Genomic DNA, 54,740 nt, shown 5'->3' with positions numbered 1-54,740 from the left:
GTGTCCCGCGCGCCCGAGGAGGCCTGAGCCATGGCTGCGAAGATCGCTTACGACGAGGTCGAGGTCGGCACGGAGCTGCCGGCGCAGTCCTTCCCCGTGACGCGCGCCACGCTGGTGCGGTACGCAGGTGCCTCCGGCGACTTCAACCCGATCCACTGGAACGAGAAGTTCGCGGTGGAGGTCGGCCTGCCGGACGTCATCGCCCACGGCATGTTCACCATGGCCGAGGCCGTCCGTGTGGTGACGGACTGGGTGGGTGACCCGGCGGCCGTCGTCGAGTACGGCGTGCGCTTCACCAAGCCGGTGATCGTGCCGAACGACGAGACCGGCGCCCTGATCGAGGTCAGCGCCAAGGTCGCGGCCAAGCTGGACGACAACCGGGTCCGGGTGGACCTGACGGCCGTCTCGGCCGGTCAGAAGGTCCTGGGCATGTCCCGGGCCGTGGTGGCGCTCGCGTAACGGTTGAGGGGCGGCCGCCTTGAGTGGCCGCCCCGCCCGGACGGGTTGCCAAGTTGGTGATTGAGCGTCCCGGCGGCCAAGCGCGGCATGGTCTACGGCATATGGGGCGCCGTCAACGGACTCGCCGTCGCCTCGGGGCCCCTCATCGGCGGCAGCCTCACCGAGCACGTCTCCTGGCAGTGGATCTTCTGGCTGAACGTTCCGCTCGGCCTGGCCCTGCTGCCCCTCGCCCGGCTCCGTCTCGCCGAGTCGTACGGCACCGGCGCCCGGCTCGATCTCGCCGGCACCCTGCTCGCCAGCGGCGGCCTCTTCGGGATCGTCTACGGGCTGATCCCGGGCCCATCGACGGCTGGACGGGATGGTGGCCCTCGGAGCGGTCGCCTCCCTGCTCATCCCGGGGCGCGGGGCGCCCCGTGAGCAGACCGCCGAGGCGGAGAAGAGGGACCTGGTCGCCGCGTGAACGCCCCGCAGCCACCACCCCGACGCACTCCGTGAGCGCCCCCGCCCGAGAACCCCGGCGCACTCCGTGAGCGCCGCCGCACGAGAACCCGGCGCACTCCGTGAGCGCCGCCGCACGAGAACCCGACGCACTTCCGTAGCGCCGCCGCACGAGAACCCGGCGCACTCCGTGAGCGCCGCCGCACGAGAACCCGCCGCACTCCGTGAACGCCCCACAGCCACCACCCCGACGCACCCCGTGAGCGCCACGCAGCGACCACCCCGGCGCACTCCGTGAGCGCCCCGGCGCGAGGAGCCCCCGCGCGCTCCGGGAGCTTCCCCGCCCCACCACACCGGGGACGGCCCCGCCATGATCGGCGGGGCCGTCCCCGTACTCTTGAGCCCGTGCAGGAACTCCACGACGCCCCCCTCGCCCCCCTGACCACCTTCCGGCTCGGCGGCCCCGCGACCCGGCTCGTCACGGCCACCACCGACGACGAGGTGATCCAGGCGGTTCGCGACGCCGATCTGACGGCCACCCCGCTGCTGATCATCGGCGGCGGCAGCAACCTGGTCATCAGCGACAAGGGCTTCGCGGGCACCGCCCTGCGCATCGCCACCAAGGGCTTCGAGCTCGACGGCACGCGGCTGGAGCTGGCGGCCGGCGAGGTGTGGACCGACGCCGTGGAGCGCACCGTCGACGCGGGCCTCGCGGGCATCGAGTGCCTGGCGGGGATCCCCGGCTCCGCGGGGGCGACGCCCATCCAGAACGTGGGGGCGTACGGCCAGGACGTCTCGTCCACGATCACCGAGGTGGTCGCGTACGACACGGTCGACCACCGGGTGGTCACGCTCACGAACGAACAGTGCGACTTCTCGTACCGCCACAGTCTCTTCAAGCGGCTGCCGGACGACTACGTCGTGCTCCGGGTCCGCTTCCAGCTGGCGGACGCCGGCGGCCTGAGCATGCCGATCGCGTACGCGGAGACGGCCCGGGCCCTTGGCGTCGAGGTCGGCGACCGGGTCCCGCTCGCCACCCTCCGCGAGACCGTCCTGAAGCTGCGCGCGGGTAAGGGCATGGTGCTCGACCCGGAGGACCACGACACCTGGTCGGCCGGGTCGTTCTTCACCAACCCGATCCTCACGAACGAGGAGTTCGCCGCCTTCCACGCGCGCGTGGCCGAGCGTCTCGGTCCCGACGCGAAGGCACCCGCCTTCCCCGTCGGCGACGGTTTCACCAAGACCTCGGCGGCCTGGCTGATCGACAAGGCCGGCTTCACCAAGGGGTACGGCTCCGGCCCCGCCCGTATCTCCACCAAGCACACTCTCGCCCTCACCAACCGGGGCGAGGCCACCACCGAGGATCTCCTCGCGCTCGCCCGCGAGGTCGTCGCGGGGGTGCGGGACGCCTTCGGGATCACGCTCGAGAACGAGCCGGTGACGGTCGGCGTCAGCCTCTGAGGGGCCGAGCGGGGCCGGCCCGGTGCCTCAGTACGCGACGCCCACGCCCTGCTTCACCGTCGCCGGGTCCTTGATCATCGCCAGCATCGCGTGCGCCACGTCGGCGCGGGCGAGGGAACGGCCCCGGCCGGGGTTGCCGCCGACGACCGAGCGGTAGCGGCCGGTGACCGGCTTGTTCGTCAGCTTGGGCGGGCGCACGGACGTCCAGTCCGTGGCGCTGGCCGCCAGCTCGCCCTCCATCACCCGCAGGTCGTCGTAGATGTCCTTCAGGACGGAGTTGATGACCGCGAGCACCGCCTTGTCGAGGACGGTCTGGCCGTCCGGGACCGGACCGACCGGGGCCGCGCTGACGACCAGGAGCCGGCGGACGCCCTCCGCGTCCATCGCGGCGAGGACCGAGCGGGTCAGCCGCGCGGCGATGCCGGCGTCCGCGCGCCTGCGGACGCCCAGACCGGACAGCACGGCGTCCCTGCCCGCGACCGCCCCGCGCAGCGCCTCGGGGTCCGTGAGGTCCGCCCGGTAGACCTCCAGGCGCTCGCCGGCGACGGTGAACCTGGCCGGATCCCGTACCACCGCCGTGACCTCGTGGCCGTCCCTCAGGGCCTGATGGACGATCTCCTGTCCGATGCCGCCGGTCGCGCCGAAGACGGTGAGCTTCATGTCGCACCCTCCTGGGGTGGGTAAGTGTTCACTCACCCCTAGAGTGAGTGTGTACTCGCCCCCTCGTCAAGCGGTTCGGGAGCAGGCATGGAGAAGAAGCCCACGCGGGAGCGGATCCTCGACGCGGCGCACGCGCTGTGGACCACGGTGGGTCTCGCCCGCACGACCACCAAGGAGATCGCCCGGGGCGCCGGCTGCTCGGAGGCCGCCCTCTACAAGTACTTCGCGGGCAAGGAGGAGCTCTTCGTCGCCGTCCTGAGCGAACGCCTCCCGCGGCTGGCACCGCTGCTCGACACGCTGGCCGCCGACCCGGGCGAGCGGACGGTGGAGGAGAACCTCACCGAGATCGCCCGCCGAGCCGCCCTGTTCTACGCCGAGAGCTTCCCGATCGCCGCCTCGCTCTTCGCCGAGACCCGGCTCAAGGCCCGCCACGACGCGGCGCTGCGCCGGCTCGACGCCGGCCCGCACCGCCTCCTGGAGAGCCTCGACGCCTATCTCCGCGCCGAACAGGCGGCAGGCCGCCTCCACCCCGGCGCCGACACCTTCGCCGCTGCGTCCCTGCTGCTCGGCGCCTGCGCCCAGCGGGCCTTCGCCTACGACGCGAAGGTCGGCAAGGAGCCGCCCCAGGACGTCGACACCTTCGCCGCCTCGCTCGCCCGCACCCTGATGGCCGGGATCGCCGTACGGAAATGATGTCGCGGCGGCCACCGGGGCACCGTCACGCTGACCGGCATGCTTCTGAAGGCCCGCGAGTTCAGGCCCCGCACGGGACCGCACACCTACCGGATCGTCCAGCCCCGGCAGCCCCTGCGGCACACCACGCTCAACGACCCGCTCGGCGACCGCTGGGGCTACCTCCTCGGCGACCACGACGGGCTGTCCCGCCTGGCCGCGCTGTTCTCCTTCGCCGCCTTCTCCCGGCACACGATCGTCCATGTGCCGCTCCGCGACAGCCTCCCCCGCGCCTACGCGCCCGGAGTGCCGGTCGACCTCGTCCTCGCCCACCGCTCACCCGGCCTGCGCCCCTCCGCCTGGCCCCGACTGCGGGCCCGGCTGCGCACCGGCACCCCGCTGACCGTCCGCACCGACGAGGCGCGCACCGCCGCCCACGCGGCCGCCTGGCACGAGGAGTGGGAGCGGCGCCACTGGCGGGCGAGCGAATGGCTGCGCCCGGCCGTCCACGCCCGCACGCTCTTCCTCTTCGGCGGCCGCGACGTCTTCTCCGCCGCCGCCACCGCCTTCGAGACCGCGGCCGGCTTCGGACCGCTGGAGAAGCGCGCCCGCCAGGGCCACGACGCCCTGATCGCTTCCCTCACCCCGTACCTGGAGCCCGTGGGGCAGTGGTGGGACCGGACCGAGATCGACATCGGCTTCCAGGCCCACCCGCCCCTGCACCGCTTCAGACGCCCGGGCTCGCCAGCCAGTCGTCGATCCCGGACAGCAGCTTCCGCCTGATGTCCTCCGGCGCCGCCGAACCCCGCACCGACTGCCGGGCCAGCTCGGCCAGCTCGGCGTCCGTGAAGCCGTGGTACCTACGGGCGATCTCGTACTGGGCGGCCAGCCGCGACCCGAAGAGCAGCGGGTCGTCCGCGCCCAGCGCCATCGGCACCCCCGCCTCGAAGAGCGTCCGCAGCGGCACGTCCTCGTGCTTCTCGTACACCCCCAGGGCCACATTGGAGGCCGGGCAGACCTCGCAGGTCACGCCCTTCTCCGCGAGCCTGCGCAGCACCCGGGGATCCTCCGCCGCCCGCACCCCGTGACCGACCCGCGCCGCCCGCAGGTCGTCCAGGCAGTCCCGTACCGACGAGGGACCCGTCAGCTCGCCACCGTGCGGCGCCGCGAGCAGGCCGCCCTCGCGGGCGATGGCGAAGGCGCGGTCGAAATCGCGGGCCATGCCCCGGCGCTCGTCGTTGGAGAGACCGAAACCGACCACCCCCCGGTCCGCGTACCGCACCGCGAGCCGCGCCAGCGTGCGCGCCTCCAGGGGGTGCTTCATCCGGTTCGCGGCCACCAGGACCCGCATCCCGAGCCCGGTCTCGCGCGCGGCCTCGTCGACGGCGTCCAGAATGATCTCCATCGCCGGGATCAGGCCGCCGAGCAGCGGGGCGTACGAGGTCGGATCGACCTGGATCTCCAGCCACCCCGAGCCGTCCCGCACGTCCTCCTCCGCCGCCTCGCGGACCAGGCGCCGAATGTCCTCGGGCTCCCGCAGGCAGGAACGGGCGATGTCGTACAGCCGCTGGAACCGGAACCAGCCGCGCTCGTCGGTCGCCCGCAGCTTGGGCGGTGTGCCGCTGCTCAGCGCCTCGGGGAGATGGACGCCGTACTTGTCGGCCAGCTCGATCAACGTCGTCGGGCGCATCGACCCGGTGAAGTGCAGATGCAGGTGGGCCTTGGGCAGCAGGCCGATGTCGCGTGAAACGTCCGGGGGGTTCGGGGGGTGTCCCTCTGAAAAGGCCAGCATCCAGGGATCTTGCCGCAACCGAACGGACGAGCACAGCCCCTTTCCCCGATCGGGACCTCGCTAGAACGCAAGAACGGGCCCCCGGCTCCGAAGAACCAGGGGCCCGCCGAACCCACTCCTGTGCGGAGGTCAGGCGCGCGCCTCCGCGAGCAGCTTCTGGATCCGGGACACGCCCTCCACCAGATCCTCGTCACCCAGCGCGTACGAAAGACGCAGGTAGCCGGGGGTGCCGAAGGCCTCGCCCGGAACGACCGCGACCTCGGCCTCGTCAAGGATCAGCGCGGCCAGCTCGACCGAGGTCTTCGGGCGCTTGCCGCGGATCTCCTTGCCGAGCAGCCCCTTCACCGACGGGTACACGTAGAACGCGCCCTCCGGCGTCGGGCACAGGACGCCCTCGATCTCGTTGAGCATCCGCACGATCGTCTGGCGCCGACGGTCGAAGGCGCGCCCCATCTCGGCGACCGCGTCCAGGTTGCCCGTGACGGCGGCAAGCGCGGCGACCTGGGCCACGTTGCTCACATTGGAGGTGGCGTGCGACTGCAGGTTGGTCGCGGCCTTCACCACGTCCTTCGGGCCGATGATCCACCCCACGCGCCAGCCGGTCATCGCGTACGTCTTGGCGACACCGTTGACGACGATGCACTTGTCGCGCAGCGCCGGCATGACCGCCGGGAGGGAGACGGCGGCCGCGCCGCCGTAGACCAGGTGCTCGTAGATCTCGTCGGTCAGCACCCACAGGCCGTGCTCAACGGCCCAGCGCCCGATGGCCTCGGTCTCGGCCTCGCTGTAGACGGCGCCGGTCGGGTTGGACGGGGAGACGAAGAGGACGACCTTGGTCCGCTCCGTGCGCGCGGCCTCCAGCTGCTCGACGGAGACGCGGTAGCCGCTGGTCTCGTCAGCGACGACCTCGACCGGGACACCGCCGGCGAGACGGATCGACTCGGGGTAGGTCGTCCAGTACGGGGCCGGGACGATGACCTCGTCACCCGGGTCGAGGATCGCGGCGAACGCCTCGTAGATGGCCTGCTTGCCGCCGTTGGTCACCAGGACCTGAGAGGCGTCGATCTCGTAGCCGGAGTCGCGCAGCGTCTTGGCGGCGATCGCGGCCTTCAGCTCGGGCAGACCGCCGGCAGGCGTGTAGCGGTGGTACTTCGGGTTCTTGCACGCCTCGACGGCGGCTTCGACGATGTAGTCGGGCGTCGGGAAGTCGGGCTCACCCGCGCCGAAGCCGATCACCGGACGCCCGGCGGCCTTGAGGGCCTTGGCCTTGGCGTCGACGGCGAGGGTCGCGGACTCGGAGATCGCACCGATGCGGGCGGAGACCCGGCGCTCGGTCGGAGGGGTTGCAGCGCTCATGCGGCCCATCGTCCCAGACCGCCTCCAGCCGCGGCACACAGGTTTCAGGGAGCGGACAGGAACGGTCATTCCTGGTCGTACGAGGGTCCCGGGAGGCCCCCGCGGGGGTGGTCCTGAGGGGTCGGCGGGGCTCCGACGTGCTTTCTGTTCGACGCAGCGCTCATGAACACGTACACTCACTGCTCGTTGGCCCGCACCGACCACATCTCACGATGCGGTAGGTTGGGGGAGCCACAAAGGGTCGTAGCTCAATTGGTAGAGCACTGGTCTCCAAAACCAGCGGTTGGGGGTTCAAGTCCCTCCGGCCCTGCTACACACACCGCCAGGATGTGTGCGCATGTACGTACTTCAATGCACCGCCGTGCGGATCCACCCGGCACGGCACTGCCATGACCCGGGATCAGGTGAGAAGCGTGACGGACGCCGTGGGCTCCATCGACATGCCTGATGCCGAGGACGAGGCTCCGGACTCGAAGAAGAAGGCCCGTAAGGGCGGCAAGCGCGGGAAGAAGGGCCCTCTGGGCCGCCTCGCGCTCTTCTACCGCCAGATCGTCGCGGAGCTCCGCAAGGTCGTCTGGCCCACTCGTAGCCAGCTGACGACGTACACCACGGTAGTGATTGTCTTCGTTGTCATCATGATCGGTCTGGTGACCGTGATTGACTATGGCTTCCAGGAAGCAGTCAAGTACGTCTTCGGCTGACTTCTTGTTCCACCCCATTTGTATCCAGGAAGAAGCAGCCACCGTGTCTGACCCGAACCTGAACGACGCCGTCGATTCTGTCGAGTCCGTTGAGGACGAGCTCGACATCGTCGAGGCGGCCGACGAGGACCAGGCTGAGGCTGCTGACGCCGCTGCGGGCGAGGCGGCCGAAGAGGCCGCCATGAACATCGACGACGAGTCCGACGAGGACGAGGACGACGCGTCCGACTCCGAAGAGGATGTCGAGGACGTCGAGGACGAGTCCGACGAGGACACCGAGGTCGAGGACACCGACGCGGAGGCCGAGGCCGAGGAGGCCGACGAGGAGCCCGCCGCTCCGGTCGACCCGATCCAGGCCCTGCGCGACGAGCTCCGCGGCCTGCCCGGCGAGTGGTACGTGATCCACACCTACGCGGGCTACGAGAAGCGCGTGAAGGCCAACCTCGAGCAGCGTGCCGTCTCGCTGAACGTCGAGGAGTTCATCTACCAGGCCGAGGTCCCCGAGGAAGAGATCGTCCAGATCAAGAACGGCGAGCGCAAGAACGTCCGGCAGAACAAGCTGCCCGGTTACGTTCTCGTCCGCATGGATCTGACGAACGAGTCCTGGGGCGTCGTCCGCAACACCCCCGGCGTCACCGGCTTCGTGGGCAACGCCTACGACCCGTACCCGCTCACCCTGGACGAGATCGTCAAGATGCTCGCCCCGGAGGCCGAGGAGAAGGCCGCCCGCGAGGCCGCCGAGGCCGAGGGCAAGCCGGCTCCGGCCCGCAAGGTCGAGGTCCAGGTCCTGGACTTCGAGGTCGGCGACTCGGTCACCGTCACCGATGGTCCCTTCGCCACCCTGCAGGCCACGATCAACGAGATCAACGCCGACTCGAAGAAGGTCAAGGGCCTCGTCGAGATCTTCGGCCGCGAGACTCCGGTCGAGCTCAGCTTCGACCAGATCCAGAAGAACTGACCCTCACCGGTCATAGGTTTCCGACCAGGTCAGAGTGGCTCTCGCAGCCGCTCTGACCTGCTCGGTTTTTAGCCGCACGCCTATACCCGTTATCGTGGTGCGGTATGCCTCCATCCGGATGACCGGATGGCGGGCTGAACACTCTCACTAGGACCCGGAGAGAGCAATGCCTCCCAAGAAGAAGAAGGTCACGGGGCTTATCAAGCTCCAGATCAACGCCGGTGCGGCCAACCCGGCCCCGCCGGTCGGCCCCGCGCTCGGTCAGCACGGCGTCAACATCATGGAGTTCTGCAAGGCCTACAACGCCGCGACCGAGTCGCAGCGTGGCATGGTCGTGCCGGTGGAGATCACGGTCTACGAGGACCGTTCCTTCACCTTCATCACCAAGACTCCGCCGGCCGCCAAGCTGATCCTCAAGGCCGCAGGTGTGGACAAGGGCTCTGGCGAGCCGCACAAGACCAAGGTCGCCAAGCTCACGGCCGCCCAGGTCCGCGAGATCGCCACGGTCAAGCTGCCCGACCTGAACGCCAACGACCTGGACGCCGCGTCGAAGATCATCGCCGGCACCGCCCGCTCCATGGGCATCACGGTCGAGGGCTGATCAGCCCCCTTGTGACCTCTGTGGTAGGACCAGCGCTGGTCCGCACCACGACTCCACACCTGCCACGCGGCGACAGCCGCATGGTGTAACTGCACAGGAGAAGCAGTGAAGCGCAGCAAGGCACTCCGCGCCGCGGACGCCAAGATCGACCGGGAGCGGAACTACGCCCCCCTCGAGGCCGTCCGTATCGCCAAGGACACCGCCGCCACCAAGTTCGACGGAACCGTCGAGGTCGCCTTCCGCCTGGGTGTCGACCCGCGCAAGGCCGACCAGATGGTCCGTGGCACCGTGAACCTCCCGCACGGCACCGGTAAGACCGCCCGGGTCCTGGTCTTCGCGACCGGTGACCGTGCCGAGGCCGCGATCGCCGCGGGCGCCGACATCGTCGGCTCCGACGAGCTCATCGACGAGATCTCCAAGGGCAACCGCCTGAACGAGTTCGACGCCGTTGTGGCCACCCCGGACCTCATGGGCAAGGTCGGCCGCCTCGGCCGTGTCCTCGGCCCGCGTGGTCTCATGCCGAACCCCAAGACCGGCACTGTCACCCCCGATGTCGTCAAGGCTGTCAACGACATCAAGGGCGGCAAGATCGAGTTCCGCGTCGACAAGCACTCGAACCTGCACTTCATCATCGGCAAGGTCTCCTTCGACGAGACGAAGCTGGTCGAGAACTACGCCGCGGCTCTGGAGGAGATCCTCCGTCTGAAGCCGTCCGCCGCCAAGGGCCGTTACATCAAGAAGGCGACCCTGACGACGACGATGGGCCCCGGCATCCCGCTGGACTCCAACCGCACCCGCAACCTCCTCGTCGAGGAGGACCCGGCAGCTGTCTGACCGGGCTGAGCCGTCTGAAGGCCCTCTGGGCCGGCTCTGAAGCGCCTCGGGCCCCGCACCTCTCCGGAGGAGCGGGGCCCGATTTGCTTGACTCGTACGTGTTCACGTATGGTTCTCCAGAAGCCAAAGACCGCTGGTCGTTGCCGTGCTCTCGTAAGGGGCGCGGTGGCCGAAGGATTCGCTGAGATGCGAGCGACCCGCGCAGGTGATCGTGGAAAGTTCCCGGATCGTTTTCGATCGGTTGAGCTCAGCCCCGTGCGCCTGCGCCGGGGCGTTTTGTTTTGTTCAGCACCTTCCGAGCGGTCCTCATCACCCGGAAGGAGGCCGACGCTCTATGGCAAGGCCCGACAAGGCTGCCGCGGTAGCCGAGCTCAAGGACAAGTTCCAGAGCTCGAGCGCCGTTGTGCTGACCGAGTACCGGGGTCTCACCGTGGCTCAGCTCAAGACGCTGCGCCGTTCGCTCGGTGAGAACGCCCAGTACGCCGTGGTGAAGAACACGCTGACCAAGATTGCGGCCAACGAGGCCGGGATCACCTCGCTCGACGACCAGTTCACCGGTCCGACGGGCGCTGCCTTCATCACCGGTGACCCGGTGGAGTCGGCGAAGGGTCTTCGTGACTTCGCCAAGGACAACCCGAACCTCATCATCAAGGGCGGTGTCCTTGATGGTAAGGCGCTGTCCGCCGATGAGATCAAGAAGCTTGCGGACCTCGAGTCCCGCGAGGTTCTGCTCTCCAAGCTGGCCGGTGCCTTCAAGGGCAAGCAGTCTCAGGCTGCCTCCCTCTTCCAGGCGCTGCCGTCGAAGTTCGTCCGCACCGCGGAGGCGCTTCGCGTCAAGCTCGAAGAGCAGGGCGGTGCCGAGTAACTCGGCTCGCGCATTGATCCGCGTCACCGACGTGCGCGGGTCGCAGCGGGCCGAATGTACGCCCGCCTCTCAATACACCCGGCACCTGCCGATTTAGTGGAAGGATCGCCCATCATGGCGAAGCTCTCTCAGGACGACCTCCTCGCCCAGTTCGAGGAGATGACCCTCATCGAGCTCTCCGAGTTCGTCAAGGCCTTCGAGGAGAAGTTCGACGTCACCGCCGCCGCGGCCGTCGCCGTCGCCGGCCCCGCCGCTGCCGGTGCCCCGGCCGAGGCCGAGGCCGAGCAGGACGAGTTCGACGTCATCCTCACCGGCGCCGGCGAGAAGAAGATCCAGGTCATCAAGGTCGTGCGTGAGCTGACCTCCCTCGGCCTGAAGGAGGCCAAGGACCTCGTCGACGGCACCCCGAAGCCGGTCCTCGAGAAGGTCGCCAAGGAGGCCGCGGAGAAGGCTGCCGAGTCCCTCAAGGCCGCCGGCGCCTCCGTCGAGGTCAAGTAACACCCTGCGGGTCTCCTGACTCGCTCAGGCGCCCCTCAGGCGCCTTCGAAGGGCGATCACCCATCCGGGTGGTCGCCCTTCGGCGTTCCCCGGACCGGGCGTGGCGACGGGCTTGCGAGCCGTGGGGAGCGGAGTATGGTGATCTTCGCCGTGCGCCCCGCCCGCCGGGGGGCCTTGACGAACCGCACGCAGCGCGCAATTCTCAGGACGCGTCGTCACAACGATCCGTATCCGAGGCATGGATCGACGGCGGAACGGGCAGTATCGAGGTGCGCCGCACGGCGCGAGGTACCGCGGAGTTGAGAACAACGAGGGTTGCGAATTACTCGCCCTGGACATCAGTGAGCCAAGTGGCTACACTGACCCTTTGCGCTGCCTGTTAGCTGCCCCCTGCCCGTCACCAGGGGCATCCCCTCGCACGAGCACGTGGACCGGACCGACCTGACCTGGCCTTTCGGCTCATTCCAGGAACATCCGTCTCCGTGCACCGCTTGGAACCGGTACGCGCGTAGTGAGTCCGAGCCCTCGGAAGGACCCCCTCTTGGCCGCCTCGCGCAACGCCTCGACCAATACGAACAACGGCGCCAGCACCGCCCCGCTGCGCATCTCCTTTGCAAAGATCAAGGAGCCCCTCGAGGTTCCGAACCTCCTCGCGCTGCAGACCGAGAGCTTTGACTGGCTGCTCGGTAACGCCGCCTGGAAGGCTCGCGTCGAGGCAGCTCTCGAGTCGGGACAGGACGTCCCCAGGAAGTCGGGTCTGGAAGAGATCTTCGAGGAGATCTCTCCGATCGAGGACTTCTCCGGGTCGATGTCGCTGACCTTCCGCGACCACCGCTTCGAGCCCCCGAAGAACTCGATCGACGAGTGCAAGGACCGTGACTTCACGTACGGCGCCCCGCTCTTCGTCACCGCCGAGTTCACCAACAACGAGACCGGCGAGATCAAGTCCCAGACGGTCTTCATGGGCGACTTCCCGCTCATGACGAACAAGGGCACCTTCGTCATCAACGGCACCGAGCGTGTCGTCGTCTCGCAGCTTGTCCGTTCCCCGGGCGTCTACTTCGACTCCTCGATCGACAAGACGTCCGACAAGGACATCTTCTCGGCCAAGATCATCCCGTCCCGGGGTGCCTGGCTGGAGATGGAGATCGACAAGCGCGACATGGTCGGTGTCCGCATCGACCGCAAGCGCAAGCAGTCCGTCACCGTCCTTCTGAAGGCTCTCGGCTGGACCACCGAGCAGATCCTGCAGGAGTTCGGCGAGTACGAGTCCATGCGCGCCACCCTGGAGAAGGACCACACCCAGGGCCAGGACGACGCGCTGCTCGACATCTACCGCAAGCTGCGTCCGGGCGAGCCGCCGACCCGCGAGGCCGCTCAGACGCTGCTCGAGAACCTCTACTTCAACCCGAAGCGCTACGACCTCGCGAAGGTCGGCCGCTACAAGGTGAACAAGAAGCTCGGCGCGGACGAGCCGCTGGACGCCGGTGTCCTGACCACCGACGACGTCATCGCCACGATCAAGTACCTCGTGAAGCTCCACGCGGGCGAGACCGAGACGATCGGCGAGTCCGGCCGGGAGATCGTCGTCGAGACCGACGACATCGACCACTTCGGCAACCGTCGTCTGCGCAACGTCGGCGAGCTCATCCAGAACCAGGTCCGTACGGGTCTGGCTCGTATGGAGCGCGTCGTGCGTGAGCGCATGACCACCCAGGACGTCGAGGCGATCACGCCGCAGACCCTGATCAACATCCGGCCGGTCGTCGCCTCCATCAAGGAGTTCTTCGGCACCAGCCAGCTGTCGCAGTTCATGGACCAGAACAACCCGCTGTCGGGTCTGACGCACAAGCGTCGTCTCTCGGCGCTGGGTCCCGGTGGTCTGTCCCGTGAGCGGGCCGGCTTCGAGGTCCGAGACGTGCACCCGTCCCACTACGGACGCATGTGCCCGATCGAGACCCCCGAAGGCCCGAACATCGGTCTGATCGGTTCGCTCGCCTCGTACGGCCGCGTCAACGCGTTCGGCTTCATCGAGACGCCGTACCGCAAGGTCGTCGACGGTCAGGTCACCGACGAGGTCGACTACATCACGGCCGACGAGGAAGACCGTTACGTCATCGCCCAGGCGAACGCGACCCTGAGCGACGAGCTGCGCTTCACCGAGCCGCGCGTCCTGGTCCGCCGCCGTGGTGGCGAGGTCGACTACGTCCCGCCGACCGAGGTCGACTACATGGACGTCTCGCCGCGCCAGATGGTGTCGGTCGCGACGGCCATGATCCCCTTCCTCGAGCACGACGACGCCAACCGTGCCCTCATGGGCGCGAACATGATGCGTCAGGCGGTGCCGCTGATTAAGTCCGAGGCCCCGCTCGTCGGTACCGGCATGGAGTACCGCTGTGCCACCGACGCCGGCGACGTCATCAAGGCGGAGAAGGACGGTGTGATCCAGGAGGTCTCGGCCGACTACATCACCGTCACCAACGACGACGGCACGTACACCACGTACCGCATCGCCAAGTTCTCCCGCTCGAACCAGGGCACCTCGGTCAACCAGAAGGTCGTCGTCTCCGAGGGCGACCGGGTCGTCGAGGGCCAGGTCCTCGCCGACGGTCCGGCCACCGAGAACGGTGAGATGGCGCTCGGCAAGAACCTGCTGGTCGCGTTCATGCCGTGGGAGGGTCACAACTACGAGGACGCGATCATCCTGTCGCAGCGCCTCGTGCAGGACGACGTCCTCTCCTCGATCCACATCGAGGAGCACGAGGTCGACGCCCGTGACACCAAGCTCGGCCCGGAGGAGATCACCCGGGACATCCCGAACGTCTCCGAGGAGGTCCTCGCCGACCTCGACGAGCGCGGCATCATCCGTATCGGTGCCGAGGTCGTCGCCGGCGACATCCTCGTCGGCAAGGTCACGCCCAAGGGTGAGACCGAGCTGACCCCGGAGGAGCGCCTGCTCCGCGCGATCTTCGGTGAGAAGGCCCGTGAGGTCCGTGACACCTCGCTGAAGGTGCCGCACGGCGAGACCGGCAAGGTCATCGGCGTCCGCGTCTTCGACCGCGAGGAGGGCGACGAGCTTCCCCCGGGCGTGAACCAGCTGGTCCGCGTCTACGTCGCCCAGAAGCGCAAGATCACCGACGGTGACAAGCTCGCCGGTCGTCACGGCAACAAGGGTGTCATCTCCAAGATCCTGCCGATCGAGGACATGCCGTTCCTCGAGGACGGAACTCCGGTCGACATCATCCTCAACCCGCTGGGTGTCCCGTCCCGAATGAACCCGGGACAGGTCCTGGAGATCCACCTCGGCTGGCTCGCCAGCCGCGGCTGGGACGTCTCCGGTCTCGCGGACGAGTGGGCGCAGCGCCTCCAGGCGATCGGCGCCGACAAGGTGGAGCCCGGTACCAACGTCGCCACCCCCGTCTTCGACGGTGCGCGTGAGGACGAGCTGGCCGGCCTGCTCCAGCACACCATCCCGAACCGCGACGGGGACCGGATGGTCCTCCCGACCGGCAAGGCGCGTCTGTTCGACGGCCGCTCCGGCGAGCCGTTCCCGGACCCGATCTCGGTCGGGTACATGTACATCCTCAAGCTGCACCACCTGGTCGACGACAAGCTGCACGCCCGTTCGACCGGTCCGTACTCGATGATCACCCAGCAGCCGCTGGGTGGTAAGGCCCAGTTCGGTGGCCAGCGCTTCGGTGAGATGGAGGTGTGGGCGCTTGAGGCTTATGGCGCCGCGTACGCCCTCCAGGAGCTGCTGACGATCAAGTCCGACGACGTCACCGGCCGCGTGAAGGTCTACGAGGCCATCGTCAAGGGCGAGAACATCCCTGAGCCCGGCATCCCCGAGTCCTTCAAGGTGCTCATCAAGGAGATGCAGTCCCTGTGCCTCAACGTGGAGGTGCTGTCCTCGGACGGCATGTCCATCGAGATGCGCGACACCGACGAGGACGTCTTCCGCGCTGCGGAGGAGCTCGGTATCGACCTGTCCCGGCGCGAGCCGAGCAGCGTCGAAGAGGTCTGACGGGAGTTCGGCGGGGGAGCCAGCAATGGCTCCCCGGCCGGCCCCAGGACCCCCGTATCAGACCCCTAAGACTTACAACCCTGAGAGGGATTGACGCATAGTGCTCGACGTCAACTTCTTCGACGAGCTCCGGATCGGTCTGGCCACCGCTGACGACATCCGTCAGTGGAGCCACGGCGAGGTCAAGAAGCCGGAGACCATCAACTACCGCACGCTCAAGCCCGAGAAGGACGGACTCTTCTGCGAGAAGATCTTCGGTCCGACCCGGGACTGGGAGTGCTACTGCGGCAAGTACAAGCGTGTCCGCTTCAAGGGCATCATCTGTGAGCGGTGTGGCGTCGAGGTCACCCGTGCCAAGGTGCGCCGTGAGCGGATGGGCCACATCGAGCTCGCCGCTCCCGTCACCCACATCTGGTACTTCAAGGGCGTCCCGTCGCGCCTCGGCTACCTGCTGGACCTCGCGCCGAAGGACCTCGAGAAGGTCATCTACTTCGCCGCGTACATGATCACGTTCGTCGACGACGAGCGTCGCACCCGCGACCTCCCGTCGCTGGAGGCGCACGTCTCCGTCGAGCGTCAGCAGATCGAGAACCGTCGCGACTCCGACCTGGAGGCCCGCGCCAAGAAGCTCGAGACCGACCTGGCCGAGCTCGAGGCCGAGGGTGCCAAGGCCGACGTGCGCCGCAAGGTGCGCGAGGGCGCCGAGCGTGAGATGAAGCAGCTGCGCGACCGTGCGCAGCGCGAGATCGACCGCCTCGACGAGGTCTGGAACCGCTTCAAGAACCTCAAGGTCCAGGACCTGGAGGGCGACGAGCTCCTCTACCGCGAGCTGCGTGACCGCTTCGGCACGTACTTCGACGGCTCGATGGGTGCGGCTGCTCTGCAGAAGCGCCTGGAGTCCTTCGACCTCGAGGAGGAGGCCGAGCGCCTCCGCGAGATCATCCGTACCGGCAAGGGCCAGAAGAAGACCCGTGCGCTCAAGCGCCTCAAGGTCGTCTCCGCGTTCCTGCAGACCGCGAACAGCCCCAAGGGCATGGTTCTCGACTGCGTGCCGGTGATCCCGCCGGACCTGCGTCCGATGGTGCAGCTGGACGGTGGCCGCTTCGCGACCTCCGACCTGAACGACCTGTACCGCCGCGTGATCAACCGCAACAACCGTCTGAAGCGTCTGCTCGACCTCGGTGCCCCCGAGATCATCGTGAACAACGAGAAGCGGATGCTCCAGGAGGCGGTCGACGCCCTCTTCGACAACGGCCGTCGTGGTCGCCCGGTCACGGGCCCCGGCAACCGTCCGCTGAAGTCCCTCAGCGACATGCTGAAGGGCAAGCAGGGTCGATTCCGTCAGAACCTGCTCGGCAAGCGTGTGGACTACTCCGCGCGTTCCGTCATCGTCGTCGGTCCGCAGCTGAAGCTGCACCAGTGCGGTCTGCCCAAGGCCATGGCGCTGGAGCTCTTCAAGCCGTTCGTGATGAAGCGCCTGGTCGACCTGAACCACGCGCAGAACATCAAGAGCGCCAAGCGGATGGTCGAGCGCGGCCGCACGGTCGTGTACGACGTCCTCGAAGAGGTCATCGCCGAGCACCCGGTTCTCCTTAACCGTGCGCCCACGCTGCACCGCCTCGGCATCCAGGCCTTCGAGCCGCAGCTGGTCGAGGGCAAGGCCATCCAGATCCACCCGCTCGTCTGCACCGCGTTCAACGCGGACTTCGACGGTGACCAGATGGCCGTGCACCTGCCGCTCTCCGCGGAGGCGCAGGCCGAGGCCCGCATCCTGATGCTGTCCTCGAACAACATCCTCAAGCCGGCCGACGGCCGTCCGGTCACGATGCCGACCCAGGACATGGTCCTCGGTCTGTTCTTCCTGACCACCGACGGTGAGCTCCGTGACACCAAGGGCGAGGGCCGCGCGTTCGGCTCCACGGCCGAGGCGATCATGGCGTTCGACGCCGGCGAGCTCGCGCTGCAGTCGCAGATCGACATCCGCTTCCCGATCGGCACCGTTCCCCCGCGCGGCTGGGTTCCCCCGGTCGCCGAGGAGGGCGAGCCGCAGTGGCAGCAGGGTGACTCGTTCCGTCTGCGGACCTCCCTGGGCCGCGCGCTCTTCAACGAGCTGCTGCCCGAGGACTACCCGTTCGTCGACTACTCCGTCGGCAAGAAGCAGCTCTCCGAGATCGTCAACGACCTCGCCGAGCGCTACCCCAAGGTCATCGTGGCGGCGACGCTCGACAACCTGAAGGCGGCGGGCTTCTACTGGGCGACCCGTTCCGGTGTCACCGTGGCCATCTCCGACGTCGTCGTTCCCGAGGCGAAGAAGGAGATCGTCAAGGGCTACGAGGCGCAGGACGAGAAGGTCCAGAAGCAGTACGAGCGCGGTCTCATCACCAAGGAAGAGCGCACTCAGGAGCTCATCGCGATCTGGACCAAGGCGACCAACGAGGTTGCCGAGGCCATGAACGAGAACTTCCCCAAGACGAACCCCATCTTCATGATGGTTGACTCGGGTGCCCGAGGAAACATGATGCAGATGCGGCAGATCGCCGGTATGCGTGGTCTGGTGTCGAACGCCAAGAACGAGACGATTCCGCGTCCCATCAAGGCGTCCTTCCGTGAGGGTCTCTCCGTCCTCGAGTACTTCATCTCGACGCACGGTGCCCGTAAGGGTCTGGCCGACACCGCCCTGCGTACCGCCGACTCGGGTTACCTGACCCGTCGTCTGGTGGACGTCTCGCAGGACGTGATCATCCGCGAGGAGGACTGTGGCACCGAGCGCGGTCTGAAGCTGCGGATCGCCGAGAAGGGGGCCGACGGCCGCCTGCGGAAGACGGACGACGTCGAGACCTCCGTGTACGCGCGGATGCTCGCCGAGGACGTCGTCGTGGACGGCAAGGTCATCGCGCCGGCCAACGTCGACCTGGGTGACGTGCTCATCGACGCCCTGGTCAACGCGGGCGTCGAGGAGGTCAAGACCCGTTCGGTCCTGACCTGTGAGTCCGCGGTCGGCACCTGTGCCTTCTGCTACGGCCGTTCGCTGGCCACCGGCAAGCTGGTCGACATCGGTGAGGCCGTCGGCATCATCGCCGCCCAGTCCATCGGTGAGCCCGGTACCCAGCTGACGATGCGTACCTTCCACACCGGTGGTGTGGCCGGTGACGACATCACCCAGGGTCTGCCCCGTGTCGTCGAGCTCTTCGAGGCCCGTCAGCCCAAGGGTGTCGCCCCGATCTCGGAGGCGGCCGGCCGCGTCCGTATCGAGGAGACCGAGAAGACCAAGAAGATCGTCGTCACCCCGGACGACGGCAGCGACGAGACGGCGTTCCCGATCTCGAAGCGTGCCCGTCTGCTGGTGGGCGAGGGCGACCACGTCGAGGTGGGCCAGAAGCTCACCGTGGGTGCCACCAACCCGCACGACGTGCTGCGGATCCTCGGTCAGCGCGCGGTCCAGGTCCACCTGGTCGGCGAGGTCCAGAAGGTCTACAACTCGCAGGGCGTGTCGATCCACGACAAGCACATCGAGATCATCATCCGGCAGATGCTGCGCCGTGTGACGATCATCGAGTCCGGTGACGCGGAGCTGCTGCCGGGCGAGCTCGTCGAGCGCTCGAAGTTCGAGACCGAGAACCGTCGTGTGGTCACCGAGGGCGGTCACCCCGCCTCCGGCCGTCCGCAGCTGATGGGTATCACCAAGGCCTCGCTCGCCACCGAGTCGTGGCTGTCGGCGGCGTCCTTCCAGGAGACGACCAGGGTTCTGACCGACGCGGCGATCAACGCCAAGTCGGACTCCCTGATCGGCCTCAAGGAGAACGTCATCATCGGTAAGCTCATCCCGGCCGGTACGGGTCTGTCCCGCTACCGCAACATCCGGGTCGAGCCGACCGAGGAGGCCAAGGCCGCGATGTACTCGGCCGTCGGCTACGACGACATCGACTACTCGCCGTTCGGCACCGGCTCCGGCCAGGCCGTTCCGCTGGAGGACTACGACTACGGTCCGTACAACCAGTAAGCGAGTCGCTTGATCGACCGAAGGGCGGTCACCCCGTTGCGTACGGGGTGGCCGCCCTTCGGCGTTGTCAGCGGCCCGCCAGTTCCCAGACGGCGAGCATCAGACCCGCGCTCGCCGTGAGCGCGGCGATGCTGGCCAGGGGCCAGCGGGCGCGCTCCAGGGCGTCCAGCCGGGTCTCCATGTCGGCGAGCTGCTTGTCGGTCTGGTCGCTGCGCTGCACGAGCAGCGCGAGCGAGCCGTCGACCCGGGCGAAGCCCGCCTCCAGGGTGCCGCGCAGCCGTTCCAGCTCGACGGCGACGGTCACCGGGTCGTGCTGTTCAGACTCGGTCATCGGCACCTCCCGGGGAGCTGCGCAGCCAGGCCGGCAGCAGTAGCCCTCGGCAGGCGCCTCCGCGTACTGGGCGAGGCGGGGAAGAGGATGGACGGGGAGAGGCCCACACGCGCGGCGGCGGGGCCGCCACGGGCCGGTGTCGGGCAGGAGCGAGGCCGGGTGACGGCAGGCGTGCCACGCGGGACTGAGCGGGGCCCGTCGACGGGCCTCCGCCGCGGGGCGTCCAGAGAAGCCGGGGTGACGCCACCCCGGCTCCTCCGTTCGTGTGACTCCGGGCCGGACCCTGACCCGGAAACGGACCGGAAACGGACCCTGAAACAGCCCCCGACCCCGAACCGGAACCGACCCGGAAATGGACCCAGACTCCGACCCCGAACCGGAACCCGACCCCGCCCCGCGTTCCCCGAGGTCGGCCGGGCTCCGGGGTGCGTGGGCATTTGTTTTGACCGGAGTCCATGCGATAGGTACGCTCAGACCTTGTGCCTGGGGTGTGCCTGGGCTCGTGTGCGTGTCCTCAACCGCATGGCGAGTTCGTTAACGGCCACCGCAATCTGCGCCTTTTCCGCCGTGCGGCGGACGATCGCAGTATTCGACACACCCGACCGCGTGGGTCGGCGATGTTCCAGGTTAGTTTCACCGACGGCACACAGAAACCGGAGAAGTAGTGCCTACGATCCAGCAGCTGGTCCGGAAGGGCCGGCAGGACAAGGTCGAGAAGAACAAGACGCCCGCACTCGAGGGTTCCCCTCAGCGTCGTGGCGTCTGCACGCGTGTGTTCACGACCACCCCGAAGAAGCCGAACTCGGCCCTCCGTAAGGTCGCGCGTGTGCGTCTGACCTCCGGCATCGAGGTCACGGCCTACATCCCGGGTGAGGGTCACAACCTGCAGGAGCACTCCATCGTGCTCGTGCGTGGTGGCCGTGTGAAGGACCTGCCGGGTGTTCGTTACAAGATCATCCGCGGTTCCCTCGACACGCAGGGCGTCAAGAACCGTAAGCAGGCTCGCAGCCGCTACGGCGCCAAGAAGGAGAAGTAAGAATGCCTCGTAAGGGCCCCGCCCCGAAGCGCCCGGTCATCATCGACCCGGTCTACAGCTCTCCTCTTGTCACCTCGCTGATCAACAAGATCCTGCTGGACGGCAAGCGCTCCACCGCCGAGCGCATCGTCTACGGCGCCATGGAAGGCCTCCGCGAGAAGACCGGCAACGACCCGGTCATCACGCTGAAGCGCGCCCTCGAGAACGTGAAGCCGTCCCTCGAGGTCAAGTCCCGCCGTGTCGGTGGCGCCACCTACCAGGTTCCGATCGAGGTCAAGCCCGGTCGCGCCTCCACCCTCGCGCTCCGCTGGCTCGTGGGTTACTCCCGCGCCCGTCGCGAGAAGACCATGACCGAGCGCCTCATGAACGAGCTCCTCGACGCCTCCAACGGCCTCGGTGCTTCGGTCAAGAAGCGCGAGGACACGCACAAGATGGCCGAGTCCAACAAGGCCTTCGCGCACTACCGCTGGTAGTCGCACCCCACATCGAGACCGAGAGAAGACTGAAGCCTTATGGCTACCACTTCGCTTGACCTGGCCAAGGTGCGCAACATCGGCATCATGGCCCACATCGACGCGGGTAAGACGACCACCACTGAGCGGATCCTGTTCTACACCGGCGTTTCGTACAAGATCGGTGAAGTCCACGACGGCGCTGCCACGATGGACTGGATGGAGCAGGAGCAGGAGCGCGGCATCACGATCACGTCCGCCGCGACGACCTGCCACTGGCCGCTCGAGGACGTCGACCACACCATCAACATCATCGACACCCCGGGTCACGTCGACTTCACCGTCGAGGTGGAGCGTTCGCTCCGCGTCCTCGACGGCGCCGTGACGGTGTTCGACGGTGTGGCCGGTGTGGAGCCGCAGTCGGAGACGGTGTGGCGTCAGGCCGACCGTTACGGCGTGCCCCGCATCTGCTTCGTCAACAAGCTCGACCGCACCGGCGCCGAGTTCCACCGCTGCGTCGACATGATCGTGGACCGCCTCGGCGCCGTCCCGATCGTCATGCAGCTGCCCATCGGTGCCGAGATGGACTTCCAGGGTGTTGTGGACCTCGTCCGCATGAAGGCCCTGGTCTGGTCCGCGGAAGCGACCAAGGGCGAGATGTACGACGTCGTCGACATCCCCGCCTCGCACACCGAGGCCGCTGAAGAGTGGCGCGGCAAGCTGGTCGAGACCGTCGCGGAGAACGACGAAGAGATCATGGAGCTCTTCCTCGAGGGCCAGGAGCCCACCGAGGAGCAGCTGTACGCCGCGATCCGTCGTATCACCATCGCCTCCGGCAAGGGTGGCGGCGAGAAGACCATCACCCCCGTCTTCTGTGGCACCGCGTTCAAGAACAAGGGCGTTCAGCCCCTGCTCGACGCGGTCGTGCGGTACCTCCCCTCCCCCCTGGACGTCGAGGCCATCGAGGGCCACGACGTGAAGGACCCGGAGCAGGTCGTCAAGCGCAAGCCGTCCGAGGACGAGCCGCTGTCGGCTCTCGCGTTCAAGATCGCGAGCGACCCGCACCTCGGCAAGCTCACCTTCGTCCGGATCTACTCCGGTCGCCTGGAGGCCGGCACCTCGGTGCTGAACTCCGTCAAGGGCAAGAAGGAGCGCATCGGCAAGATCTACCGCATGCACGCGAACAAGCGTGAGGAGATCGACTCGGTGGGCGCCGGCGACATCGTCGCCGTCATGGGCCTGAAGCAGACCACCACCGGTGAGACGCTGTGCGACGAGAAGAACCCGGTCATCCTGGAGTCCATGGACTTCCCGGCGCCGGTCATCCAGGTCGCGATCGAGCCCAAGTCCAAGGGTGACCAGGAGAAGCTGGGTGTTGCCATCCAGCGTCTCGCGGAGGAGGACCCCTCCTTCCAGGTTCACTCGGACGAGGAGACCGGCCAGACCATCATCGGTGGTATGGGCGAGCTTCACCTCGACATCCTCGTCGACCGTATGCGTCGCGAGTTCAAGGTCGAGGCGAACGTCGGCAAGCCGCAGGTCGCGTACCGCGAGACGATCCGCAAGGCCGTCGAGCGCGTGGACTACACCCACAAGAAGCAGACCGGTGGTACCGGTCAGTTCGCCAAGGTGCAGATCGCGATCGAGCCCATCGAGGGCGGCGACGCCTCGTACGAGTTCGTGAACAAGGTCACCGGTGGCCGCATCCCGAAGGAGTACATCCCTTCGGTCGACGCCGGTGCGCAGGAGGCCATGCAGTTCGGCATCCTGGCCGGCTACGAGATGACTGGCGTCCGCGTCATCCTTCTCGACGGTGCCTACCACGAGGTCGACTCCTCCGAGCTCGCGTTCAAGATCGCCGGTTCGCAGGCCTTCAAGGAGGCCGCGCGCAAGGCTTCCCCCGTCATCCTTGAGCCGATGATGGCCGTTGAGGTCGTCACGCCCGAGGACTACATGGGTGAGGTCATCGGCGACATCAACTCCCGCCGTGGTCAGATTCAGGCCATGGAGGAGCGCAGCGGCGCTCGCGTCGTGAAGGGCCTCGTGCCCCTTTCGGAGATGTTCGGCTACGTCGGAGACCTCCGCAGCAAGACCTCGGGTCGCGCAAGCTACTCGATGCAGTTCGACTCCTACGCCGAGGTTCCGCGGAACGTCGCCGAGGAGATCATCGCGAAGGCCAAGGGCGAGTAACTCTCCCGAGTTCACGCTTTAGGCTTGACCCAGTCGCCGGGGCTCATCCCCGTAACCCGAGGAATCGGGCCCCGGCGCCTGGCATTCCAGCAAAGATCACCTGGCGCCGATGAAGCAAGGCGTTCAGAACCACTCCAGGAGGACCCCCGTGGCGAAGGCGAAGTTCGAGCGGACTAAGCCGCACGTCAACATCGGCACCATCGGTCACATCGACCACGGTAAGACGACCCTCACGGCCGCCATTACCAAGGTGCTGCACGACGCGTACCCGGACCTGAACGAGGCCTCGGCCTTCGACCAGATCGACAAGGCTCCTGAGGAGCGCCAGCGCGGTATCACCATCTCCATCGCGCACGTCGAGTACCAGACCGAGTCGCGTCACTACGCCCACGTCGACTGCCCCGGTCACGCGGACTACATCAAGAACATGATCACGGGTGCGGCGCAGATGGACGGCGCCATCCTCGTGGTCGCGGCCACCGACGGCCCGATGCCGCAGACCAAGGAGCACGTGCTCCTGGCCCGCCAGGTCGGCGTTCCGTACATCGTCGTCGCCCTGAACAAGGCCGACATGGTGGACGACGAGGAGATCCTGGAGCTCGTCGAGCTCGAGGTTCGTGAGCTCCTCTCCGAGTACGAGTTCCCGGGCGACGACCTGCCGGTCGTCAAGGTCTCGGCGCTCAAGGCGCTCGAGGGCGACAAGGAGTGGGGCCAGTCGGTCCTGAACCTGATGGCCGCCGTCGACGAGGCGATCCCGCAGCCCGAGCGTGACGTCGACAAGCCGTTCCTGATGCCGATCGAGGACGTCTTCACGATCACCGGTCGTGGCACCGTCGTCACCGGTCGTATCGAGCGTGGTGTCCTCAAGGTCAACGAGACCGTCGACATCGTCGGTATCAAGACCGAGAAGACCACCACCACGGTCACCGGCATCGAGATGTTCCGCAAGCTGCTCGACGAGGGCCAGGCCGGTGAGAACGTCGGTCTGCTCCTCCGTGGCATCAAGCGCGAGGATGTCGAGCGCGGCCAGGTCATCATCAAGCCCGGTTCGGTCACGCCGCACACCGAGTTCGAGGCCCAGGCCTACATCCTGTCGAAGGACGAGGGTGGCCGTCACACCCCGTTCTTCAACAACTACCGCCCGCAGTTCTACTTCCGTACCACGGACGTGACCGGCGTCGTGACCCTCCCCGAGGGCACCGAGATGGTCATGCCGGGCGACAACACCTCCATGACCGTCGAGCTGATCCAGCCCGTCGCCATGGAGGAGGGCCTGAAGTTCGCCATCCGTGAGGGTGGCCGGACCGTGGGCGCCGGCCAGGTCACCAAGATCAACAAGTAATTGTTGGTTTGACCTGGTAGCTCGCTGAGCTGCAACACAAGGGCCCCGCACCGAGAGGTGCGGGGCCCTTCGTGTTGTTCCGTCGGCGCTGTCGAGACGGCGCTGTCCCGTCGGGTGTTGTTCCGTCGGCGCCGCCTCGCGGCTCGCCGCCCTGGGGGCTCAGCCCTGTGTGCCGAGCGAGGGGCGCCACGACCACGGGTGGGCGTCGGCACCGAGACCGACCGCGGTGGTGCCCGACAGGGCCGCGTTCTGCACCGCCACCGCTCCCTGTGTACGGGTGAACAGCCGCCCGCCTTCGTGGAGTTGGACCCGGCCGCGCAGGTCCCGGCCGAGCAGGACCGGCCCCGCCGCGGCGGCCACCGGGCCGTGACCGTCGAAGCGGACCACCGTGCTCCCGGTCGACAGCAGCTCCCCGGCCGCCGGCTTCCGGTAGAAGACCTCCAGGCCGTCCGCGCCCGGTACGGCGGCGACGGGATCACCGGCCGCCGGCAGCGGGTCGGAGAGCGTGCCGTCGATCCAGTGCACGACGGACTCCCGGCCCGCCGCCAGCACAAGGACCCGCCCGGCGTCGTCGACCACGGCGTCCAGCCCGTCCTGTACCTCGGCGTCGCCCTCCAGGGCCCGCCACGCGCTCCAGGCGCCGCCGACCTCCCGTACCCGCGTCGACACTCCCTTGTCCGCGTCGCGTACGAAGAGATGGACCCGGCCGTCGTCGGCCGCCACGGCCACCGGCACACCGATCCGGCGCCCCCGGTCGTCGCCGCGCTCCGGATTGCCGAGGCCGCGCCAGGCGAGGAACGGGCCGTCGGGGGAGCGCTGCTCCAGCAGCACGACCTCCCGCCGGTTCGCGCCGCCGTGGCCGGTGAGCGCGGCGAAGCGAACCCCGAAGAGGAGGACACGGCCGTCGGGGAGTGCGGCGGAGCCCAACGCGGGCGCGAGCGGACCGCCGCCCAGGTCGTCCGGCTCGCCCCACCGGCCGGAGCCCTTCTCCGTCTCCCGCCAGCGCACCGCGCGCAGCCCGAGGACCCCGTAGGCGTCGAGCCGCCCGTCGGGCCGCTCGACGACCGCGGGGCCCTTGCCGGGCCAGCGGTAGTGGGTGGCGCGTACCCAGCCCTTCTTGTTGGTGAGGGGCCGGTCGCCGCCGACGCTGTAGTCGCCGCAGCCGGAGGGGTTGCCGCACTGCCAGGAGGGATCGCCGCCGTACGGGACGAGGTGCCCGGCCTTCTCCTTGAGGACCTGCGGGGGGAGGTTCTTCGGCCAGTGGCGGTTGTAGTAGCCGCGGAAGGCGGTCGCGACGAACGCCGGTATCGTCCCCCCGCTCCGGGCGGTGTCGGCGACCCAGCGGATCAGCGCCGCCCAGGAGAAACAGGCGACGGCGGTGTGGTCGCCGTGGTCCGAGTAGCCGGCCTGCTCGCTGTCCCGCTTGCGGGTCGCCTCGTCGCTCAGCTGGATGTCGGGGTCCGGGTCGAGGGTCTGGACGACGGTCGGCCGGTACCGGTCGAGCAGACCGACGAGGACGTCGATCAGCTGGTCGTGGTCGTAGGTGTGTGACCGGTCGACGGGGGAGTCGGCGGAGAGGTGGGTGCGCAGTTCGAGGGCGCGGTCGTTCCACAGGGCGGGCAGGGCCATGTAGCGCCGCGTGGTGTGCATCGGCAGATTGAGGAAGATCAGCTCGACGCGGCGCCCGCCGTGCGTGAGGGTGTTGATCTCGGCGCTCCGCCCGGCCCTGAGGGGGGTGACGCCCTTCTGCCAGGGCGTGAACGGGTCGAGGCCGAGCAGCGTCGCGTACGCCTGGCGCAGGCCCTGGTGGCGTGCGGAGGAGTAGGCGGCCTTGTCGGGTGCCGTCTGGGGCATCCCTTCGATCCAGTTCTTCCCGGTGTGCTCGCCCGCGGTGACGTAGACGGAGACGAGCGGGACCCCGGAGTCGACCATGCGCTGGGTGTCGGGGTTCATGAAGTACAGGTCGTCGTCCGGGTGCGCGGCGAACTGCATCAGCTGCGCCCGGCGCGAGCTGGCGATCGGCATCCCGGGCGCGGGGTCCGCGGTGGGGCCGGTGCGCCGGGGAGCGGGTACGGAGCAACCGGCGAGGCTGCCCGCGAGGGGGCCGGCGAGCGCGGCGGCCCCGATCGCGGCGGCGAGCACGCGGCGTCGACGGGGCAGACCCGTCCTGGGCTCGGATCTGTCGTCCACTGGTGGTGTTTCCCCTGTGCTGGGTGCCGATCCTGCGCCTTGCTAGACGGGTGTGCGGTACCTGGGGTTGTGCGGGATCTCTTGTTCGAGAGCAGAAAGTATCCCGGATTCTCGTGGTCCCGTTCGCCAACGCGCAGGCAGGTCATCCACTCCGCCTACGGCAGCGGCAGCTCGACGGGCTGGGCGTCAGTCGGGCTCCCGGGCTGGGCGTCAGTCGGGCTCCCGGGTCCACCGGACGTCGCCCGTGCCGAGCCGGACGGCCGCGCGTGCCCGCATCGGCTCGTCGCCGCCCCGGCGCGAGAGCAGGACCAGCTCGGTGACGCGCGCGGTCATCGTGCCGAGCAGGGCTTCGGAGGTGGTCGCGAGCCGGTGGGGGTCGCGGCTGCGCCCCAGGGAGAGGTGCGGCGTGAAGCCTCTGTGCCGGTCCGCGCAGAGGGGGAAGCGGGCCTCCAGGGCGTCCCGCAGCCGCGCCCACGGCTCCTCGTCGGCCGCGGCGGGGTCGAGCCAGACGGTGGCGTCCTCGCGGTGCCCGAACCAGTGCACCCCTTCCAGCCGCGCCCTGAACGCCGGCACCTCGGCCAGCGCGGCCGCGACGAGGGGGACCGCCCGCCCGAAGTCGTCCTCGGGCACGAAACCGAAGAGGACGTTGACGTGGGGCGGCCAGCGGTGGATCTGCCGGTCGTGCGCGCGGCGGATGTGCTGAATGGTGGGCCAAAGGTCGTGCGGCGGAACCCAGGCGAGGGCGGTGCGGTGCGACGGCGGAACGGCGAGCACGGCCGAGGGGGCCGTCCGGCTCGGTACGGGGAGCAGCTCCGCCACCCGGTCCAGGTGGGAGGCCCGGTCCCAGACGCGCTCGCCGTCGGCCTCGAAGAAGAGCACCCGGTGCCAGGGGATCTCCCCACCGGGCACGAAATCGGCCAGGGCGATCCGCTGCGGCGGCCTGCCCCCGCGCTCGGCGATCCCCATGACGAAGCGCTCCGCCTCCAAGCGGGGATCCCACACGACCTGGTGATAGACCTCGTCACTGGTCCGCATGTCCTGCCCCTGCCCGGAGCGCTGCCCTTCAGCCTCACGTGTCCCGTCAATCCGGCAATGGAGCGTTTGCCTGCTTGCGAGGAGGGTGCCTGGGCGGGAATCAGACTGCTGGGGGAACGTGTTCGAGCTCCCTCAGGCCGCGAAGTTCCTCATCGCGGGCCTCGTCCTCGCCGGAGACGAGGGCCACCACCGCACTGAGCGAAACCGCCGTCCGCCGTCAGGGCGTCGTCGGCAGTGACCGGAGGAGGATCAGCTCGCGTAGGTGCGAGGTGTCCAGCACGGCCAGGGAGCCCGTGACGCCGTCCAGGAGGACGACCTGACCCTTGTTGTTGTGGGCGTAGACGAGGTTCCCTGTCGCCTCCTGACCGCCGGCCTCGCGGCGTACCCACACGAGCCCGCGCGTGTCCGGGCCCGGTCCGTGAAGGGCCCTGATCACGTCGTTCCAGTCGTCCACCGGCACGTGCGTGAAGCCCGGGAAGTACCGACGGTTCAGCCTGTCCCACCATCCGGGGGCCTCATGGGCGGGGCGCCAGGGCAGGGCGACCGACCGGTGTCCGCCGAGTGCGGAGTGCAGGGCGGCCACGCATCCGCGGGCGTTGACACGGCGCGCCTGGTTCCGGACGCGAGCGGTGGTCTCGCGTGCCGGAGCCGGTTCAAGGTCCCTCAGCGGGGCGCTGGAGGCGGGGTGGAACGGCGAACTGCCGTCCTTGGGTACGGCGAGCGAGGCCGCGAGCATGGGCGAGGACGGGTATCCGGGCTGCGGGAGGGCCCGGCAGGACAGCAGCCAGGCCGTGTCCGTCTCGAGCACCGGCTGCGGTACGGCGAGCTCGACGAGCCCGCCGTAGACCGCGCCGAGCCAGGCGGTCGCCCGGCGGGTGGGGTGCGGCGCCCCGATGCCCCTGATGTCAGTACTCAGCTTCAGTCCCAGGCTCGGCCCAGGGCGCGGATGCGGTCCTGGTACTCCAGCAGTTCGATCCACTCGGGCAGCCAGTACTTGGGGCCGCGCAAGGCCCCGGCGAAGGCACCCGCGAGGGCTGCGATCGAGTCGGAGTCTCCAGAGGAGTGTGCTCCCCTCCGGATCGCTGAGCGGGCGTCGCCGCGCACGACGAGGAAGCAGTACAGGGCAGTGGCGAGGGCTTCCTCGGCGATCCAGCCTGGCCCGACGGCCACGCAGGGGTCCTGGTCGATGTCCGAGGAGCGCAGCGCGGCGGTCACCTTGTCGAGGGCGCCCAGGCATTCGTCCCATCCGAAGGCGATGTACGACGCGGGGTCCGGCGCTCCCGCCTTGTGCGCCAGGTCTCCGAGCCAGTCGGCATGGTATTTCTGTCGTGACTCCAGCGCGTAGGAGCGCAGCTGGGGGAGAAGATCGCCCGTGGTGCAGCCGTGGGCGATGAGCCAGATGGCATGCGCCGTCAGGTCGCTGGCGGCAAGCGCGGTCGGGTGGCCGTGCGTCATCGCTGCCTGCAACTGTGCGATGCCTGAGCGCTGTTCGGCCGACAGGCCGGGTACGAGGGCGACGGGAGCCACGCGCATGTTCGCCCCGCAGCCCTTGGAGCTGATGACGGTGGCGTCCTGCCAGGGAATGCCGCGCTCCAGTGCGGCGCATGCGTCCAGGCAGGTCTTACCGGGGGCCCGGTTGTTGTCGGGATCGCGGAGCCACGACACGAAGTGCGTACGCAGAGCTGCTTCGACCGCGGCAGGGGTGAGGGAGGGCGCTCCGCCCCGTGCCCTGAGTGCCTCTTGTGTCCCCGGCGCCCGTCGCGTCTCCTCCGCACGTCCGATGACCTCTGCCAAGGCCTCACCGACGGCCAGTGCCATCTGGGTGTCGTCGGTCACTCGCACCACGTCGCCCGGGGAGAGTGGCATACCCATCTTCCGCCATGGACCGAACTTCGCGCTGATCTGCTCCATGGTCAGGAACTCCGTGGGGTACCCCATAGCGTCCCCGAGGGCGAGGCCGAACAGCGTCCCGGTCGCCGCCTTCTCCACGGTCCCCCTGGGGGGCCATCCGGCACGTGCTCGGAGCGCTTCCGGGTTCGGCGCCTCGTCGAGGGAGCCGGGCACCACATGGCTGGATGCGGCAGAAGGCGACTCCCTGATCATTTCTGCCAGCACTTGGGACGGCGTCATGCCCCGCGCCTTGCCGTCGTAAAGCCGACGCACCCATCGGTCGCCCTCGTTGAAGGCGGCAGGGCCACCGTCCTTGCGTACGATCCAGTTCGCTGCCGCATCTTCATCGTTGAACCACACGTAGCCGATCTCCGCGCCCTGGGCGTTGGCCACAGTGATGTACTGCACGGGCTTGTCGGTCTGACGGTTGTAGCGCTGTGGGCCTCCCGGAGCAATGTTGAACTGCAGGTCCTCCTCGAAGTGAGGATTGGTCGTCTCTTTGACGAAGCGGGGCGCTTTTTCCCATTCGGAATTCATTCGAGCATTCCTTTTCTAGTTCCCGGGGAGGACTTCGCCGTAAATATGCAGCTGGCCGTTTTCATCCTTGAAGGCCCGCGTCACCTGGTAGGTTGTGCCGCGCCCGAGGAGCAGCTCGCGCTCTCCCATCCCAAAGTGACTGACCTTCTCCATCCAGATGGCTGGAGTGCCCTGCGGGACACGGAGATGCAGTATGGAGTCCTGGCCCTTGAAGGCGTCCACTGGATTGTTGCCGAGTGACGTCGACATGTAGCCATTGTCGGGGAGCTTCTGCCCGATCAGGTCGCTGGCGGATTCGAAATTCAGGTGACTGGTTCCTGATCCGCGCACCACCATGACATCCTCGGTCAGTCGGCCACCAGCCAGCGCCTTGTCGACCTCTTCGATGTTACGAAGGACATTCGGTGTGCCCAAGTCGGGATCGCCGCGGAGATATCCGTTCATCTCCTTGTAGGTGGCATGAAGGGGATTGGTGGGACCCAGTTCATTCGAATAATCCAGGAGTGCGCTTCGTGTCGACTCCGGCAGGTTCTCCGCGTAGTCGTTCCAATGCTCTCTGCCGTACGCGATAGCCGCGCCGTCGTCCGGAAACCTGACCGCCCCGTCGCTGAGCTCGGCTGCCGCGACCTGGTGCTTCTGATCGACACTGAGGTCGAGAAACTCGTCCGCCGAAACGTGGGGCTCATACGTGAAACCACTGTCGGCGTGCCCGCCAGGCCCGTCATTGACCCCCTGAAGCTCCGGATACTGATCGTCCAGGAACTCCTGAGCCGTCTTGCCATCCACCGAATCCGCGTGGACGGCCCCTTGGTCCACGTGGTCCGTGGCCTGGGCCAGGCCGTCCCAGTCCTTGGCCGCGGGCGCGTCGTCGACAAGGCCCGTCGGAGTGGGGTGGGCGGCGGGGTTGTCGATCGTCCAGCCCTCGGGCAACGGGGAGACCGCGTTGTCGGACACCCCGGCCGTCGGCGCGTGAGGGGCCGCCTCGTCCACCAGCCCGGCAGGTGGCGTCGGCGGCGTTCCAGTGACGTCGTCCCCGTACTTCAGGCCTCTCGTCGCCGGATTCGACGCCGCCGCCTCCAGCCCCTCCCTGGCCGCGGCCCGCAGGCCGCCGCCGGCGAAACCCGTGCCCTTCGTACCGAAGAGTTCCGGGACGAGGCGGCCGATGAACTCGGACGGGTCCTTCTTGAATCCCTCGACCGCCGCCGTCACGACGCGCTCGGGGTGGGCGACCGTGGAGACCAGGCCGGAGAGCGTCATCGAGACGTTCTGCATGTACGCGGCCGGGTGCGTCAGGTTGTACGGGTCGGTCGGGTTGAGGCCGCGGGCGAAGTTGACCAGCCCCGCCGTTCCCTTGAGGACGCCGCCCACCACGTGGGTCAGCTCCGTGTTGTACGCCTGGTATCCGTCGGCGAGGTTGTCGCCCAGACGCTCGAGAGGCGGAGGTTCGGCCGGGGCGTGGGCCAGGGCCTTCTCCACCCTGGACTGGGCTTCGGTCGCGGCGGTGTTCCGCTGCTCGCGGGCGTGGGCGAGCAGCGCCCTGGCCTCCTCGATGAACGCCTTCCCGGGGTCCTCGGCCTTGGCGGCCCCGGCGTCCTTGTCCTTCGTGGCCGCCGCTACGGCCTGCTCCGAGACGCGCTTTCCCTCGCGGTACATCTCGATGGCGTCGTACGCCAGACCCTGCGCCCACTTCACCGTGTGCGCGTAGGCCTCGAGCGCGGCGGCTGCCGTCTCGCACGCGTCCGCCGCGTGCAGCCACTTCGTGGGATGCACCCCGAACTTCTCGCGGAAGGCGTCGCCGCCCACGCCCTTCCAGCGCGAGGAGTCGACCTTCCTCATGCCCTGGCCGACCTTCTCGAAGGCCGCCCGGAAGTCCTTCAGGTGCGCCGCGCTCTCCAGGATCGTGGTGGGGTTCCCGCGGACGAGCTCGTTGGCCTCCTCGGTCTGGCCGAGCTGCTTCTCGCCAGGGGTCGCGCCGAGATCCGACGCGACACCGTCGCCCCAGTCCGTGACCGCGTCGGCGGCCGCGTGCAGACCGTAGGACTCGAGGCGCTCGCCGGCTCTGTCGGTCGCCCAGTCGACGGTCTCGCCCAGCGCCTTCTTGCCGGAGTCGATGCCGTCCTCGATGGCGCCGAGGCCTTCATTGATGCCGTCCTCGATGCCTTTGCCCAGGTCGCTGAGGCCGTTGCCGAGGTCGTCGAGCAGGCCGCCCATCAGCCCTCGTCACCCCTCGGCTGCTGCGGCGGCACGCCCTGCTGTTGCTGGGCGGCGGCTCGCTCCTCCGGCGAGGGACCGAACATGCCGTCGAGCATCTCCTCGTACTGGGCGTCGGAGACGCCGACGGAGGAGTGCAGGTTCTGTGGGTTCATGCCGGGCAGACCGATCGTCTGTGAGGTCATCAGATCGCGCCCGGCGTCCTTCCAGCCCTGGGCCGAGTTGGCCCGCGCCTGGTCGAAGGACTCCTGGCTGTAGTCGACCCCGCCGAAGATCCCGGACGTGGCGATGTCGCCCCACTCCTGCTTCGTGACCTCGTCCTCAGAGGCGTACGGATTGCCGATGGCCGCATTGGTCACGATCTTGAACGTGCCCTCCAGGTACTGCTCGGTCTCGTGGTAGGTACCGGCGGACAGGCCCGTCGCCACGGCGAACGCGTTGCCCTCGTCGATCAGGGCGCGCACGCCCCACTCCCAGCGTTCGCAGAACGACGAGAACGTCCCCGTCAGCCCCTCGTGGCCCAGCGCCAGGCCGGGGAGCGCGATCTCGCCGAAGCCGCGTCCTTCCCCCGCCATGCTGTCCATGCCGAGCTCCTTCAGCTCGCCCAGCGCCAGCGTCAGGCCGTTCGCGATCTCGTTCAGCCCACTCGTGGCCAGGTCCTTGCCGGCCTCGCCTCCGCCTCCGCTCACCGTGCCGCCCCCCACGCGTCAGCTCCCGTGACATCCCTGTCCACCGCCGCAGCGTCCGGTACGACGCCGGCCACCGGCGGAAACAGCACCGCGTGCTCCGCGCCGTCCGCCGCGTCCAGGGCCACCCCGCACGGCACCCCCGCGCTCGGCACGGCCACGTCCAGCAGCCGCGCCCCGAGTACCGTCTCGTACTCCCACTCCGCTCCGCCCTCGCCCCGGGCGAGGGCGTACCTGGCCAGCGCCGACTCGTCGGAGAACGCGAGGATCCACCGCACGCCGCCGAAGTCGACGGTCAGCCAGGACCGGTCCCGGCGCGGCACGAGCACCGCCGTCATACGGAAGAGCTCCAGGACCGCTTCGAACTCGCGTCGCTTGGCTTCCGCCGCAGCGTCCCGCGGCACTTCCGGCTCGTTCGGGCGTCGCGCACCGGGTGCCGAAGAGGACGGGGCGGGCTCGCGCGTATCGGGAGATGGTGAGGGCGGGGGAGACCACTGTGGTGGAGACCACCCCGCGGGAGACGGATCCGGCGCGGATGCGTCGGTGGCCTGTACCGGCGTGCCCTGCGGTTCGACGGGCATGTCTGCGTAGTCAGCGAGCCGAGTCCGCCGTGTCGGCGTGTCCGAGCTGCCCCCGAGATCGATCACCGCGACACCTTGGCACAGCGACGGAAGCCGTAACCAGTCGCGAGACGGCAATCCGCACATGCCCGGCATGTCGTGCGGGCGGGTTCGAAGACGGTGTGGGGGTCCCGTGTGCGTCGGTTGAGCACCCGGGGAGGACCGTGCCCGCGCCGTCCGGCGGCGGGGGAGGGGCGTGTCGCACCCCAGGTTTGATCTCTGTCACGTCCGGGGTACTCTCTTCGGCCCGATTGGCCACCGCCGCATCCCGTATGGCAGACTGTCGGGGTTGCTCGGTTGAGTGCCGATGCTGCGCGCCTCCCGCCGGGAGGACCGGAAGCGAGTCCCACAGTACTCGTCGCCTCTTCTCAGGGGCGGACGTACGGGAATCTTCCGGGAAGCGTCAGCGGGGCGCCGACCAGGCACCCGGTGGGTGTTCCACCCCCGGTTCCGCGGGTTTCTGGGCCCGCACCCCCTTGGTTGGGAAATCCTTCGGGACTTCTGCGTAGAGGGAGTGCGACACGCCCGACCGCGTGGGTCGGAGGAGGAGTCAAGAGAACCCCCGGGTTCCGGAGCGTTACGAGAGACAGGACTACTGAGTAGCCATGGCGGGACAGAAGATCCGCATCCGGCTCAAGGCCTACGACCACGAGGTCATCGACTCCTCGGCGAAGAAGATCGTCGAGACGGTGACCCGCACTGGTGCGTCGGTCGCGGGCCCGGTGCCGCTGCCCACTGAGAAGAACGTGTACTGCGTCATCAAGTCGCCGCACAAGTACAAGGACTCGCGCGAGCACTTCGAGATGCGCACGCACAAGCGCCTCATCGACATCCTCGACCCCACGCCGAAGACGGTCGACTCGCTCATGCGCCTCGACCTGCCGGCGGGCGTCGACATCGAGATCAAGCTCTGAGGTGACGCGCGAGATGGCAAAGAACATTAAGGGCGTCCTGGGCGAGAAGCTCGGCATGACCCAGGTCTGGGACGAGAACAACCGGGTCGTCCCGGTGACCGTCGTCAAGGCCGGGCCCTGCGTCGTCACCCAGGTGCGCACCAACGACAACGACGGCTACGAGTCGGTCCAGATCGCCTTCGGCGAGATCGACCCGCGCAAGGTGAACAAGCCCCTCAAGGGTCACTTCGCCAAGGCCGACGTCACCCCGCGCCGCCACCTGGTGGAGCTGCGTACCGCTGACGCCAGCGAGTACACGCTCGGCCAGGAGATCACCGCTGCCGTGTTCGAGTCGGGCGTCAAGGTCGACGTCACCGGCAAGAGCAAGGGCAAGGGCTTCGCCGGTGTCATGAAGCGTCACAACTTCAAGGGCCTCGGCGCCGGTCACGGCACCCAGCGCAAGCACCGCTCGCCCGGTTCCATCGGTGGCTGCGCCACCCCGGGCCGCGTGTTCAAGGGCCTCCGCATGGCGGGCCGCATGGGCAACGAGCGGGTCACCACCCAGAACCTGACCGTCCACGCCGTTGACGCGGAGAAGGGTCTGCTGCTCATCAAGGGCGCGGTCCCCGGCCCGAACGGTGGCCTCGTCCTGGTCCGTACCGCGGCCAAGGGGGTTTGAGGAACCGATGAGCACCATTGACATCCTTTCGCCGGCAGGCGACAAGGCCGGGACCGTCGAGCTCCCCGCGGAGATCTTCGACGCGAAGACCAGCGTTCCGCTGATCCACCAGGTCGTCGTCGCTCAGCTGGCCGCTGCCCGTCAGGGCACGCACAAGACCAAGCGCCGCGGCGAAGTCCGCGGTGGTGGCAAGAAGCCCTACCGCCAGAAGGGCACCGGCCGCGCGCGCCAGGGTTCGACCCGTGCGCCGCAGTTCGCCGGCGGTGGCGTCGTCCACGGCCCCGTGCCGCGTGACTACTCGCAGCGCACCCCGAAGAAGATGAAGGCCGCCGCCCTGCGCGGTGCCCTCTCGGACCGGGCGCGCCACTCCCGCATCCACGTCGTCACCGGCGTGGTCGAGGGTGAGGTCTCCACCAAGGCCGCGAAGACGCTGTTCGGCAAGATCTCGGAGCGCAAGAACCTGCTCCTGGTCGTCGACCGCGCCGACGAGGCCGCGTGGCTCTCCGCCCGCAACCTGCCCCAGGTTCACATCCTGGAGCCGGGCCAGCTCAACACGTACGACGTGATCGTCTCCGACGACGTGGTCTTCACCAAGGCCGCCTTCGAGTCCTTCGTGTCTGGCCCCCAGACCGCTGAGACCGAAGGGAGCGAGGCCTGATGTCCGAGGCCACGATCACCAGCAAGACCTTCACGGACCCGCGCGACATCCTCGTCAAGCCGGTTGTCTCCGAGAAGAGCTACGCGCTGCTCGACGAGAACAAGTACACGTTCATCGTCGCGCCCGGATCCAACAAGACCCAGATCAAGCAGGCCGTCGAGGCGGTCTTCTCGGTCAAGGTCACCGGGGTCAACACGATCAACCGTCAGGGCAAGCGCAAGCGCACCCGCACCGGTTTCGGCAAGCGCGCCAACACCAAGCGCGCCATCGTGACCCTTGCCGAGGGCAACCGTATCGACATCTTCGGCGGTCCGACCGCCTAACGGCGGTCTGGATCGTCCGGAATCGGACGAGGACTGAGAAATGGGAATCCGCAAGTACAAGCCGACTACGCCGGGCCGCCGTGGCTCCTCCGTAGCCGACTTCGTCGAGATCACGCGGTCCACGCCGGAGAAGTCGCTGGTCCGCCCGCTGCACAGCAAGGGCGGCCGTAACAACACCGGTCGTGTGACCGTCCGTCACCAGGGCGGTGGCCACAAGCGTGCCTACCGTCTGATCGACTTCCGTCGCCACGACAAGGACGGCGTGCCGGCCAAGGTCGCTCACATCGAGTACGACCCCAACCGCACCGCGCGCATCGCGCTGCTCCACTACGCGGACGGCGAGAAGCGCTACATCATCGCCCCGAAGAACCTGTCGCAGGGTGACCGGGTCGAGAACGGCCCCGGCGCCGACATCAAGCCGGGCAACAACCTGGCCCTCCGCAACATCCCGGTCGGTACCACGATCCACGCGATCGAGCTCCGTCCCGGCGGTGGCGCCAAGTTCGCCCGTTCCGCGGGTGCCTCCGTGCAGCTGCTGGCGAAGGAGGGCACGATGGCCCACCTTCGTATGCCGTCCGGTGAGATCCGTCTGGTCGACGTCCGCTGCCGCGCCACTGTTGGCGAGGTCGGCAACGCCGAGCAGTCGAACATCAACTGGGGCAAGGCCGGCCGCAAGCGCTGGCTGGGCGTTCGCCCGACCGTTCGCGGTGTGGCGATGAACCCGGTCGACCACCCGCACGGTGGTGGTGAGGGCAAGACCTCCGGTGGTCGCCACCCGGTCTCCCCGTGGGGTCAGAAGGAGGGTCGTACTCGCTCGCCGAAGAAGGCTTCGAGCAAGTACATCGTCCGCCGCCGCAAGACGAACAAGAAGCGCTAGGAGCGGGTTTAGATGCCGCGCAGTCTCAAGAAGGGGCCCTTCGTCGACGACCACCTCGTAAAGAAGGTGGACGTCCAGAACGAAGCCGGCACCAAGAACGTCATCAAGACCTGGTCCCGTCGCTCGATGATCATCCCGGCCATGCTCGGCCACACGATCGCGGTGCACAACGGCAAGACCCACATTCCGGTGTTTGTCACCGAGTCGATGGTCGGCCACAAGCTCGGCGAGTTCTCGCCGACGCGCACCTTCCGGGGTCACGTGAAGGACGACCGGAAGTCGAAGCGCCGCTAGTAGCGGGGTGGAATGACCATGACAGACACTGGAAGGACAACCATGGAAGCCAGGGCCCAGGCGCGGTACATCCGCGTCACGCCCATGAAGGCCCGCCGCGTGGTGGACCTTATCCGTGGCATGGACGCCACGGAGGCTCAGGCGGTCCTGCGTTTCGCCCCGCAGGCCGCGAGCGTGCCGGTTGGCAAGGTGCTGGACAGCGCCATCGCCAACGCTGCACACAACTACGACCACAGTGACGCCTCTTCGCTGTTCATCAGCGAGGCGTACGTGGATGAGGGCCCGACCCTGAAGCGGTTCCGTCCGCGTGCTCAGGGTCGTGCCTACCGGATCCGTAAGCGGACCAGCCACATCACCGTGGTCGTCAGCAGCAAGGAAGGAACCCGGTAATGGGCCAGAAGGTTAACCCGCATGGGTTCCGGCTCGGCATCACCACGGACTTCAAGTCCCGCTGGTACGCCGACAAGCTGTACAAGGACTACGTCAAGGAAGACGTCGCCATCCGTCGGATGATGACGTCCGGCATGGAGCGCGCCGGCATCTCGAAGGTTGAGATCGAGCGCACCCGTGACCGCGTGCGGGTGGACATCCACACCGCGCGTCCCGGCATCGTCATCGGCCGCCGTGGCGCCGAGGCCGACCGCATCCGCGGCGACCTCGAGAAGCTCACGGGCAAGCAGGTCCAGCTGAACATCCTCGAGGTCAAGAACCCCGAGATGGACGCTCAGCTGGTCGCCCAGGCCGTTGCCGAGCAGCTCTCCTCCCGCGTCTCCTTCCGTCGCGCCATGCGTAAGAGCATGCAGGGCACGATGAAGGCCGGCGCCAAGGGCATCAAGATCCAGTGCGGCGGTCGTCTCGGCGGCGCCGAGATGTCCCGCTCGGAGTTCTACCGCGAGGGCCGTGTGCCCCTGCACACGCTCCGCGCGAACGTCGACTACGGCTTCTTCGAGGCCAAGACCACCTTCGGTCGCATCGGCGTGAAGGTCTGGATCTACAAGGGCGACGTCAAGAACATCGCCGAGGTCCGCGCCGAGAACGCTGCGGCCCGTGCGGGTAACCGCCCGGCCCGTGGTGCCGGCGCTGGCGACCGTCCCGCCGGCCGTGGTGGCCGCGGTGGCGAGCGTGGCGGCCGCGGCCGCAAGCCGCAGCAGCAGTCCGCGCCGGCTGCCGAGGCCCCCAAGGCCGACGCTCCCGCCGCCGCTGCCGCTCCGGCTGAGAGCACCGGAACGGAGGCCTGACCGAAATGCTGATCCCCCGTAGGGTCAAGCACCGCAAGCAGCACCACCCGAAGCGCAGCGGTATGTCCAAGGGTGGTACGCAGGTTGCGTTCGGCGAGTACGGCATTCAGGCCCTCACTCCGGCGTACGTGACCAACCGCCAGATCGAGGCGGCTCGTATCGCGATGACCCGCCACATCAAGCGTGGCGGCAAGGTCTGGATCAACATCTACCCGGACCGCCCGCTGACCAAGAAGCCTGCCGAGACCCGCATGGGTTCCGGTAAGGGTTCGCCGGAGTGGTGGATCGCGAACGTCAAGCCCGGTCGGGTGATGTTCGAGCTGTCCTACCCGAACGAGAAGATCGCGCGCGAGGCCCTGACCCGTGCGGCCCACAAGCTGCCGATGAAGTGCAAGATCGTCAAGCGCGAGGCAGGTGAGCTGTGATGACTGCCGGTACCAAGGCGTCCGAGCTGCGCGAGCTGGGCAACGAGGAGCTTCTCAACAAGCTCCGCGAGGCCAAGGAAGAGCTGTTCAACCTCCGCTTCCAGGCGGCGACTGGCCAGCTCGAGAACCACGGGCGGCTCAAGTCCGTCCGCAAGGACATCGCGCGGATCTACACCCTGATGCGTGAGCGCGAGCTGGGCATCGAGACGGTGGAGAGCGCCTGATGAGCGAGAACAACGTGACTGAGAAGACCGAGCGCAACGCCCGCAAGGTCCGTGAGGGCCTGGTCGTCAGCGACAAGATGGACAAGACCGTCGTCGTCGCCGTCGAGGACCGCGTCAAGCACGCGCTGTACGGCAAGGTCATCCGCCGTACGAACAAGCTCAAGGCTCACGACGAGCAGAACGCTGCCGGCGTCGGCGACCGCGTCCTCCTGATGGAGACCCGGAAGCTGTCCGCCTCGAAGCACTGGCGCGTCGTCGAGATCCTCGAGAAGGCCAAGTAATTACTCGAGGGGTTTCCCTCGGGTCAGTTCCGCCAGGCTCGGCGGAGGTGCGCTAGTCAACTAGCGCACCTCCGCCGGGAACCGGCAGACAATCAGGAGATAGACGTGATCCAGCAGGAGTCGCGACTGCGTGTCGCCGACAACACTGGTGCCAAGGAGATCCTTTGCATCCGTGTTCTCGGTGGCTCCGGTCGCCGCTACGCGGGCATCGGTGACGTCATCGTCGCCACCGTCAAGGATGCGATCCCCGGTGGCAACGTGAAGAAGGGTGACGTCGTCAAGGCGGTCATCGTTCGCACCGTCAAGGAGCGCCGCCGCCAGGACGGCTCGTACATCCGCTTCGACGAGAACGCCGCTGTCATTCTCAAGAACGACGGCGACCCTCGCGGCACCCGTATCTTCGGCCCGGTGGGCCGTGAGCTGCGCGAGAAGAAGTTCATGAAGATCATCTCGCTCGCGCCGGAGGTGCTGTAAGCATGAAGATCAAGAAGGGCGACCTGGTCCAGGTCATCACCGGTAAGGACAAGGGCAAGCAGGGCAAGGTCATCGCGGCCTTCCCCCGCGAGGACCGTGTCCTGGTCGAGGGTGTCAACCGGGTCAAGAAGCACACCAAGGCCGGCCCGTCGCAGGCCGGTGGCATCGTCACGACCGAGGCCCCTGTCCACGTGAGCAACGTTCAGCTCGTCGTGGAGAAGGACGGCAACAAGGTCGTCACGCGTGTCGGTTACCGCTTCGACGACGAGGGCAACAAGATCCGCGTTGCCAAGCGGACGGGTGAGGACATCTGATGGCTACCACCACTCCGCGTCTCAAGACGAAGTACCGCGAGGAGATCGCGGGCAAGCTGCGTGAGGAGTTCTCCTACGAGAACGTCATGCAGATCCCCGGCCTCGTCAAGATCGTGGTCAACATGGGTGTGGGCGACGCCGCCCGCGACTCCAAGCTGATCGAGGGCGCCATCCGCGACCTCACCACGATCACCGGTCAGAAGCCGGCCGTCACCAAGGCCCGTAAGTCCATCGCGCAGTTCAAGCTGCGTGAGGGCCAGCCGATCGGTGCGCACGTCACCCTCCGTGGCGACCGCATGTGGGAGTTCCTCGACCGCACCCTGTCGCTCGCGCTTCCGCGCATCCGCGACTTCCGTGGTCTGTCCCCCAAGCAGTTCGACGGGCGTGGCAACTACACCTTCGGTCTCACGGAGCAGGTCATGTTCCACGAGATCGACCAGGACAAGATCGACCGTGTCCGGGGTATGGACATCACCGTGGTCACCACGGCGACCAACGACGCTGAGGGCCGCGCCCTTCTCCGTCACCTCGGCTTCCCGTTCAAGGAGGCGTAAGCGAGATGGCGAAGAAGGCTCTCATCGCGAAGGCTGCCCGCAAGCCCAAGTTCGGCGTGCGCGGCTACACGCGCTGCCAGCGCTGTGGTCGTCCCCACTCCGTGTACCGCAAGTTCGGCCTGTGCCGCGTGTGCCTTCGTGAGATGGCTCACCGTGGCGAGCTGCCGGGCGTGACCAAGAGCTCCTGGTAATCCCCGTAATTCTGGGATAACCGGAGTCTCTCGGTAAGCAGAGGGTTGGCAGAGGCCCACCCCTCCATGGCTTAGGCTAGGAGGGTTGGGCGTCTGCCGCCCGTACGACTTACTACGCCGTAGGTCCCCGCGCCGCACCCGTCCCGCCCCTGTGTGGGGAGAGGGATGGCGCATACAGGAAACCCCGGCGAGAGAGGCCGAAGGCCAATTCATGACCATGACTGATCCCATCGCAGACATGCTCACGCGTCTGCGTAACGCGAACTCGGCGTACCACGACTCCGTGTCGATGCCGCACAGCAAGATCAAGTCCCACATCGCGGAAATCCTCCAGCAGGAGGGCTTCATCACGGGCTGGAAGGTCGAGGACGCCGAGGTCGGCAAGAACCTCGTTCTCGAGCTCAAGTTCGGTCCGAACCGTGAGCGCTCCATCGCGGGCATCAAGCGGATCTCGAAGCCGGGCCTCCGGGTTTACGCGAAGTCCACCAACCTGCCGAAGGTCCTCGGTGGCCTGGGCGTGGCGATCATCTCCACGTCCCACGGTCTCCTGACCGGACAGCAGGCAGGCAAGAAGGGCGTAGGTGGGGAAGTCCTCGCCTACGTCTGGTAGTCGGGAACGGAGGAATAGCTAATGTCGCGTATTGGCAAGCTGCCTATCCAGGTTCCCGCCGGTGTGGACGTCACCATCGAGGGCCGCACGGTCACGGTCAAGGGTTCCAAGGGCACCCTGAGCCACACCGTCGCCGCGCCGATCGAGATCGTTAAGGGTGAGGACGGCGTTCTCAACGTCACCCGCCCCAACGACGAGCGTCAGAACAAGGCCCTCCACGGCCTGTCCCGCACGCTGGTGGCCAACATGATCACCGGTGTGACCCAGGGATACATCAAGGCGCTCGAGATCAGCGGTGTCGGTTACCGCGTCGCCGCGAAGGGCTCCGGTCTGGAGTTCCAGCTCGGCTACAGCCACCCGATCATGATCGAGGCGCCTGAGGGCATCTCGTTCAAGGTCGAGTCGCCGACCAAGTTCTCGGTCGAGGGCATCGACAAGCAGAAGGTCGGCGAGGTCGCCGCCAACATCCGCAAGCTTCGCAAGCCCGACCCCTACAAGGCCAAGGGCGTGAAGTATGCGGGTGAGGTCATCCGCCGCAAGGTCGGAAAGGCTGGTAAGTAAGCCATGGCATACGGTGTGAAGATCGCCAAGGGCGACGCCTACAAGGGCGCTGCCAAGAAGCGCCGCCACATCCGCATCCGCAAGAACGTGTCGGGTACGGCGGAGCGTCCGCGCCTCGTCGTGACGCGTTCCAACCGCGGTATCACCGCTCAGGTCATCGACGACCTCAAGGGTCACACCCTTGCGTCGGCGTCGACCCTGGACGCGTCGATCCGTGGCGGCGAGGGTGACAAGTCCGCGCAGGCCAAGCAGGTCGGTTCCCTGGTCGCCGAGCGCGCCAAGGCCGCCGGCGTCGAGGCTGTCGTGTTCGACCGTGGTGGCAACAGGTACGCCGGGCGCATTGCCGCTCTGGCTGACGCCGCCCGCGAAGCCGGGCTGAAGTTCTAAGCCCCGGTTCCGGGACTAACGGACGTAACAGAGAGAGGTAATCCAATGGCTGGACCCCAGCGCCGCGGAAGCGGTGCCGGTGGCGGCGAGCGGCGGGACCGGAAGGGCCGCGACGGTGGCGCTGCCGCCGAGAAGACCGCGTACGTTGAGCGCGTTGTCGCGATCAACCGCGTCGCCAAGGTTGTCAAGGGTGGTCGCCGCTTCAGCTTCACCGCGCTGGTCGTGGTGGGCGACGGTGACGGCACGGTAGGTGTCGGTTACGGCAAGGCCAAGGAAGTTCCCGCGGCCATCGCCAAGGGTGTCGAGGAAGCCAAGAAGAACTTCTTCAAGGTTCCGCGCATCCAGGGCACCATCCCTCACCCGATCCAGGGCGAGAAGGCCGCGGGCGTCGTCCTGCTCAAGCCGGCTTCCCCCGGTACCGGTGTTATCGCCGGTGGCCCGGTGCGCGCCGTGCTCGAGTGCGCCGGCGTTCACGACATCCTGTCGAAGTCGCTCGGCTCCGACAACGCGATCAACATCGTGCACGCGACCGTGGCGGCCCTCAAGGGCCTGCAGCGTCCCGAGGAGATCGCGGCTCGCCGTGGTCTGCCCCTCGAGGACGTCGCCCCCGCGGCTCTGCTCCGTGCGCGTGCTGGGGCGGGTGCGTAATGGCTCGCCTCAAGGTCACGCAGACGAAGTCGTACATCGGTAGCAAGCAGAACCACCGCGACACCCTGCGTTCGCTCGGGCTCAAGCGCCTGGGCGACGTGGTTGTCAAGGAGGACCGCCCCGAGTTCCGCGGAATGGTGCACACCGTCCGCCACCTCGTGACGGTTGAGGAGGTTGACTGACATGGCGGAGAACAGCCCGCTGAAGGCCCACAACCTCCGGCCTGCCCCGGGCGCCAAGACCGCCAAGACCCGTGTGGGTCGTGGTGAGGCGTCCAAGGGTAAGACCGCTGGTCGTGGTACCAAGGGTACGAAGGCCCGTTACCAGGTTCCGCAGCGCTTCGAGGGTGGGCAGATGCCCCTCCACATGCGTCTGCCGAAGCTCAAGGGCTTCAAGAACCCGTTCCGCACCGAGTACCAGGTCGTGAACCTGGACAAGCTCGGCGCTCTCTACCCCGAGGGTGGAGAGGTCACGGTGGCCGACCTGGTCGCCAAGGGCGCGGTGCGTAAGAACAGCCTCGTCAAGGTGCTCGGCACCGGTGAGGTCTCCGTGGCGCTGCAGGTGACGGTCGACGCCGTCTCCGGCTCCGCCAAGGAGAAGATCGCCGCCGCCGGCGGCAGCGTCACCGAGCTCGTCTGAGCCCCGGTTCGACAGCACTGAGCCTGGCCGGCTCCCCCTCGGGGGAGCCGGCCAGGCTTTTTTGTGTGCGGTGCGGCGGTCAGGCGGCGGCCGAGGCGAGTCCCCGGGCCTTGAGGCAGGCCTGGAGCCGGCTTTCCACCTTGAGCTTGGCCAGCACGTGGGTCACGTACATCTTCACCGTGGCCTCCTTGATTCCCAGGGATTTCGCGATGCGGTGATTGCTCAGCCCGCCGGAGAGAAGATCGAGCACCTGCTGTTCCCGGGGAGTCAACTGAGGGAACCGCATGCGGTACCGAGCCAATTCCTCCACCATTTCGCTGGGGAAATACGTGAATCCCGCGAGGGTGGCGGAGAGAGCGCGGTCGAAATCCTCTGGTGTCGCGCTGCTGGGCAGGAATCCATGGAGTCCGGCCGAAACGCTGGACGGAGTGATACGGGTCCGGGCCGGATGTCCGAAGGTGATGAAGCGGACGGTGCGCCCCTCTGCCTGCGGCCGAACGAAGGTGGTCAGGTCTTCGTCGGGCGAGTCGGCCGTGCTGAGCAGCACGAGGTCCGGTGCGGTGCGGCCGACAGCGTCGGCCAGGCCGCTGAAGGTGCTGGTGCTGATCGTCGTCACGTACGAGAGTTCTCTGACGATCTGGATGATTCCGAGGGTGCGGGTCGGGCTGTCGTCGGCGACAAGGACATGGGCATGTTGCTGGGTGCTCATTTCCCCCACTTCGCGATCGCTGCTGAGGCGGTCGCTCGTTCCCCCGCTCCCGCCCCATCGGTCGTCACGATTCTATGGAGGCCGCCGATAGCGGCACAGCTATTTTGAGCAGTACCTGATATTCCGTTTCGGTCGTACCAGAAAGGTGCGGCCGAATCCCGAAACGGGATCGGCCGCACCTTTTTCCGTGGCTCGGCCGGTTCAGACCGCCCCGGCCGCGGGCCGGCATCGCTGCCAGCCCTCGCGCCACTCGGGGAGGGCGGAGTGGTCACTGATCCGCGTGTCGCTGATCGTGGACCCGATGGAGCCGTCCGGTCCCCTGATCTCGACGACGCGGTCCGGATACGGACCCCCGAGGTCGGTGTACGTCATGAGCATCATGCCCGTCGGGGTCTCCCAGCGGCTCCGGCCGCCGGCGACCTTCCTCGCGTCGCGCGGAACGTCGGGAGGCCCGAAGTATCCCCGCAGGATCACCTCCAGGCTGTCCGGACCTCGGTGCGGGAGTGGGCTCGTCCGCGGTCGAGCAGGATTCCCAGCTCCGTGCGGTGATGGACTCGGGACGGTCGGCACGCCAGCGGCGTTCCTCCGCCACTCTTCCATCGATCGTGATGACGAAATGGAGCGCGCTCACCGCGTCCCCCCGGTGCTCGGCGAACATCACCACCTTCCGGTCGGTCGTCGCGGACGGGTCGCTGTCCAGGGGTACCGCCTCGGTGAACTCGATACGGGCGACGGACGACCCGGCGACGCCGTCGTCCTCCGTGCCGCGCCTCTCGTCGGGGAGGCCGAGGGTGACGGCGACGACCGTGGCCGTCACCGCGGCGCAGCCCGCGAGGGCCGTCCGGATGCGCTTCACGGTCAGCAGCTGAAGCGACGTTCCCCGCTGGTGGACCAGCCGACGCGGGCCGGGCTGCCGCCCCGGGCGGAGCCCTTCGTGCGGTAGGTGAAGGTGCCCTTGCCCTGGCACCGCCACTGGAGGTAGCTGGTGGAGCGGTTGCCGACCCAGTCCGTACCGGCCACGCGGTTCCAGCCGTCCCAGCGGTGGTACTGCAGCGTCGCGGTGAAGTACCAGCCGCTGCAGTTGTTCACGGTCCAGTACTTGGAGCGGGCGTGGTCGTTGACGCCCGAGGACGAGATGTTCTCCTTCCACGGCGTGTACACCGCGAGATTGCAGGCCGCGGCGGCGGCCATCGGTGCGGCGGCCGGCGGTGCGGGCGCCGCCGCGGTGGCGGCCTGGGCCGTGGCGGTGGTCGTGCCGAGCAGGAGAGCGGCGCAGGTGGCGCCCGCGACGGCGAGTGACTTCTTCACGAGTGGTTTCCCCCAGAGTGTCGACCGATCGATGCGCGGTTCCGGCCGGTCGGTCCGGAACCGCTCGAACAGTCTTCTGAGGGCGGGATGCCGTGTCACCACGTCTCTTGGTCGGCAGGGGCACCCGACGAAAGTCGGATGTCCGGGGCCCGGAGGGCAGCCCGCGGCCCACGCGGCGTTGACGTGCCTCGGAGACGTTTCCCGCTGGCTGTGGGGGCGGGTATGGTAGCCGCTGTTAGCTTCCCCGGCAGTCTGCGCTTCTGGCGTGCGGCTGCCGTGTTCTGTAACTGCTCACATACAAACCGTCACCCTCACGCGCGTAACGCGGGGGTCGCAGGAGGCACCGTGCTCACCGCGTTCGCCCGGGCGTTCAAGACGCCCGACCTGCGCAAGAAGCTGCTCTTCACACTGGGCATCATCGTGCTGTACCGGCTCGGGGCCCACATCCCCGTACCCGGTGTCAGTTACAAGGCCGTCCAGCAGTGTGTGGACCAGGCGAGCCAGGGCAGTAATTCGCTTTTCGGCCTGGTGAACATGTTCAGCGGCGGAGCGCTGCTGCAGATCACCATCTTCGCGCTCGGCATCATGCCGTACATCACGGCGAGCATCATCCTGCAGCTGCTGACCGTCGTGATTCCGCGCCTGGAGGCCCTCAAGAAGGAGGGACAGTCCGGCACCGCCAAGATCACGCAGTACACGCGGTACCTGACGATCGCGCTCGCCGTCCTCCAGGGCACCGGCCTCGTGGCGACAGCTCGCACCGGTGCGCTCTTCAGCGGCTGCACGGTGGCGAACCAGGTCGTTCCCGACCAGTCGATCTTCGCGACCGCGACCATGGTCGTCACCATGACCGCGGGCACCGCCGTCGTCATGTGGCTCGGTGAGCTCGTCACCGACCGCGGCATCGGCAACGGCATGTCGATCCTGATGTTCATCTCGATCGCCGCCGGCTTCCCGGGCGCCCTGTGGAAGATCAAGGTCGAGGGCGACCTGGCCGACGGCTGGATCGAGTTCGGCACCGTGATCCTGGTCGGATTCGCGATGGTCGGCCTCGTCGTCTTCGTCGAGCAGGCCCAGCGCCGCATCCCGGTGCAGTACGCGAAGCGGATGATCGGCCGCAGGTCCTACGGCGGAACGTCCACTTATATCCCGCTCAAGGTGAACCAGGCAGGTGTGATTCCTGTCATCTTCGCCTCGTCGCTGCTCTACATCCCGGCGTTGATCGCCCAGTTCTCGAACTCCACCGCAGGGTGGAAGACCTGGATCGAAGCCCACTTCGTCAAGGGTGACCACCCCTACTACATCGCTACGTACTTCCTCCTGATCGTGTTCTTCGCCTTCTTCTATGTGGCGATCTCGTTCAACCCCGAGGAAGTCGCGGACAACATGAAGAAGTATGGTGGCTTCATCCCGGGTATCCGGGCTGGTCGACCTACTGCCGAGTATCTGAGCTACGTGCTCAACCGGATCACTTGGCCGGGCTCGCTGTATCTGGGTCTGATCGCTCTTGTGCCGACGATGGCGTTGGCAGGCTTCGGCGGCGCCAATGCCAACTTCCCCTTCGGTGGGACGAGCATCCTCATCATCGTGGGTGTGGGGCTGGAGACCGTGAAGCAGATCGAGAGCCAGCTCCAGCAGCGCAATTACGAAGGGTTCCTCCGCTGATGCGAATCGTCCTCGTCGGACCGCCCGGGGCCGGCAAGGGTACGCAGGCCGCGTTCCTTGCCAAGAACCTGGACATCCCGCACATCTCCACGGGCGACCTGTTCCGCGCCAACATCAGTCAGGGCACGGAGCTGGGCCTCAAGGCCAAGGCGTTCATGGACGCCGGTGACCTGGTGCCCGACGAGGTCACCATCGGGATGGCCAAGGACCGTATGGAGCAGGCCGACGCCGCGAACGGCTTCCTGCTCGACGGCTTCCCGCGCAACGTGGCCCAGGCCGAGGCGCTGGACGTGGTCCTCAAGGCCGAGGACATGCAGCTGGACGCGGTCCTGGACCTGGAGGTCCCCGAGGACGAGGTCGTCAAGCGGATCGCGGGTCGCCGCATCTGCCGCAACGACAGCGCGCACGTCTTCCACGTCACGTACACCCCGCCGAAGGCCGAGGGCGTGTGTGACGTGTGCGGCGGCGAGCTCTACCAGCGCGACGACGACTCCGAGGAGACCGTCCGCCGGCGCCTGGAGGTCTACCACACGCAGACCGAGCCGATCATCGACTACTACCGGGCGCAGAACCTGGTCGTGACGATCTCGGCGCTCGGCAAGGTGGACGAGGTCACCGGACGCGCGATGGCGGCGCTGAAGAAGAGCTGACGCTCACCCTGCTTGTACGGATACGGCCGCGGTGCCCCTCGGGGGCGCCGCGGCCGTATCGTTGTTCTGTTCCCCGTATCCGAAGGAAAGGCCCCCGCGGCGATGGTGCAGATCAAGACCCCCGAGCAGATCGCGAAGATGCGCGAGGCGGGGCTGGTCGTCGCGGCCATCCACGCGGCGACCCGCGAGGCGGCCGTGCCGGGCGCCACGACGAAGGACCTGGACGAGGTCGCGCGGAAGGTGATCGCGGACCACGGCGCGAAGTCGAACTTCCTCGGGTACGGCGGTTTCCCCGCGACGATCTGCACCTCGGTGAACGAGGTCGTCGTCCACGGCATCCCGGACGAGAAGACGGTCCTCAAGGACGGGGACATCATCTCGATCGACTGCGGCGCGATCGTCGACGGCTGGCACGGGGACGCGGCGTACACGGCGTTCGTGGGCACGGGGCACGCTCCTGAGCTGATCGAGCTCTCCCGGGTGACCGAGGAGTCGATGTGGGCCGGCATCGCCGCGATGAAGAACGGCAACCGGCTGGTCGACATCTCGCGCGCGATCGAGACGTACATCCGTCGGCAGCCGAAGCCGGGCGGCGGCAAGTACGGCATCGTCGAGGACTACGGCGGCCACGGCATCGGCACCGAGATGCACATGGACCCGCACCTGCTGAACTACGTCTCCCGCAAGCGCGGCAAGGGCCCGAAGCTGGTCCCCGGCTTCTGCCTGGCGATCGAGCCGATGGTCTCCCTCGGCACGCCGCACACGGAGGTCCTCAAGGACGACTGGACGGTCATCACGACGGACGGCACCTGGTCCTCCCACTGGGAGCACTCGGTGGCCCTCACGGTGGCCGGCCCGCTGGTCCTGACCTCCCCGGACGGCGGCAAGGCGAAGCTGGCGGAACTGGGCGTCACCGCGGCGCCGGATCCCTTGGCGTAGCGGGACCTGGGCGTGACGGCGGCGCCGGATCCCTTGGCGTAGCGGGACCTGGGCGTGACGGCGGCGCCGGATCCCTTGGCCTAGTGGGGCCTGTACTGCGGCGCGGCTCCTTGCGTAAGGATCATCCGGAGTGGGCATTCTTCCCGGATTCGTCTTTTCCAGGGGCCTGACGTAGACTGATGCGTCGGCTCTCGTGTACCCGTGTGTCCTCACGCGGATCGAGAGTCGATCAAGGTAGCCGATTCGAAAGGCGAAGCGTGGCCAAGAAGCAAGGTGCCATCGAAATCGAGGGCACCGTGATCGAGTCCCTCCCGAACGCCATGTTCAAGGTGGAGCTCCAGAACGGTCACAAGGTCCTCGCGCACATCTCCGGCAAGATGCGGATGCACTACATCCGAATCCTTCCGGACGACCGGGTCGTCGTGGAGCTCTCTCCGTACGACCTGACGCGTGGCCGGATCGTCTACCGCTACAAGTAGATCTTGCCCGCACTCCGCGCTCCCGCGCGGGTGGTGGCACTGACCCGGAGAACCTCAGACACATGAAGGTCAAGCCGAGCGTCAAGAAGATCTGCGACAAGTGCAAGGTGATCCGCCGTCACGGTCGGGTCATGGTCATCTGCGACAACCTGCGCCACAAGCAGCGCCAGGGCTGACGCACGCCGACCGACCTGCAATTCTCGCAGTTCTTCGCGCGACGCAACACACGTACATACGCAGAGTCCGTCGGGCCGTTCTGAACGGCTGACGACACCTCCGGCGGGGGCCGGGGACCCGGACGTACCACTTCTTTGAAATCAGAGGGGTCGGCGGTCGGGAGCGGCTTTGCGGAAGACCCCCGAACACACAGGAGCCATTGCATGGCACGCGTTTCCGGTGTCGACATCCCGCGCGAAAAGCGTGTGGAGATCGCACTCACCTACGTCTTCGGTATCGGGCGCACCCGGTCCAAGGAGATCCTCACCTCCACCGGCGTGAACCCGAACACCCGCGTTCGTGACCTGGCCGAAGAGGACCTGGTCAAGATCCGCGAGTACGTGGATGCCAACCTCCAGACCGAGGGTGACCTCCGCCGCGAGATCCAGGGCGACATCCGCCGCAAGATCGAGATCGGCTGCTACCAGGGCATCCGCCACCGTCGTGGCCTGCCGGTCCACGGTCAGCGCACCAGCACCAACGCTCGTACCCGCAAGGGCCCGCGTCGCGCCATCGCCGGTAAGAAGAAGCCGGGCAAGAAGTAGTCCTCAGCGGACGCTTGACCACACGGTCTTCGCTGTAGGACCGACCACCTCCCGTAGGAGATATAGATGCCCCCCAAGGGTCGTCAGGGCGCTGCCAAGAAGGTGCGCCGCAAGGAAAAGAAGAACGTCGCTCACGGCCACGCGCACATCAAGAGCACGTTCAACAACACGATCGTCTCGATCACGGACCCCTCGGGCAACGTGATCTCCTGGGCCTCCGCCGGCCACGTCGGCTTCAAGGGCTCGCGCAAGTCGACCCCGTTCGCCGCGCAGATGGCCGCCGAGTCGGCCGCTCGCCGCGCGCAGGAGCACGGCATGCGCAAGGTCGACGTCTTCGTCAAGGGTCCGGGCTCCGGCCGCGAGACCGCGATCCGTTCCCTCCAGGCCACGGGCCTCGAGGTCGGTTCGATCCAGGACGTCACCCCCACGCCGCACAACGGCTGCCGTCCGCCGAAGCGTCGTCGCGTCTGACGCACGACCGGTGACGGTCTGAGTGTCCGGGCGGTACGACCCCTTCGGGGGCCGTGCCGCCCGTACCCTTGCAGTACGAGCAGTACCTGTCGGGCGTCAAATAGTGGGCGTCCACGACTGAAGGAACACACACCATGCTGATCGCTCAGCGTCCTTCGCTGACCGAAGAGGTCGTCGACGAATTCCGTTCGCGGTTCGTCATCGAGCCGCTGGAGCCGGGCTTCGGCTACACGCTCGGCAACAGCCTCCGCCGTACGCTCCTCTCCTCGATCCCGGGTGCGGCGGTCACGTCCATCCGCATCGACGGTGTCCTGCACGAGTTCACCACCGTGCCGGGCGTCAAGGAGGACGTCACCGACCTCATCCTGAACATCAAGCAGCTGGTCGTCTCCTCGGAGCACGACGAGCCGGTCGTGATGTACCTGCGCAAGCAGGGCCCGGGTCTGGTCACCGCCGCCGACATCGCCCCGCCGGCCGGTGTCGAGGTGCACAACCCCGACCTTGTCCTCGCCACGCTCAACGGCAAGGGCAAGCTGGAGATGGAGCTGACCGTCGAGCGCGGTCGCGGCTACGTCTCCGCCGTGCAGAACAAGCAGGTGGGCCAGGAGATCGGCCGTATCCCGGTCGACTCCATCTACTCGCCGGTGCTCAAGGTCACGTACAAGGTCGAGGCGACCCGTGTCGAGCAGCGCACCGACTTCGACAAGCTGATCGTCGACGTCGAGACCAAGCAGGCCATGCGCCCGCGTGACGCCATGGCGTCCGCCGGCAAGACCCTGGTCGAGCTGTTCGGTCTGGCGCGCGAGCTCAACATCGACGCCGAGGGCATCGACATGGGCCCGTCCCCGACGGACGCCGCCCTCGCCGCCGACCTGGCGCTGCCGATCGAGGAGCTCGAGCTCACCGTTCGTTCGTACAACTGCCTCAAGCGTGAGGGCATCCACTCCGTGGGTGAGCTCGTGGCGCGCTCCGAGGCCGACCTGCTCGACATCCGCAACTTCGGTGCGAAGTCGATCGACGAGGTCAAGGCGAAGCTGGCCGGCATGGGCCTGGCCCTCAAGGACAGCCCGCCCGGATTCGACCCGACCGCCGCCGCCGACGCCTTCGGCGCCGACGACGACGCGGACGCGGGCTTCGTCGAGACCGAGCAGTACTAGTCGCCCCCGGCGGGCCGGGCCCCTCCGGGGACCCGGCCCGCCGCGGTGACACCTCGGGGCTTCGCCCCGGACCCCCGTCCTCCGGGCCGGGGACGGGGACGGGCCCGGCGGCCCGTGCCTGACCCCCCGGGCCTCACGGCCCGGACCCCCTGGCCTCCGGGCGGGGGTGTGCAGCGGTCTCACGGCCGCGCGCCGTACGATCTCCGGGGCTCCGGCCCCGGGACCGCTGGGCGCGAGCCCGGCGACGAAAGACCTCCGGGCCTCGCGGCCCGGACCCCCTGGCCTCCGCCGGGGTGCGCAGCGGTGTCACCGCCGCGCGCTGCATCATCTCCGGGGCTCCGGCCCCGGGACCGCTGGGCACGAGCCCGGCGACGAAAGACCTCCGGGCCTCGCGGCCCGGGTTTCCGGCTTCGGCCGGATCTCCGTCGGGCAGACGCCCGCACGGACACTGACACCGGTACCTCACACGGCCGATGCAGATCACAAGGAGAAACACCATGCCGCGTCCCACCAAGGGTGCCCGCCTCGGCGGCAGCGCCGCTCACGAGCGTCTGCTGCTTGCCAACCTGGCGAAGTCGCTCTTCGAGCACGGCCGCATCACCACGACCGAGGCCAAGGCCCGCCGCCTGCGTCCGGTCGCCGAGCGCCTGATCACCAAGGCGAAGAAGGGCGACATCCACAACCGTCGCCTGGTGCTGCAGACGATCACCGACAAGGGCATCGTCCACACCCTCTTCACCGAGATCGCCCCGCGCTACGCCGAGCGCCCGGGTGGCTACACCCGTATCACCAAGATCGGCAACCGTCGTGGCGACAACGCCCCGATGGCCGTGATCGAGCTGGTCGAGGGCGAGATCGCCAAGAAGGCGACCGTCGCCGAGGCCGAGGCCGCCACCAAGCGTGCGGTCAAGGAGGCTGACGAGGCCAAGGTCGAGGAGACCAAGGCCGAGGACGCCGCCGAGGCTCCGGCCGAGGAGGCGAAGGACGCGTAAGCGTTCTTCCGTTTTTCTCGTGGGCGGGCCCGTACCCCTGGGGTACGGGCCCGCTCCCGTACGCAGAGGGTATTGAGAGGATTCAGCGCGTGAGCGACGACGTGCAGGCCGGGTTCGTACGCATCCGGCTCGACCTGTCCTACGACGGCAAGGACTTCTCCGGCTGGGCCAAGCAGGCCCGCGGGCAGCGCACCGTCCAGGGCGACATCGAGGACGCCCTGCGGACCGTGACCCGGTCCAAGGAGACGTACGAGCTGACCGTCGCCGGCCGGACCGACTCCGGGGTGCACGCGCGCGGGCAGGTCGCCCATGTCGATCTGCCCGTCGAGCTGTGGGCCGAGCACCAGGACAAGCTCCTGCGGCGCCTCGCCGGGCGGCTCTCGCACGACGTACGGGTGTGGAAGCTCACCGAGGCCCCCAGCGGCTTCAACGCCCGCTTCTCCGCCATCTGGCGCCGCTACGCCTACCGCGTCACCGACAACCCCGGCGGCGTCGACCCGCTCCTGCGCGGCCATGTCCTGTGGCACGACTGGTCCCTCGACATGGACGCCATGAACGCCGCCGCCGAGCGACTCGTCGGCGAACACGACTTCGCCGCCTACTGCAAGAAGCGCGAGGGCGCCACCACCATCCGCACGCTCCAGGAGCTGCGCTGGGAGCGCCGCCCCGGCGGCATCCTCGAAGCGACCGTGAAGGCCGACGCCTTCTGCCACAACATGGTCCGCTCGCTCGTCGGCGCGCTGCTCTTCGTCGGCGACGGGCACCGCCCCGTCGAGTGGCCCGCGAAGGTGCTCGCGGCGGGCGTCCGTGACTCGGCCGTGCATGTCGTACGCCCGCACGGGCTCACCCTCGAAGAGGTCGGCTACCCGGCCGACGAGCTCCTGGCCGCCCGCAACCTGGAGGCCAGGAACAGGCGGTCACTCCCCGGGAGCGCCGGCTGCTGCTGAGGCCTGGGTGCGGCCGCGGGTGTAGATCTGGTTGAAGGTGAAGGTGCCCAGGTCGTCGCTGGCCTGGTAGATCGCCCTGTCCGACTCGGTGACCTTCTTGCCGTCGGTGAAGCCGGCCTGGGTGAAGTAGGCGTACCGGCCGATCGAGTTGGAGCGCCGCAGACAGACGGTCGCGCGGCAGAAGTCGGCCACCCCCGACCCGGCGAGCGGTGCGATACCGCCCTTGGCCTGAACCTTGGCGCTCGACGCCTCCGCCTCCGTGGAGAAGACGGCCACGCCGACCGTGATCGCGACGCCGTCCTTCACATAGGTGGCCCGCAGCACACGGTCGCAGCCGTTCTTCTTCAGGATCGAGCCGAGCGCGCCCTGGGCGACGCTCGCGCAGTCGGTGGTGGAGGAGGTCGCGCCCTTGGTGTACGCGCGGCCGCTCATGGTCAGCTTCTTGCCCGGGAAGAGGCCCTCGGCGCTGAGCGGGGCCTTGTCCTTCGTCTCGTTGGAGATGAAGTCCTTGGGGTTCGGCGGGGGCGGCGGAGCCACGGAGGAGAACGTCGGC

64 protein-coding genes, 1 tRNA gene and 1 pseudogene (2 of these 66 running past the window's edge) are annotated in these 54,740 nt (G+C 68.0%); 51 read left to right on the top strand and 15 right to left on the bottom strand.

Translation table 11 applies throughout. The annotated features are described in order from the left end of the window. The 4 genes and pseudogenes from J7E93_RS16080 to J7E93_RS16065 form a co-directional block, all read left to right on the top strand. Positions 1–27: the 3' portion of a MaoC family dehydratase N-terminal domain-containing protein gene (locus tag J7E93_RS16080; RefSeq protein ID WP_215069844.1), read on the top strand. 426 nt of this gene lie to the left of the window's left edge; the window shows 27 of its 453 coding nt (coding positions 427–453); its start codon lies beyond the left edge, outside the window; its stop codon occupies positions 25–27. Positions 28–30: 3 nt separating this feature from the next. Next, a complete protein-coding gene (locus J7E93_RS16075; protein ID WP_215069837.1) occupies positions 31–459 on the top strand; it encodes a MaoC family dehydratase in 429 nt (142 codons plus the stop codon). Positions 460–522: 63 nt separating this feature from the next. Beyond that, positions 523–815 (top strand): annotated as a pseudogene (locus tag J7E93_RS16070) (MFS transporter); the annotation flags it as partial. 487 nt (positions 816–1,302) lie between these two features. Next, positions 1,303–2,358 carry a UDP-N-acetylmuramate dehydrogenase gene (locus J7E93_RS16065; RefSeq protein ID WP_215069836.1) on the top strand — a complete coding sequence of 352 codons (1,056 nt, stop codon included), beginning with the start codon at positions 1,303–1,305 and terminating at the stop codon, positions 2,356–2,358. Positions 2,359–2,385: 27 nt separating this feature from the next. Here J7E93_RS16065 and J7E93_RS16060 read toward each other — a convergent pair whose 3' ends face one another. Further along, positions 2,386–3,018, bottom strand: a complete 633-nt coding sequence (locus tag J7E93_RS16060) for an NAD(P)-dependent oxidoreductase (protein WP_215069835.1) — start codon at positions 3,016–3,018, stop codon at positions 2,386–2,388. A gap of 87 nt (positions 3,019–3,105) precedes the next feature. Here J7E93_RS16060 and J7E93_RS16055 point away from each other — a divergent pair, with 87 nt between their 5' ends. Together J7E93_RS16055 and J7E93_RS16050 are read left to right on the top strand one after the other, a co-directional pair. Next, positions 3,106–3,711 carry a TetR/AcrR family transcriptional regulator gene (locus J7E93_RS16055; RefSeq protein ID WP_215069834.1) on the top strand — a complete coding sequence of 202 codons (606 nt, stop codon included), beginning with the start codon at positions 3,106–3,108 and terminating at the stop codon, positions 3,709–3,711. Between the two features lie 39 nt (positions 3,712–3,750). After that, positions 3,751–4,473 (top strand): hypothetical protein, encoded by a 723-nt coding sequence (locus tag J7E93_RS16050; RefSeq protein WP_215069833.1) that lies wholly within the window; start codon positions 3,751–3,753, stop codon positions 4,471–4,473. Here J7E93_RS16050 and J7E93_RS16045 read toward each other — a convergent pair. Continuing rightward, positions 4,418–5,482: an adenosine deaminase gene (locus J7E93_RS16045; protein WP_215069832.1), complete on the bottom strand. Its 1,065-nt coding sequence runs from the start codon at positions 5,480–5,482 to the stop codon at positions 4,418–4,420. The two genes, J7E93_RS16050 and J7E93_RS16045, sit on opposite strands and share 56 nt — an antisense overlap. A 129-nt stretch (positions 5,483–5,611) precedes the next feature. Then, the gene (locus J7E93_RS16040) at positions 5,612–6,838 is read right to left on the bottom strand and encodes a pyridoxal phosphate-dependent aminotransferase (protein WP_215069831.1); all 1,227 of its coding nucleotides are present in this window, start codon (positions 6,836–6,838) and stop codon (positions 5,612–5,614) included. Between the two features lie 237 nt (positions 6,839–7,075). On the opposite strand from J7E93_RS16040, the gene J7E93_RS16035 reads away from it, so the two are divergent. The 9 genes from J7E93_RS16035 to J7E93_RS15995 all read left to right on the top strand — a co-directional run bounded on the left by J7E93_RS16035 (position 7,076) and on the right by J7E93_RS15995 (position 19,319). After that, positions 7,076–7,148 (top strand) — tRNA-Trp (locus J7E93_RS16035). 103 nt (positions 7,149–7,251) lie between these two features. Beyond that, on the top strand, positions 7,252–7,539 hold the full coding sequence (gene secE, locus J7E93_RS16030; protein WP_137993978.1) for a preprotein translocase subunit SecE: 288 nt from the start codon (positions 7,252–7,254) through the stop codon (positions 7,537–7,539). Positions 7,540–7,582: 43 nt separating this feature from the next. Beyond that, the gene (gene nusG / locus J7E93_RS16025; RefSeq protein ID WP_215069830.1) at positions 7,583–8,497 is read left to right on the top strand and encodes a transcription termination/antitermination protein NusG; all 915 of its coding nucleotides are present in this window, start codon (positions 7,583–7,585) and stop codon (positions 8,495–8,497) included. Positions 8,498–8,663: 166 nt separating this feature from the next. Further along, entirely contained in the window at positions 8,664–9,098 is a 435-nt protein-coding gene (rplK, locus tag J7E93_RS16020; RefSeq protein WP_030318720.1) for a 50S ribosomal protein L11, read from the top strand. Positions 9,099–9,203: 105 nt separating this feature from the next. Continuing rightward, positions 9,204–9,932 carry a 50S ribosomal protein L1 gene (rplA, locus tag J7E93_RS16015; protein ID WP_215069829.1) on the top strand — a complete coding sequence of 243 codons (729 nt, stop codon included), beginning with the start codon at positions 9,204–9,206 and terminating at the stop codon, positions 9,930–9,932. 334 nt (positions 9,933–10,266) lie between these two features. After that, a complete protein-coding gene (gene rplJ, locus J7E93_RS16010; RefSeq protein ID WP_215069828.1) occupies positions 10,267–10,797 on the top strand; it encodes a 50S ribosomal protein L10 in 531 nt (176 codons plus the stop codon). Positions 10,798–10,911: 114 nt separating this feature from the next. Further along, complete coding sequence (gene rplL / locus J7E93_RS16005; protein WP_215069827.1) at positions 10,912–11,295, top strand: 50S ribosomal protein L7/L12; 384 nt, start codon at positions 10,912–10,914, stop codon at positions 11,293–11,295. 541 nt (positions 11,296–11,836) lie between these two features. Continuing rightward, positions 11,837–15,319 carry a DNA-directed RNA polymerase subunit beta gene (gene rpoB / locus J7E93_RS16000; protein ID WP_215069826.1) on the top strand — a complete coding sequence of 1,161 codons (3,483 nt, stop codon included), beginning with the start codon at positions 11,837–11,839 and terminating at the stop codon, positions 15,317–15,319. A gap of 100 nt (positions 15,320–15,419) precedes the next feature. Then, entirely contained in the window at positions 15,420–19,319 is a 3,900-nt protein-coding gene (locus J7E93_RS15995; RefSeq protein ID WP_215069825.1) for a DNA-directed RNA polymerase subunit beta', read from the top strand. A 67-nt stretch (positions 19,320–19,386) separates the two neighbouring features. On the opposite strand, the gene J7E93_RS15990 is transcribed toward J7E93_RS15995, so the two are convergent. After that, positions 19,387–19,650 (bottom strand): hypothetical protein, encoded by a 264-nt coding sequence (locus J7E93_RS15990; RefSeq protein ID WP_215069824.1) that lies wholly within the window; start codon positions 19,648–19,650, stop codon positions 19,387–19,389. 664 nt (positions 19,651–20,314) lie between these two features. Here J7E93_RS15990 and rpsL point away from each other — a divergent pair. From rpsL to tuf, 4 genes are all read left to right on the top strand, one after another. After that, positions 20,315–20,686 carry a 30S ribosomal protein S12 gene (rpsL, locus tag J7E93_RS15985; RefSeq protein WP_003948652.1) on the top strand — a complete coding sequence of 124 codons (372 nt, stop codon included), beginning with the start codon at positions 20,315–20,317 and terminating at the stop codon, positions 20,684–20,686. 2 nt (positions 20,687–20,688) lie between these two features. Then, positions 20,689–21,159, top strand: a complete 471-nt coding sequence (gene rpsG / locus J7E93_RS15980) for a 30S ribosomal protein S7 (RefSeq protein ID WP_003966970.1) — start codon at positions 20,689–20,691, stop codon at positions 21,157–21,159. Positions 21,160–21,198: 39 nt separating this feature from the next. Continuing rightward, positions 21,199–23,328, top strand: coding sequence for an elongation factor G (gene fusA / locus J7E93_RS15975; RefSeq protein WP_215069823.1), 2,130 nt, complete (start codon positions 21,199–21,201; stop codon positions 23,326–23,328). Positions 23,329–23,476: 148 nt separating this feature from the next. After that, positions 23,477–24,670, top strand: coding sequence for an elongation factor Tu (gene tuf / locus J7E93_RS15970; RefSeq protein ID WP_215069822.1), 1,194 nt, complete (start codon positions 23,477–23,479; stop codon positions 24,668–24,670). Between the two features lie 159 nt (positions 24,671–24,829). Here the strand turns inward: tuf and J7E93_RS15965 are convergent, their stop codons facing one another. From J7E93_RS15965 to J7E93_RS15935, 7 genes are all read right to left on the bottom strand, one after another. Beyond that, positions 24,830–26,860, bottom strand: a complete 2,031-nt coding sequence (locus J7E93_RS15965) for a PIG-L family deacetylase (RefSeq protein WP_215069821.1) — start codon at positions 26,858–26,860, stop codon at positions 24,830–24,832. A gap of 210 nt (positions 26,861–27,070) precedes the next feature. Beyond that, positions 27,071–27,895, bottom strand: a complete 825-nt coding sequence (locus J7E93_RS15960; RefSeq protein ID WP_215069820.1) for an RNA repair domain-containing protein — start codon at positions 27,893–27,895, stop codon at positions 27,071–27,073. Between the two features lie 217 nt (positions 27,896–28,112). Next, positions 28,113–28,874 carry a toxin glutamine deamidase domain-containing protein gene (locus J7E93_RS15955; protein WP_215069819.1) on the bottom strand — a complete coding sequence of 254 codons (762 nt, stop codon included), beginning with the start codon at positions 28,872–28,874 and terminating at the stop codon, positions 28,113–28,115. Further along, positions 28,814–29,884: an ADP-ribosylglycohydrolase family protein gene (locus J7E93_RS15950; protein ID WP_308368672.1), complete on the bottom strand. Its 1,071-nt coding sequence runs from the start codon at positions 29,882–29,884 to the stop codon at positions 28,814–28,816. The genes J7E93_RS15955 and J7E93_RS15950 overlap by 61 nt, the downstream gene beginning before the upstream one ends. Positions 29,885–30,337: 453 nt before the next feature. Next, complete coding sequence (locus J7E93_RS15945) at positions 30,338–32,533, bottom strand: ADP-ribosyltransferase (RefSeq protein WP_215069818.1); 2,196 nt, start codon at positions 32,531–32,533, stop codon at positions 30,338–30,340. Then, positions 32,533–33,222, bottom strand: a complete 690-nt coding sequence (locus tag J7E93_RS15940) for a hypothetical protein (protein WP_215069817.1) — start codon at positions 33,220–33,222, stop codon at positions 32,533–32,535. Before J7E93_RS15940 ends, J7E93_RS15945 begins: the two co-directional genes overlap by 1 nt. Further along, positions 33,219–33,623 (bottom strand): SseB family protein, encoded by a 405-nt coding sequence (locus J7E93_RS15935; protein ID WP_215069816.1) that lies wholly within the window; start codon positions 33,621–33,623, stop codon positions 33,219–33,221. Before J7E93_RS15935 ends, J7E93_RS15940 begins: the two co-directional genes overlap by 4 nt. Before the next feature lie 821 nt (positions 33,624–34,444). Here J7E93_RS15935 and rpsJ point away from each other — a divergent pair. The 21 genes from rpsJ (at position 34,445) to rplO (ending at position 44,109) form a co-directional block, all read left to right on the top strand. Further along, on the top strand, positions 34,445–34,753 hold the full coding sequence (rpsJ, locus tag J7E93_RS15930; protein WP_003948644.1) for a 30S ribosomal protein S10: 309 nt from the start codon (positions 34,445–34,447) through the stop codon (positions 34,751–34,753). A 13-nt stretch (positions 34,754–34,766) separates the two neighbouring features. Next, positions 34,767–35,411 carry a 50S ribosomal protein L3 gene (rplC, locus tag J7E93_RS15925; RefSeq protein WP_158989417.1) on the top strand — a complete coding sequence of 215 codons (645 nt, stop codon included), beginning with the start codon at positions 34,767–34,769 and terminating at the stop codon, positions 35,409–35,411. 7 nt (positions 35,412–35,418) lie between these two features. Continuing rightward, positions 35,419–36,069, top strand: coding sequence for a 50S ribosomal protein L4 (gene rplD / locus J7E93_RS15920; protein ID WP_158989419.1), 651 nt, complete (start codon positions 35,419–35,421; stop codon positions 36,067–36,069). Next, complete coding sequence (rplW, locus tag J7E93_RS15915) at positions 36,069–36,392, top strand: 50S ribosomal protein L23 (protein WP_158989420.1); 324 nt, start codon at positions 36,069–36,071, stop codon at positions 36,390–36,392. Before rplD ends, rplW begins: the two co-directional genes overlap by 1 nt. Before the next feature lie 40 nt (positions 36,393–36,432). Next, positions 36,433–37,269 (top strand): 50S ribosomal protein L2, encoded by an 837-nt coding sequence (rplB, locus tag J7E93_RS15910; protein ID WP_158989422.1) that lies wholly within the window; start codon positions 36,433–36,435, stop codon positions 37,267–37,269. 12 nt (positions 37,270–37,281) lie between these two features. Beyond that, entirely contained in the window at positions 37,282–37,563 is a 282-nt protein-coding gene (gene rpsS / locus J7E93_RS15905; RefSeq protein ID WP_215069815.1) for a 30S ribosomal protein S19, read from the top strand. 42 nt (positions 37,564–37,605) lie between these two features. Continuing rightward, positions 37,606–37,953, top strand: coding sequence for a 50S ribosomal protein L22 (rplV, locus tag J7E93_RS15900; protein WP_058848120.1), 348 nt, complete (start codon positions 37,606–37,608; stop codon positions 37,951–37,953). Beyond that, positions 37,953–38,801: a 30S ribosomal protein S3 gene (rpsC, locus tag J7E93_RS15895; protein WP_017239578.1), complete on the top strand. Its 849-nt coding sequence runs from the start codon at positions 37,953–37,955 to the stop codon at positions 38,799–38,801. The genes rplV and rpsC overlap by 1 nt, the downstream gene beginning before the upstream one ends. Before the next feature lie 5 nt (positions 38,802–38,806). After that, positions 38,807–39,226, top strand: a complete 420-nt coding sequence (gene rplP / locus J7E93_RS15890) for a 50S ribosomal protein L16 (protein WP_015035580.1) — start codon at positions 38,807–38,809, stop codon at positions 39,224–39,226. Continuing rightward, positions 39,226–39,450, top strand: coding sequence for a 50S ribosomal protein L29 (rpmC, locus tag J7E93_RS15885; protein WP_030214018.1), 225 nt, complete (start codon positions 39,226–39,228; stop codon positions 39,448–39,450). Before rplP ends, rpmC begins: the two co-directional genes overlap by 1 nt. Continuing rightward, on the top strand, positions 39,450–39,731 hold the full coding sequence (gene rpsQ, locus J7E93_RS15880) for a 30S ribosomal protein S17 (protein ID WP_147980755.1): 282 nt from the start codon (positions 39,450–39,452) through the stop codon (positions 39,729–39,731). The genes rpmC and rpsQ overlap by 1 nt, the downstream gene beginning before the upstream one ends. A 105-nt stretch (positions 39,732–39,836) precedes the next feature. Then, positions 39,837–40,205 (top strand): 50S ribosomal protein L14, encoded by a 369-nt coding sequence (gene rplN, locus J7E93_RS15875; protein WP_003956455.1) that lies wholly within the window; start codon positions 39,837–39,839, stop codon positions 40,203–40,205. Between the two features lie 2 nt (positions 40,206–40,207). Next, complete coding sequence (gene rplX / locus J7E93_RS15870) at positions 40,208–40,519, top strand: 50S ribosomal protein L24 (protein ID WP_158989426.1); 312 nt, start codon at positions 40,208–40,210, stop codon at positions 40,517–40,519. Continuing rightward, positions 40,516–41,073, top strand: a complete 558-nt coding sequence (gene rplE / locus J7E93_RS15865; protein ID WP_215069857.1) for a 50S ribosomal protein L5 — start codon at positions 40,516–40,518, stop codon at positions 41,071–41,073. Before rplX ends, rplE begins: the two co-directional genes overlap by 4 nt. Before the next feature lie 5 nt (positions 41,074–41,078). After that, positions 41,079–41,264 (top strand): type Z 30S ribosomal protein S14, encoded by a 186-nt coding sequence (locus J7E93_RS15860; protein ID WP_003948630.1) that lies wholly within the window; start codon positions 41,079–41,081, stop codon positions 41,262–41,264. A gap of 211 nt (positions 41,265–41,475) precedes the next feature. Further along, entirely contained in the window at positions 41,476–41,874 is a 399-nt protein-coding gene (gene rpsH / locus J7E93_RS15855) for a 30S ribosomal protein S8 (protein WP_158989430.1), read from the top strand. A 21-nt stretch (positions 41,875–41,895) separates the two neighbouring features. Then, a complete protein-coding gene (gene rplF / locus J7E93_RS15850) occupies positions 41,896–42,435 on the top strand; it encodes a 50S ribosomal protein L6 (protein WP_215069813.1) in 540 nt (179 codons plus the stop codon). Positions 42,436–42,438: 3 nt separating this feature from the next. Beyond that, positions 42,439–42,822 carry a 50S ribosomal protein L18 gene (gene rplR, locus J7E93_RS15845; RefSeq protein ID WP_056651228.1) on the top strand — a complete coding sequence of 128 codons (384 nt, stop codon included), beginning with the start codon at positions 42,439–42,441 and terminating at the stop codon, positions 42,820–42,822. A 45-nt stretch (positions 42,823–42,867) separates the two neighbouring features. Then, positions 42,868–43,470, top strand: a complete 603-nt coding sequence (gene rpsE, locus J7E93_RS15840) for a 30S ribosomal protein S5 (protein WP_017239585.1) — start codon at positions 42,868–42,870, stop codon at positions 43,468–43,470. Continuing rightward, positions 43,470–43,652 (top strand): 50S ribosomal protein L30, encoded by a 183-nt coding sequence (rpmD, locus tag J7E93_RS15835; protein ID WP_041130781.1) that lies wholly within the window; start codon positions 43,470–43,472, stop codon positions 43,650–43,652. The genes rpsE and rpmD overlap by 1 nt, the downstream gene beginning before the upstream one ends. A gap of 1 nt (position 43,653) precedes the next feature. Further along, positions 43,654–44,109, top strand: a complete 456-nt coding sequence (gene rplO, locus J7E93_RS15830; protein ID WP_215069811.1) for a 50S ribosomal protein L15 — start codon at positions 43,654–43,656, stop codon at positions 44,107–44,109. A 79-nt stretch (positions 44,110–44,188) separates the two neighbouring features. Here rplO and J7E93_RS15825 read toward each other — a convergent pair whose 3' ends face one another. Together J7E93_RS15825 and J7E93_RS15820 are read right to left on the bottom strand one after the other, a co-directional pair. Beyond that, the gene (locus J7E93_RS15825; protein ID WP_215069809.1) at positions 44,189–44,818 is read right to left on the bottom strand and encodes a response regulator transcription factor; all 630 of its coding nucleotides are present in this window, start codon (positions 44,816–44,818) and stop codon (positions 44,189–44,191) included. Positions 44,819–45,019: 201 nt separating this feature from the next. Then, the gene (locus J7E93_RS15820; protein ID WP_215069807.1) at positions 45,020–45,292 is read right to left on the bottom strand and encodes a hypothetical protein; all 273 of its coding nucleotides are present in this window, start codon (positions 45,290–45,292) and stop codon (positions 45,020–45,022) included. Between the two features lie 134 nt (positions 45,293–45,426). On the opposite strand from J7E93_RS15820, the gene J7E93_RS15815 reads away from it, so the two are divergent. Further along, complete coding sequence (locus tag J7E93_RS15815) at positions 45,427–45,687, top strand: hypothetical protein (protein WP_215069806.1); 261 nt, start codon at positions 45,427–45,429, stop codon at positions 45,685–45,687. Here the strand turns inward: J7E93_RS15815 and J7E93_RS15810 are convergent. Then, on the bottom strand, positions 45,677–46,126 hold the full coding sequence (locus J7E93_RS15810) for a hypothetical protein (protein WP_215069804.1): 450 nt from the start codon (positions 46,124–46,126) through the stop codon (positions 45,677–45,679). The genes J7E93_RS15815 and J7E93_RS15810 overlap by 11 nt on opposite strands. Before the next feature lie 345 nt (positions 46,127–46,471). Between J7E93_RS15810 and secY the strand changes: the two genes are divergently transcribed. From secY to truA, 10 genes are all read left to right on the top strand, one after another. Further along, complete coding sequence (gene secY, locus J7E93_RS15805; RefSeq protein ID WP_215069802.1) at positions 46,472–47,791, top strand: preprotein translocase subunit SecY; 1,320 nt, start codon at positions 46,472–46,474, stop codon at positions 47,789–47,791. Next, positions 47,791–48,441, top strand: coding sequence for an adenylate kinase (locus J7E93_RS15800; RefSeq protein WP_215069800.1), 651 nt, complete (start codon positions 47,791–47,793; stop codon positions 48,439–48,441). Before secY ends, J7E93_RS15800 begins: the two co-directional genes overlap by 1 nt. 102 nt (positions 48,442–48,543) lie before the next feature. Further along, positions 48,544–49,380 (top strand): type I methionyl aminopeptidase, encoded by an 837-nt coding sequence (gene map, locus J7E93_RS15795; RefSeq protein WP_215069799.1) that lies wholly within the window; start codon positions 48,544–48,546, stop codon positions 49,378–49,380. Positions 49,381–49,637: 257 nt separating this feature from the next. Next, positions 49,638–49,859 carry a translation initiation factor IF-1 gene (gene infA / locus J7E93_RS15790; protein WP_003956442.1) on the top strand — a complete coding sequence of 74 codons (222 nt, stop codon included), beginning with the start codon at positions 49,638–49,640 and terminating at the stop codon, positions 49,857–49,859. A 62-nt stretch (positions 49,860–49,921) separates the two neighbouring features. Continuing rightward, positions 49,922–50,035 (top strand): 50S ribosomal protein L36, encoded by a 114-nt coding sequence (rpmJ, locus tag J7E93_RS15785; protein WP_003956441.1) that lies wholly within the window; start codon positions 49,922–49,924, stop codon positions 50,033–50,035. Between the two features lie 204 nt (positions 50,036–50,239). Next, a complete protein-coding gene (rpsM, locus tag J7E93_RS15780; RefSeq protein ID WP_215069797.1) occupies positions 50,240–50,620 on the top strand; it encodes a 30S ribosomal protein S13 in 381 nt (126 codons plus the stop codon). A gap of 66 nt (positions 50,621–50,686) precedes the next feature. Next, on the top strand, positions 50,687–51,091 hold the full coding sequence (gene rpsK / locus J7E93_RS15775) for a 30S ribosomal protein S11 (RefSeq protein WP_003956432.1): 405 nt from the start codon (positions 50,687–50,689) through the stop codon (positions 51,089–51,091). A gap of 134 nt (positions 51,092–51,225) precedes the next feature. Further along, on the top strand, positions 51,226–52,248 hold the full coding sequence (locus J7E93_RS15770; protein WP_003966937.1) for a DNA-directed RNA polymerase subunit alpha: 1,023 nt from the start codon (positions 51,226–51,228) through the stop codon (positions 52,246–52,248). A 497-nt stretch (positions 52,249–52,745) separates the two neighbouring features. Next, entirely contained in the window at positions 52,746–53,240 is a 495-nt protein-coding gene (gene rplQ / locus J7E93_RS15765) for a 50S ribosomal protein L17 (RefSeq protein WP_215069795.1), read from the top strand. 89 nt (positions 53,241–53,329) lie between these two features. Further along, entirely contained in the window at positions 53,330–54,187 is an 858-nt protein-coding gene (truA, locus tag J7E93_RS15760; protein ID WP_215069793.1) for a tRNA pseudouridine(38-40) synthase TruA, read from the top strand. On the opposite strand, the gene J7E93_RS15755 is transcribed toward truA, so the two are convergent. Further along, positions 54,158–54,740, bottom strand: the 3' portion of a protein-coding gene (locus J7E93_RS15755) for a hypothetical protein (RefSeq protein ID WP_215069791.1). The gene runs 329 nt beyond the window's last position; 583 of the gene's 912 nt are visible here — the last part of the coding sequence; the start codon falls outside the window, past its right edge; it ends in the stop codon at positions 54,158–54,160. The two genes, truA and J7E93_RS15755, sit on opposite strands and share 30 nt — an antisense overlap.

The sequence above is a fragment of the Streptomyces sp. ISL-36 genome, assembly GCF_018614205.1.
GTDB lineage: Bacteria > Actinomycetota > Actinomycetes > Streptomycetales > Streptomycetaceae > Streptomyces.
Note: the sequence above shows the minus strand (reverse complement) of the source record. Positions and strands in the feature narration are given on the sequence as shown.

Excerpts from the sequence above, each read along its gene's own strand:
- rplL (WP_215069827.1), top strand. The coding sequence starts at position 10,912 with ATGGCGAAGCTCTCTCAGGACGACCTCCTCGCCCAGTTCGAGGAGATG.
- J7E93_RS15800 (WP_215069800.1), top strand. The coding sequence starts at position 47,791 with ATGCGAATCGTCCTCGTCGGACCGCCCGGGGCCGGCAAGGGTACGCAG.
- J7E93_RS16075 (WP_215069837.1), top strand. The coding sequence starts at position 31 with ATGGCTGCGAAGATCGCTTACGACGAGGTCGAGGTCGGCACGGAGCTG.
- rplQ (WP_215069795.1), top strand. The coding sequence starts at position 52,746 with ATGCCGCGTCCCACCAAGGGTGCCCGCCTCGGCGGCAGCGCCGCTCAC.
- rpsC (WP_017239578.1), top strand. The coding sequence starts at position 37,953 with ATGGGCCAGAAGGTTAACCCGCATGGGTTCCGGCTCGGCATCACCACG.
- map (WP_215069799.1), top strand. The coding sequence starts at position 48,544 with ATGGTGCAGATCAAGACCCCCGAGCAGATCGCGAAGATGCGCGAGGCG.
- fusA (WP_215069823.1), top strand. The coding sequence starts at position 21,199 with ATGGCTACCACTTCGCTTGACCTGGCCAAGGTGCGCAACATCGGCATC.
- rpmD (WP_041130781.1), top strand. The coding sequence starts at position 43,470 with ATGGCTCGCCTCAAGGTCACGCAGACGAAGTCGTACATCGGTAGCAAG.
- rplV (WP_058848120.1), top strand. The coding sequence starts at position 37,606 with ATGGAAGCCAGGGCCCAGGCGCGGTACATCCGCGTCACGCCCATGAAG.
- J7E93_RS15945 (WP_215069818.1), bottom strand. The coding sequence starts at position 32,533 with ATGGGCGGCCTGCTCGACGACCTCGGCAACGGCCTCAGCGACCTGGGC.
- rplD (WP_158989419.1), top strand. The coding sequence starts at position 35,419 with ATGAGCACCATTGACATCCTTTCGCCGGCAGGCGACAAGGCCGGGACC.
- rplR (WP_056651228.1), top strand. The coding sequence starts at position 42,439 with ATGGCATACGGTGTGAAGATCGCCAAGGGCGACGCCTACAAGGGCGCT.
- rpsK (WP_003956432.1), top strand. The coding sequence starts at position 50,687 with ATGCCCCCCAAGGGTCGTCAGGGCGCTGCCAAGAAGGTGCGCCGCAAG.
- rplX (WP_158989426.1), top strand. The coding sequence starts at position 40,208 with ATGAAGATCAAGAAGGGCGACCTGGTCCAGGTCATCACCGGTAAGGAC.
- J7E93_RS15770 (WP_003966937.1), top strand. The coding sequence starts at position 51,226 with ATGCTGATCGCTCAGCGTCCTTCGCTGACCGAAGAGGTCGTCGACGAA.
- rpmC (WP_030214018.1), top strand. The coding sequence starts at position 39,226 with ATGACTGCCGGTACCAAGGCGTCCGAGCTGCGCGAGCTGGGCAACGAG.
- rpsE (WP_017239585.1), top strand. The coding sequence starts at position 42,868 with ATGGCTGGACCCCAGCGCCGCGGAAGCGGTGCCGGTGGCGGCGAGCGG.
- rpsS (WP_215069815.1), top strand. The coding sequence starts at position 37,282 with ATGCCGCGCAGTCTCAAGAAGGGGCCCTTCGTCGACGACCACCTCGTA.
- rplP (WP_015035580.1), top strand. The coding sequence starts at position 38,807 with ATGCTGATCCCCCGTAGGGTCAAGCACCGCAAGCAGCACCACCCGAAG.
- rpsJ (WP_003948644.1), top strand. The coding sequence starts at position 34,445 with ATGGCGGGACAGAAGATCCGCATCCGGCTCAAGGCCTACGACCACGAG.
- J7E93_RS16045 (WP_215069832.1), bottom strand. The coding sequence starts at position 5,482 with ATGCTGGCCTTTTCAGAGGGACACCCCCCGAACCCCCCGGACGTTTCA.
- J7E93_RS15990 (WP_215069824.1), bottom strand. The coding sequence starts at position 19,650 with ATGACCGAGTCTGAACAGCACGACCCGGTGACCGTCGCCGTCGAGCTG.
- J7E93_RS15825 (WP_215069809.1), bottom strand. The coding sequence starts at position 44,818 with ATGAGCACCCAGCAACATGCCCATGTCCTTGTCGCCGACGACAGCCCG.
- rpsG (WP_003966970.1), top strand. The coding sequence starts at position 20,689 with ATGCCTCGTAAGGGCCCCGCCCCGAAGCGCCCGGTCATCATCGACCCG.
- J7E93_RS16060 (WP_215069835.1), bottom strand. The coding sequence starts at position 3,018 with ATGAAGCTCACCGTCTTCGGCGCGACCGGCGGCATCGGACAGGAGATC.
- J7E93_RS15960 (WP_215069820.1), bottom strand. The coding sequence starts at position 27,895 with ATGCGGACCAGTGACGAGGTCTATCACCAGGTCGTGTGGGATCCCCGC.
- J7E93_RS16055 (WP_215069834.1), top strand. The coding sequence starts at position 3,106 with ATGGAGAAGAAGCCCACGCGGGAGCGGATCCTCGACGCGGCGCACGCG.
- J7E93_RS15815 (WP_215069806.1), top strand. The coding sequence starts at position 45,427 with ATGACGAAATGGAGCGCGCTCACCGCGTCCCCCCGGTGCTCGGCGAAC.
- rplK (WP_030318720.1), top strand. The coding sequence starts at position 8,664 with ATGCCTCCCAAGAAGAAGAAGGTCACGGGGCTTATCAAGCTCCAGATC.
- rplC (WP_158989417.1), top strand. The coding sequence starts at position 34,767 with ATGGCAAAGAACATTAAGGGCGTCCTGGGCGAGAAGCTCGGCATGACC.
- rpsH (WP_158989430.1), top strand. The coding sequence starts at position 41,476 with ATGACCATGACTGATCCCATCGCAGACATGCTCACGCGTCTGCGTAAC.
- rplB (WP_158989422.1), top strand. The coding sequence starts at position 36,433 with ATGGGAATCCGCAAGTACAAGCCGACTACGCCGGGCCGCCGTGGCTCC.
- rplW (WP_158989420.1), top strand. The coding sequence starts at position 36,069 with ATGTCCGAGGCCACGATCACCAGCAAGACCTTCACGGACCCGCGCGAC.
- rpsM (WP_215069797.1), top strand. The coding sequence starts at position 50,240 with ATGGCACGCGTTTCCGGTGTCGACATCCCGCGCGAAAAGCGTGTGGAG.
- J7E93_RS16040 (WP_215069831.1), bottom strand. The coding sequence starts at position 6,838 with ATGAGCGCTGCAACCCCTCCGACCGAGCGCCGGGTCTCCGCCCGCATC.
- rpmJ (WP_003956441.1), top strand. The coding sequence starts at position 49,922 with ATGAAGGTCAAGCCGAGCGTCAAGAAGATCTGCGACAAGTGCAAGGTG.
- rplO (WP_215069811.1), top strand. The coding sequence starts at position 43,654 with ATGGCGGAGAACAGCCCGCTGAAGGCCCACAACCTCCGGCCTGCCCCG.
- rpsQ (WP_147980755.1), top strand. The coding sequence starts at position 39,450 with ATGAGCGAGAACAACGTGACTGAGAAGACCGAGCGCAACGCCCGCAAG.
- rplF (WP_215069813.1), top strand. The coding sequence starts at position 41,896 with ATGTCGCGTATTGGCAAGCTGCCTATCCAGGTTCCCGCCGGTGTGGAC.
- J7E93_RS15860 (WP_003948630.1), top strand. The coding sequence starts at position 41,079 with ATGGCGAAGAAGGCTCTCATCGCGAAGGCTGCCCGCAAGCCCAAGTTC.
- J7E93_RS16050 (WP_215069833.1), top strand. The coding sequence starts at position 3,751 with ATGCTTCTGAAGGCCCGCGAGTTCAGGCCCCGCACGGGACCGCACACC.
- rplJ (WP_215069828.1), top strand. The coding sequence starts at position 10,267 with ATGGCAAGGCCCGACAAGGCTGCCGCGGTAGCCGAGCTCAAGGACAAG.